General features: G+C 43.1%; 51 protein-coding genes, 1 pseudogene and 1 riboswitch. Of the genes and pseudogenes, 25 read left to right on the forward strand and 27 right to left on the reverse strand.

Going from position 1 to position 54,301, the window contains the following annotated elements; genetic code table 11:
- Window positions 1–36 precede the first annotated feature (36 nt).
- Complete coding sequence (gene rimK / locus BM378_RS13040; protein ID WP_036973079.1) at window positions 37–942, forward strand: 30S ribosomal protein S6--L-glutamate ligase; 906 nt, start codon at window positions 37–39, stop codon at window positions 940–942.
- Between the two features lie 33 nt (window positions 943–975).
- Window positions 976–2,034, forward strand: coding sequence for a succinylglutamate desuccinylase/aspartoacylase family protein (locus tag BM378_RS13045; RefSeq protein ID WP_036973078.1), 1,059 nt, complete (start codon window positions 976–978; stop codon window positions 2,032–2,034).
- 45 nt (window positions 2,035–2,079) lie between these two features.
- On the opposite strand, the gene BM378_RS13050 is transcribed toward BM378_RS13045, so the two are convergent.
- The 4 genes from BM378_RS13050 to recQ form a co-directional block, all read right to left on the reverse strand.
- Entirely contained in the window at window positions 2,080–2,640 is a 561-nt protein-coding gene (locus tag BM378_RS13050; RefSeq protein WP_036973077.1) for a mechanosensitive ion channel domain-containing protein, read from the reverse strand.
- A gap of 64 nt (window positions 2,641–2,704) precedes the next feature.
- Window positions 2,705–4,420: a BamA/TamA family outer membrane protein gene (locus BM378_RS13055; RefSeq protein ID WP_051501926.1), complete on the reverse strand. Its 1,716-nt coding sequence runs from the start codon at window positions 4,418–4,420 to the stop codon at window positions 2,705–2,707.
- 67 nt (window positions 4,421–4,487) lie between these two features.
- Window positions 4,488–4,784, reverse strand: coding sequence for a DUF3630 family protein (locus tag BM378_RS13060; RefSeq protein ID WP_036973075.1), 297 nt, complete (start codon window positions 4,782–4,784; stop codon window positions 4,488–4,490).
- 7 nt (window positions 4,785–4,791) lie between these two features.
- Window positions 4,792–6,615 carry a DNA helicase RecQ gene (gene recQ / locus BM378_RS13065; protein ID WP_036973074.1) on the reverse strand — a complete coding sequence of 608 codons (1,824 nt, stop codon included), beginning with the start codon at window positions 6,613–6,615 and terminating at the stop codon, window positions 4,792–4,794.
- 389 nt (window positions 6,616–7,004) lie between these two features.
- Between recQ and rarD the strand changes: the two genes are divergently transcribed.
- Entirely contained in the window at window positions 7,005–7,928 is a 924-nt protein-coding gene (gene rarD, locus BM378_RS13070) for an EamA family transporter RarD (protein WP_036973073.1), read from the forward strand.
- 2 nt (window positions 7,929–7,930) lie between these two features.
- On the opposite strand, the gene BM378_RS13075 is transcribed toward rarD, so the two are convergent.
- Complete coding sequence (locus BM378_RS13075) at window positions 7,931–9,166, reverse strand: GGDEF domain-containing response regulator (RefSeq protein WP_036973072.1); 1,236 nt, start codon at window positions 9,164–9,166, stop codon at window positions 7,931–7,933.
- Between the two features lie 79 nt (window positions 9,167–9,245).
- Complete coding sequence (locus BM378_RS13080; protein ID WP_036973071.1) at window positions 9,246–9,620, reverse strand: MaoP family protein; 375 nt, start codon at window positions 9,618–9,620, stop codon at window positions 9,246–9,248.
- 90 nt (window positions 9,621–9,710) lie between these two features.
- On the opposite strand from BM378_RS13080, the gene BM378_RS13085 reads away from it, so the two are divergent.
- Together BM378_RS13085 and BM378_RS13090 are read left to right on the forward strand one after the other, a co-directional pair.
- Window positions 9,711–10,565: a LysR family transcriptional regulator gene (locus tag BM378_RS13085; RefSeq protein WP_036973070.1), complete on the forward strand. Its 855-nt coding sequence runs from the start codon at window positions 9,711–9,713 to the stop codon at window positions 10,563–10,565.
- Window positions 10,566–10,761: 196 nt separating this feature from the next.
- Window positions 10,762–11,694 (forward strand): porin, encoded by a 933-nt coding sequence (locus BM378_RS13090; protein ID WP_074989355.1) that lies wholly within the window; start codon window positions 10,762–10,764, stop codon window positions 11,692–11,694.
- Window positions 11,695–11,748: 54 nt separating this feature from the next.
- On the opposite strand, the gene recG is transcribed toward BM378_RS13090, so the two are convergent.
- The 3 genes from recG to asnC are packed head-to-tail and all read right to left on the reverse strand — an operon-like array spanning window position 11,749 to window position 15,098.
- Window positions 11,749–13,830, reverse strand: coding sequence for an ATP-dependent DNA helicase RecG (gene recG, locus BM378_RS13095; RefSeq protein WP_074989356.1), 2,082 nt, complete (start codon window positions 13,828–13,830; stop codon window positions 11,749–11,751).
- A gap of 38 nt (window positions 13,831–13,868) precedes the next feature.
- Window positions 13,869–14,585, reverse strand: coding sequence for a tRNA (guanosine(18)-2'-O)-methyltransferase TrmH (gene trmH, locus BM378_RS13100; protein ID WP_074989357.1), 717 nt, complete (start codon window positions 14,583–14,585; stop codon window positions 13,869–13,871).
- 54 nt (window positions 14,586–14,639) lie between these two features.
- Window positions 14,640–15,098, reverse strand: a complete 459-nt coding sequence (gene asnC / locus BM378_RS13105) for a transcriptional regulator AsnC (RefSeq protein WP_074989358.1) — start codon at window positions 15,096–15,098, stop codon at window positions 14,640–14,642.
- Between the two features lie 187 nt (window positions 15,099–15,285).
- Here asnC and asnA point away from each other — a divergent pair, with 187 nt between their 5' ends.
- Window positions 15,286–16,281 carry an aspartate--ammonia ligase gene (gene asnA / locus BM378_RS13110; RefSeq protein WP_074989359.1) on the forward strand — a complete coding sequence of 332 codons (996 nt, stop codon included), beginning with the start codon at window positions 15,286–15,288 and terminating at the stop codon, window positions 16,279–16,281.
- Between the two features lie 48 nt (window positions 16,282–16,329).
- Here the strand turns inward: asnA and BM378_RS13115 are convergent, their stop codons facing one another.
- The 11 genes from BM378_RS13115 to BM378_RS13160 form a co-directional block, all read right to left on the reverse strand.
- The gene (locus tag BM378_RS13115; RefSeq protein WP_074989360.1) at window positions 16,330–17,934 is read right to left on the reverse strand and encodes a flagellar assembly protein A; all 1,605 of its coding nucleotides are present in this window, start codon (window positions 17,932–17,934) and stop codon (window positions 16,330–16,332) included.
- A 157-nt stretch (window positions 17,935–18,091) separates the two neighbouring features.
- Entirely contained in the window at window positions 18,092–18,484 is a 393-nt protein-coding gene (gene ridA / locus BM378_RS13120; RefSeq protein WP_036973059.1) for a RidA family protein, read from the reverse strand.
- An 11-nt stretch (window positions 18,485–18,495) separates the two neighbouring features.
- Entirely contained in the window at window positions 18,496–20,601 is a 2,106-nt protein-coding gene (gene spoT / locus BM378_RS13125) for a bifunctional GTP diphosphokinase/guanosine-3',5'-bis pyrophosphate 3'-pyrophosphohydrolase (RefSeq protein ID WP_036973057.1), read from the reverse strand.
- 130 nt (window positions 20,602–20,731) lie between these two features.
- On the reverse strand, window positions 20,732–21,007 hold the full coding sequence (rpoZ, locus tag BM378_RS13130) for a DNA-directed RNA polymerase subunit omega (protein WP_036973056.1): 276 nt from the start codon (window positions 21,005–21,007) through the stop codon (window positions 20,732–20,734).
- A gap of 110 nt (window positions 21,008–21,117) precedes the next feature.
- Complete coding sequence (gene gmk, locus BM378_RS13135; RefSeq protein ID WP_036973055.1) at window positions 21,118–21,738, reverse strand: guanylate kinase; 621 nt, start codon at window positions 21,736–21,738, stop codon at window positions 21,118–21,120.
- A 112-nt stretch (window positions 21,739–21,850) separates the two neighbouring features.
- Entirely contained in the window at window positions 21,851–21,991 is a 141-nt protein-coding gene (locus BM378_RS20430; protein ID WP_155950865.1) for a hypothetical protein, read from the reverse strand.
- Window positions 21,992–22,006: 15 nt separating this feature from the next.
- On the reverse strand, window positions 22,007–22,783 hold the full coding sequence (locus tag BM378_RS13140) for a peptidylprolyl isomerase (RefSeq protein WP_036973054.1): 777 nt from the start codon (window positions 22,781–22,783) through the stop codon (window positions 22,007–22,009).
- 45 nt (window positions 22,784–22,828) lie between these two features.
- Entirely contained in the window at window positions 22,829–23,512 is a 684-nt protein-coding gene (gene narI, locus BM378_RS13145; RefSeq protein ID WP_036973053.1) for a respiratory nitrate reductase subunit gamma, read from the reverse strand.
- Window positions 23,513–23,522: 10 nt separating this feature from the next.
- Window positions 23,523–24,236 carry a nitrate reductase molybdenum cofactor assembly chaperone gene (narJ, locus tag BM378_RS13150; RefSeq protein WP_036973052.1) on the reverse strand — a complete coding sequence of 238 codons (714 nt, stop codon included), beginning with the start codon at window positions 24,234–24,236 and terminating at the stop codon, window positions 23,523–23,525.
- Between the two features lie 3 nt (window positions 24,237–24,239).
- The gene (narH, locus tag BM378_RS13155; RefSeq protein WP_036973051.1) at window positions 24,240–25,775 is read right to left on the reverse strand and encodes a nitrate reductase subunit beta; all 1,536 of its coding nucleotides are present in this window, start codon (window positions 25,773–25,775) and stop codon (window positions 24,240–24,242) included.
- Window positions 25,776–25,789: 14 nt separating this feature from the next.
- Window positions 25,790–29,515 carry a nitrate reductase subunit alpha gene (locus BM378_RS13160; RefSeq protein ID WP_074989361.1) on the reverse strand — a complete coding sequence of 1,242 codons (3,726 nt, stop codon included), beginning with the start codon at window positions 29,513–29,515 and terminating at the stop codon, window positions 25,790–25,792.
- A gap of 267 nt (window positions 29,516–29,782) precedes the next feature.
- On the opposite strand from BM378_RS13160, the gene BM378_RS13165 reads away from it, so the two are divergent.
- The 10 genes from BM378_RS13165 (at window position 29,783) to BM378_RS13210 (ending at window position 37,766) form a co-directional block, all read left to right on the forward strand.
- Complete coding sequence (locus BM378_RS13165) at window positions 29,783–31,606, forward strand: histidine kinase (protein ID WP_083422916.1); 1,824 nt, start codon at window positions 29,783–29,785, stop codon at window positions 31,604–31,606.
- 123 nt (window positions 31,607–31,729) lie between these two features.
- Window positions 31,730–31,861, forward strand: a riboswitch (molybdenum cofactor riboswitch).
- Window positions 31,849–32,820 carry a GTP 3',8-cyclase MoaA gene (moaA, locus tag BM378_RS13170; protein WP_036973049.1) on the forward strand — a complete coding sequence of 324 codons (972 nt, stop codon included), beginning with the start codon at window positions 31,849–31,851 and terminating at the stop codon, window positions 32,818–32,820. (Overlaps the previous riboswitch by 13 nt.)
- Window position 32,821: 1 nt before the next feature.
- Window positions 32,822–33,394, forward strand: a complete 573-nt coding sequence (gene mobA / locus BM378_RS13175; protein ID WP_074989362.1) for a molybdenum cofactor guanylyltransferase — start codon at window positions 32,822–32,824, stop codon at window positions 33,392–33,394.
- Window positions 33,382–33,933 carry a molybdenum cofactor biosynthesis protein B gene (moaB, locus tag BM378_RS13180; RefSeq protein WP_036973048.1) on the forward strand — a complete coding sequence of 184 codons (552 nt, stop codon included), beginning with the start codon at window positions 33,382–33,384 and terminating at the stop codon, window positions 33,931–33,933. The genes mobA and moaB overlap by 13 nt, the downstream gene beginning before the upstream one ends.
- Window positions 33,933–34,403, forward strand: a complete 471-nt coding sequence (gene moaC, locus BM378_RS13185; RefSeq protein WP_065978348.1) for a cyclic pyranopterin monophosphate synthase MoaC — start codon at window positions 33,933–33,935, stop codon at window positions 34,401–34,403. The genes moaB and moaC overlap by 1 nt, the downstream gene beginning before the upstream one ends.
- Window positions 34,404–34,418: 15 nt before the next feature.
- Window positions 34,419–34,664, forward strand: coding sequence for a molybdopterin converting factor subunit 1 (gene moaD / locus BM378_RS13190; protein ID WP_065978349.1), 246 nt, complete (start codon window positions 34,419–34,421; stop codon window positions 34,662–34,664).
- A gap of 2 nt (window positions 34,665–34,666) precedes the next feature.
- Complete coding sequence (locus BM378_RS13195; protein ID WP_065978350.1) at window positions 34,667–35,116, forward strand: molybdenum cofactor biosynthesis protein MoaE; 450 nt, start codon at window positions 34,667–34,669, stop codon at window positions 35,114–35,116.
- 10 nt (window positions 35,117–35,126) lie between these two features.
- Window positions 35,127–35,879, forward strand: coding sequence for a molybdate ABC transporter substrate-binding protein (modA, locus tag BM378_RS13200; RefSeq protein WP_074989363.1), 753 nt, complete (start codon window positions 35,127–35,129; stop codon window positions 35,877–35,879).
- A 4-nt stretch (window positions 35,880–35,883) separates the two neighbouring features.
- Entirely contained in the window at window positions 35,884–36,576 is a 693-nt protein-coding gene (gene modB / locus BM378_RS13205; protein WP_036973043.1) for a molybdate ABC transporter permease subunit, read from the forward strand.
- A gap of 14 nt (window positions 36,577–36,590) precedes the next feature.
- On the forward strand, window positions 36,591–37,766 hold the full coding sequence (locus BM378_RS13210) for an ATP-binding cassette domain-containing protein (protein ID WP_051501922.1): 1,176 nt from the start codon (window positions 36,591–36,593) through the stop codon (window positions 37,764–37,766).
- Here the strand turns inward: BM378_RS13210 and BM378_RS13215 are convergent.
- The 3 genes from BM378_RS13215 to narL are packed head-to-tail and all read right to left on the reverse strand — an operon-like array spanning window position 37,763 to window position 39,975.
- Window positions 37,763–38,047, reverse strand: a complete 285-nt coding sequence (locus tag BM378_RS13215; protein WP_036973042.1) for a hypothetical protein — start codon at window positions 38,045–38,047, stop codon at window positions 37,763–37,765. The genes BM378_RS13210 and BM378_RS13215 overlap by 4 nt on opposite strands.
- Window positions 38,048–38,062: 15 nt before the next feature.
- A complete protein-coding gene (moeA, locus tag BM378_RS13220; RefSeq protein ID WP_036973041.1) occupies window positions 38,063–39,319 on the reverse strand; it encodes a molybdopterin molybdotransferase MoeA in 1,257 nt (418 codons plus the stop codon).
- Window positions 39,320–39,321: 2 nt separating this feature from the next.
- Window positions 39,322–39,975: a two-component system response regulator NarL gene (narL, locus tag BM378_RS13225; protein WP_036973040.1), complete on the reverse strand. Its 654-nt coding sequence runs from the start codon at window positions 39,973–39,975 to the stop codon at window positions 39,322–39,324.
- A 278-nt stretch (window positions 39,976–40,253) separates the two neighbouring features.
- Here narL and BM378_RS13230 point away from each other — a divergent pair, with 278 nt between their 5' ends.
- Window positions 40,254–41,867 (forward strand): MFS transporter, encoded by a 1,614-nt coding sequence (locus tag BM378_RS13230; protein ID WP_036973039.1) that lies wholly within the window; start codon window positions 40,254–40,256, stop codon window positions 41,865–41,867.
- Window positions 41,868–41,936: 69 nt separating this feature from the next.
- Window positions 41,937–42,308, forward strand: a complete 372-nt coding sequence (locus BM378_RS13235) for a hypothetical protein (RefSeq protein ID WP_036973038.1) — start codon at window positions 41,937–41,939, stop codon at window positions 42,306–42,308.
- A 134-nt stretch (window positions 42,309–42,442) separates the two neighbouring features.
- On the opposite strand, the gene ubiT is transcribed toward BM378_RS13235, so the two are convergent.
- Window positions 42,443–42,961, reverse strand: coding sequence for a ubiquinone anaerobic biosynthesis accessory factor UbiT (gene ubiT, locus BM378_RS13240; RefSeq protein WP_074989364.1), 519 nt, complete (start codon window positions 42,959–42,961; stop codon window positions 42,443–42,445).
- An 80-nt stretch (window positions 42,962–43,041) separates the two neighbouring features.
- Here ubiT and ubiU point away from each other — a divergent pair, with 80 nt between their 5' ends.
- Together ubiU and BM378_RS13250 are read left to right on the forward strand one after the other, a co-directional pair.
- A complete protein-coding gene (gene ubiU, locus BM378_RS13245; protein ID WP_074989365.1) occupies window positions 43,042–44,034 on the forward strand; it encodes a ubiquinone anaerobic biosynthesis protein UbiU in 993 nt (330 codons plus the stop codon).
- Between the two features lie 8 nt (window positions 44,035–44,042).
- Entirely contained in the window at window positions 44,043–44,912 is an 870-nt protein-coding gene (locus tag BM378_RS13250; RefSeq protein WP_074989366.1) for a U32 family peptidase, read from the forward strand.
- Here BM378_RS13250 and BM378_RS13255 read toward each other — a convergent pair.
- Window positions 44,909–46,627: a bifunctional protein-serine/threonine kinase/phosphatase gene (locus tag BM378_RS13255; RefSeq protein WP_036973029.1), complete on the reverse strand. Its 1,719-nt coding sequence runs from the start codon at window positions 46,625–46,627 to the stop codon at window positions 44,909–44,911. The genes BM378_RS13250 and BM378_RS13255 overlap by 4 nt on opposite strands.
- A 321-nt stretch (window positions 46,628–46,948) precedes the next feature.
- Here BM378_RS13255 and BM378_RS13260 point away from each other — a divergent pair, with 321 nt between their 5' ends.
- From BM378_RS13260 to BM378_RS13270, 3 genes are all read left to right on the forward strand, one after another.
- Window positions 46,949–48,217, forward strand: coding sequence for an MFS transporter (locus BM378_RS13260; protein WP_065978355.1), 1,269 nt, complete (start codon window positions 46,949–46,951; stop codon window positions 48,215–48,217).
- Window positions 48,214–49,416: an NnrS family protein gene (locus tag BM378_RS13265; protein ID WP_196857407.1), complete on the forward strand. Its 1,203-nt coding sequence runs from the start codon at window positions 48,214–48,216 to the stop codon at window positions 49,414–49,416. The genes BM378_RS13260 and BM378_RS13265 overlap by 4 nt, the downstream gene beginning before the upstream one ends.
- A gap of 147 nt (window positions 49,417–49,563) precedes the next feature.
- Window positions 49,564–50,007, forward strand: coding sequence for a putative zinc-binding protein (locus tag BM378_RS13270; RefSeq protein WP_051501921.1), 444 nt, complete (start codon window positions 49,564–49,566; stop codon window positions 50,005–50,007).
- Between the two features lie 16 nt (window positions 50,008–50,023).
- On the opposite strand, the gene BM378_RS13275 is transcribed toward BM378_RS13270, so the two are convergent.
- Window positions 50,024–50,767, reverse strand: a complete 744-nt coding sequence (locus tag BM378_RS13275; protein WP_036973025.1) for a HesA/MoeB/ThiF family protein — start codon at window positions 50,765–50,767, stop codon at window positions 50,024–50,026.
- 183 nt (window positions 50,768–50,950) lie between these two features.
- Between BM378_RS13275 and BM378_RS13280 the strand changes: the two genes are divergently transcribed.
- Both BM378_RS13280 and BM378_RS13285 read left to right on the forward strand, forming a co-directional pair.
- The gene (locus BM378_RS13280) at window positions 50,951–52,141 is read left to right on the forward strand and encodes an alginate export family protein (RefSeq protein WP_074989367.1); all 1,191 of its coding nucleotides are present in this window, start codon (window positions 50,951–50,953) and stop codon (window positions 52,139–52,141) included.
- A 331-nt stretch (window positions 52,142–52,472) separates the two neighbouring features.
- On the forward strand, window positions 52,473–53,945 hold the full coding sequence (locus tag BM378_RS13285) for a NarK family nitrate/nitrite MFS transporter (protein WP_065978357.1): 1,473 nt from the start codon (window positions 52,473–52,475) through the stop codon (window positions 53,943–53,945).
- A gap of 41 nt (window positions 53,946–53,986) precedes the next feature.
- Here BM378_RS13285 and BM378_RS20535 read toward each other — a convergent pair.
- A pseudogene (locus BM378_RS20535) lies at window positions 53,987–54,301 on the reverse strand (IS4 family transposase); the annotation flags it as partial.

Genomic DNA, 54,301 nt, shown 5'->3' on the forward strand with positions numbered 1-54,301 from the left:
GCTCAGTGTGTGAGTTTGTCAGTAAAGGTTTTAACTATGAAACTTGGTATTTTATCTCGCAACCAAAACTTATATTCAACACGTCGCTTAATTGAAGCAGCTGAGCAACGTGGTCATGAAGTAAAAGTGATTGATGCATTGCGTTGTTATATGAACATTAATTCTGATCAACCAGAAATTCATTACCGCGGCGAAAATTTAAAAGATTTTGATGCTATTGTTCCGCGTATTGGCTCGTCAGTGACCTTCTATGGGTGTGCAGTATTACGTCAATTTGAAATGATGGGCGTGTTCCCTGTAAATGAATCAGTGGCTATTTCACGCTCTCGCGATAAATTACGTTCATTACAGCTATTATCGCGTAAAGGTGTAGGTATGCCTGTCACAGGGTTTGCAAGCAAGCCTGATGATGTTAAAGACTTACTAAGCATGGTTGGTGGTACACCGGTGGTTATTAAGTTACTAGAGGGTACACAAGGCATTGGTGTTGTGTTAGCCGAAACGCGCAAAGCGGCAGAAAGTGTAATCGAAGCTTTCATGGGCTTAAAAGCGAACATCATGGTGCAAGAGTACATCAAGGAAGCGGGCGGTGCAGATATTCGCTGTTTCGTTTTGGGCGATAAAGTAATCGCAGCGATGAAGCGCCAAGCACAAGAAGGTGAGTTCCGCTCTAACTTACACCGTGGCGGCAGTGCGACATTGGTTCGCATTACCCCTGAAGAAAGAAAAACAGCCGTTGCTGCAGCAAAAGCAATGGGCTTAAACGTAGCGGGCGTTGATTTACTTCGCTCAGCACGAGGACCATTAGTGATGGAAGTTAACTCATCGCCGGGTCTTGAAGGTATCGAAGTCGCTACGGGTAAAGATATTGCAGGCATGATTGTTGATTTTATTGAAAAAAATGCAGCAACGAAAAGAACTGCAACACGTGGTAAAGGCTAAGATTTACAAGCGCTCTAGTAAAAGGAAAAGTGCGTGGCAAAGGTTAAGAAAAATACTCCGTTTTCAATTTTAGGTGATACGGTTGGTGTGGGTGAACGTAAAACGTTTTCTATTGAAGCAGCAAAGCTTTATACCCACTCACCGCTTAATATTCCAATTGAAGTCGTTAATGGGGTCCAGCAAGGGCCTGTGTTAATGGTATGCGCGGCAATTCATGGTGATGAGCTCAATGGTGTTGAGGTTGTAAGGCAATTGCTCGCAAAAATTGAGCCTGAACAATTACGCGGCACAATTATAGCGGTGCCAATAGTGAATGTATTTGGCTTTATCCATAAGTCGCGTTATTTACCTGACCGTCGTGATATGAATCGCAGTTTTCCGGGTTCAACACGGGGGTCATTAGCTGGGCGAATGGCGAATGCCTTTTTCTCGCAGGTGGCAATGCATTGTACGCACATTATTGATTTGCATACTGGTGCGATTCATCGTACTAACTTACCGCAAATTAGGGCTAACTTAAGTGATCCTGATACCGCGGCTATGGCAAAAGCATTTGGTACACCAGCGGTGATAGACGCCTCATTACGCAATGGCTCTTTACGCAGTGAAGCGGCTAATTTAGGTATCCCAGTGATAACCTACGAAGCGGGTGAAGCGCTGCGATTCGACCCCATTGCGATTGCAGCCGGTGTGCAAGGCGTTGATTATGTTATGCGTCATTTAAAAATGGTGCGCGGTAAGCGGGCGAAAAAACTCCCAGAGCCGGTGATTGCAAGTTCAACAAGTTGGGTGCGTGCAGAGGTTGATGGTATTGTCCGTGCGCAAGTATCCCTTGGTGAGCGCGTCATGAAAGGGCAAGTGCTCGCTTATATCAGCAGTCCACTTGGTGATGCTGAGCTTGAGCTATTAGCGCCACGAAGTGGCATTGTAATTGGCCAGCAAACCATGCCGCTTGTAAATGAGGGCGATGCGGTATTCCATCTTGCTTACTTTGCGCATGCAAATAGCCTGGTAGAGCAACAGCTAGAAACCTTTATTGACGAAATAAGCGATATTGAAGACGAGCTTAAAACGGCTGAACTCAATAATTAGTTGCTGACATCGTCAATACATAAAATAAAAGCCGCATTTGCGGCTTTATTTTTTGGGTCCCAGAATACGCTTTGTTGATTGCGTTTTACTCGGAGTAGGGGCTTTATTTAGCACCATTACTGGGCGAGTAACAAAAATATTATTGGGATAAATAACCTTGTGGCCATCGACATGCTCAAGCACCACGTTCATCAAACCCATTTCAATGATACGTCCCTCTAAAAAGTTTGCGCCATCGATGACACGTATCCAATAGCCCACACGACAGTCGTTTTGAATGAACATTAATAAAAAGGCGGTTAAATTACTCAATAACGACCATGCTGCGAATAGGGCGACACCTAACATAGCAAATAGTGATGAACCTAAAACTAATAAACCGCGCAGCTCAATGCCCCAAAATACTAACACTAGGCACAGCATTACAATGGCGAGAATAATGTTTAGTAGCAGTTCTGCACGATAAACACGATGAGGATCTGCTTTACCTTTGATGGCTTTTAACAGCAGTTTCTTTGTGGTTTTTCTTAGTAATGGGTAAAGTAAAATCGCGATAATCGTCACGATTAAATGGTATTGCTCGTTAAAGAGTGTTTCGAAGTCCAAGGGGGATCCTACATTAATGTTAAGCGTCGAGATTTTAGCTCTTTACTAACCGAATAACACTATCTTAGAAAGTATTTTTAACGGTGACAAGCCATTGCACAGAATCAATGTCGCTGTCCTTTTTGTTGATAGGCGCAGCAATATCAAGGTGAATGACCGTTCCGGCATTTGCTCGACTTGGTGCTAACCGTAAGCCAACACCGATATTTTGCAGTACATTACCATTCGTGCCGTTATCTTTGTCGTTATACCAAGCGCGGCCGATGTCGTAAAAAGCCGCGCCACCGACTTTAAATAGTTGCAGTAAGTCATATTCCCAATAATAGCGTTTTTCGAGACTTACTAAAAAGCTACGATCGCCAATTTGATAATCAAGCGGGTAGCCACGTAAACCATTTTCGCCGCCAAGGGTGAGTTGTTTATCGGCTGTCAGGTTTTTGGCATATTGCAGGCGCACTTTGGCATACCAGCTTTGTTGTAAACTGGTATTCAAATAGTATTGTACTTGGCTACTGGTTATGAGATTTTCGACATCGTCTTGTTCTTCGTTCCAATAACCATCTATATCAGCTTTAAAGCGCCATAGCTGATTATCTCCGCTGTAATGGGCTTTTGACAGAGACAAAGAATAAATAGTCCGGCTGGCGTCATCGCTAAAATCTTTACTTGAATAACCCAGTAATGCTTGAATATTCCAGCCAAGATTTAGGTCTTCAGTACGATAAATACTGTCGAAATTTCTTACTTTTACATAATGGTCTTCGAACCATTGCGCACTGATGAACGGGTAACTTAGGCTGCGATCATCTGCGATAGGTAACTGGGTGGCAGCAATGGCTTTAAAGGTGTCTTCACGGTTTTCTATTCCTAAACTGATTCGTTGTGTCCAGCTTCGGGCAAGTTGACTTGAATGTCCAAAGTAAGCGCGATTGAGGGTGGTTTTTTGCTCGAACTCACTGACAACTTCGCCGCGATAATAGAGTGGCTCACGGCGCTGGTCTGAGTAACTGGTTGCACCGTAACTGTAAGGAGTATCAATTGAGTAGAATGGGTAACTAACATCGATGTAATGGCGTTTACCATCATCGTTATCTGAATATTCGAGTCGACCACGGTAGCGACTCGAAAAGATATTAGGGTCATCGTATACAAATAAATACCCGGTGCGGTCTGCATCGTGCGTACGCGAGAATGACACCCGTTTACCCCAGCCTAAAAAGTTTGATTCACGAAAGCCTATACTTGATTCGTTTTCACCGCCGCTGCGACTAAAGCTAATTTCGGGCAGCAAAGTCCACAAGTCACGCGTAACGACTTTAACATTCACGTTGCCGTCGCAATCAAGTTCAGCATGAATGCGTGCATCGTATAAATAACCTTGTTTACGCAAGAGTCGTTCTGATTCTAGTAACTTACGAGGTTGATAAATATCCCCCTCTGAAAACAGCAGTACACTGTGAATCACTTCGGGTTCGGTTGTCATATGAGCACGATTCGCAAAGCGAAATAACGCGTTGTTTTCTTCTTCAAGTGCGGTATTGAAGACATTGAGCTGTTCAAGCTTAATGGAAGTGATTTTGCGGTTATCGGCGGCTTCGGGGAGGGGATTGTCAGTATCGAGCTGGCGACGTAAGTTGTTGTCTTGCGTTTTAAGAGTGCGTTGGTTGTGACAGTAGTTATTATTGTCAGCGAGTACCTGCTCTGCATAGGCATGCGATGTTACGCTAAGTAACACCATTGGTAAAATCTGAGCAACAAAGTGCGACTGCTTAAATCCCATTTACACCCTTAGTTGTTTATTTGCTATGCAACTACTACATACTAAGCGTGAGAAAAAGTCTAGCTTATTATTGTAACTGCATGACTAAATACTGATGAAGTTTTGGCAAAACACTCGCCGCTTCAACGCCTTCAGCGTTTATCCAAACACTTTCGCTATAATGTTCAAAGTTTAGATTAAAACTATGATCTGTAAAGTGAAACCTTAACTGATGACGATCGGCACCGGCATCAAAGTCTGCAATTTTAATTGCGGGGGCGTGCAAAAAGAGGGTAGCCCACAGTTCAAAATCTTCATCGTTAGGCAGGTCGCGTGAGTTAATGACAATTATTTCATACTCGGCGTCATAAATAAGGTTAGTCATTGTAATCCTAGTGGGCGGCGAGGTAGTCGCGAATGGTGTTTAAAAAAGGAGAACCGTACTTGTTTAGCTTCGTAAACCCCACGCCTGATACTTTTAAAAATTCGCTATCATTGGTCGGCATGAGCTGTGCCATTTCAGCCAACGTTTTATCATTGAAAACGACATACGGAGGAACGTCATCCGCATCAGCCAACTCCTTACGCAGAGCTCGTAATCTAGCAAACAGCTTTTTGTCGTAATTAAATTGCGCGAGTTTATCTTGATAAACGTGTTTGGCTTGTAAGCGTGGCTCGGCTAATTGCAGGGCGTATTCACTTTTAAGTACTGCACGAGCTGCTTCGGTTAAGCGCAGTGAAGAGCCCTGAGTTATATCTTGGCTTAATAAGCCTTGGTGAATAAGCTGCCTTAAAATGCTTAGCCAAAACTCCACACTGTGATCTTTGCCTATACCGTAAGTGCTCAGCTGGTGGTGATTATTATCGCGGATACGGCTGGTATTTGCCCCGCGCAGCAATTCAACAATATAACCAATACCAAAACGCTGCTCTGCACGATATACGCACGAGAGTGCTTGTTGCGCGACCAACGTGCCGTCAAAGCTTGTCGGTGGATTTAAGCAAATATCGCAGTTGCCACAGGTTTCACGTTTGTACTCGCTAAAATAGTTGAGCAGGATTTGTCTGCGACATGTTTGGGCTTCAGCAAAGCTGGCCATCGCATTAAAGCGTTGCTCTTCTACTCGGCGGCGTTGCTCATCTTCGATATCTTCAAAAAAGCGACGAACGCGTCCTATGTCGGCCGGATCAAAATACATTATCGCTTCAGCGGCTAAGCCATCACGACCAGCACGGCCTGTTTCTTGGTAGTAAGCTTCAACACTTTTAGGAATATCGTAATGCACAACAAAGCGTACATTAGGTTTATTAATTCCCATACCAAAGGCAACCGTTGCTACTACAATTTGAATATCGTCACGGGCAAAACCTGACTGCACAAATTGTCGTTGTTCGTTACTCATCCCCGCATGATAAGCCGCGGCATTAAAGCCTGCATCAGCGAGTTTTTCGGCAACATCATCAACACGTTTACGGCTGGTGCAGTAAATTATTCCACTTTGGTTTTGCTGCTCTTTTAAATAACGCAGCAGCTGCACCATGGGTTTGAATTTTTCTTCGATGGTGTAACGAATATTGGGCCTATCAAAGCTGCCTGTGTGTACGTAAGGCTGATTAAGCTGTAGCTGCTCAATAATATCGTAACGTGTCGCTTTATCGGCTGTGGCAGTTAATGCCATCATCGGAACATGCATAAAGCGCTGTTTTAGCTCATTAAGCCGACAATAGTGAGGCCTAAAATCATGGCCCCAATGCGAGACACAGTGCGCTTCATCAATAGCAAACAGAGCGAGTTTTAGGTGACTAAGGCGCTCTAAAAATTCGTGTTGTAAGACTTTTTCAGGTGCAACGTACAACAGTTTTATTTGCCCGTAATGCAGTTGCTGGTACACCGCTTGCTGCTCTTCGAATGGCAGACTGTTGTTAATATAAGCGGCCTGAACGCCCAGTGCTTTGAGTTGTGCAACTTGGTCTTGCATTAATGAAATAAGCGGCGAAATGACGACAGTGACACCATCAAGGATCAAGGCGGGTACTTGATAGCAAAGTGATTTTCCCCCACCTGTTGGTAACAAGACGAGCGAGTCTTGTCCGTCAAGCGCTGCGGCTATAATCGCTTCTTGACCATCACGAAAATCCTTGTAACCAAACACTTGTTTGAGTACGGCTTGTGGTGATCGAACGGGGGTGTTAGTCATTGCGGTATTGGTATTCATCGCCGAGCATTTTAGTGTTTTTTTTGGATGATGTCTGTAGCAATATACCTAAACGACCTCAATATGCAGAATTCAGCGTTTCACAGGTGCTTAATATCAAGGCGTTACTTTGCAACAATGGCAGTCCCTTTTAAGAAGTAACAACGATGAGAGTAAGTGCCTGTAGAGCGCCCAAAGGGTTGGTTTAAAAGCGATTTATACTGCGTTATTGATTTTAACAATAGAACCACTATTACTTGCAATCAATGTCTTGCCTAAATCGCTTTTAATTCCAACTGAAACTCGCATCTTGAGGTGGTTTGGGTATACATGGGTTTATTTGCCGCGTTTTAGTTGCGCCAGTAAATAGGCGGCGTAAAATAGTGTTTTTAATCTATAAAGCCTGACTTATGCCTACCAATCTTGAACAGCGAAAAGGGGTAATTTTCGCATGTTTAGCGTTTTTTATGTGGGGCTTAGCACCCATTTATTTTAAACTTTTACAGAATATATCTGCCTTTGAAATCTTGATGCACCGTGTTATTTGGTCGGTGTTATTTTTGTTGATCATTATTGCTGCACGCCATCAATGGCAGCGCATTCGCGTTGTATTAGGTCAGCCTAAGTTGCTCCTAATGCTGGTGGTAACGGCCAGTTTGCTTGGCTTTAACTGGGGCTTGTTTATTTGGGCGGTAAACAATAACCACATGCTCGATGCGAGTTTGGGTTATTACATAAACCCACTTTTAAATGTGTTGTTAGGTATGCTGTTTTTAGGTGAGCGACTGCGTAAATGGCAAGGCGTAGCCGTTGGCCTTGCATTATGCGGTGTATTATTACAATTGCTCAGCTTTGGCTCTTTTCCAATCGTGGCTTTTTCTTTGGCAGGCTCGTTCGCTATCTATGGCTTACTGCGTAAAAAGCTGCCTATCGAATCGCTGCCAGGGTTATTACTTGAAGCGTTAATTTTACTGCCTGTTGCTCTGGTTTACTGGTGGTTAATGGTGCCCACAGCCAGTTCTGATTTTACTGCCAATGATTGGCATATCAATCTGTTACTTATTAGTGCAGGTGTGGTGACCACGTTGCCTTTGCTGTGTTTTACAGGCGCTGCTAAACGTTTGCAGTACAGTACATTGGGCTTTTTTCAGTATATTGGTCCAAGTTTAATGTTTGTGCTTGCAGTGGCATTTTATGGCGAAGTATTTGATGCTGAAAGGGTGATAACGTTTGCGTGTATATGGAGCGCGCTGGCTTTGTTCAGTTGGGATTCGTACCGTCAAAGCCGTAAGCAGCGTAAAGCATCATTAAAAGCAGTGACTAAACCTATTTAATATCAGCTCACTAACTTGTTACGGCCAGTCTCTTTGGCTTGATAGAGTTTTAAATCGGCCTGTTTTATCAGTTCATCAATGCTGTAAACAGGCCCATTATGAAATCCGATAGATAGCGTAAATGTAATGTTGTCACGACTAAATTCCGCGCTGTGTTTTTCGATGAAATGGCGAAATTTTTCTAATCGTTGCTGTGCTTGTTGCGGATCATTATCAGCAAAAAAGACAGCAAACTCTTCTCCGCCTAAGCGTCCGACTAAATTATCTTTAAAGTACTTAAGTAGGCACCGTGACAGGCATTTGAGTACATCATCACCTGAGTCATGACCGTACTTGTCGTTAATTGATTTAAAGTAATCGATATCAATCATGCCGAGTGAGACCGATTTTTTTGCCGCGTGTGCCGCTTTTAAATGCTGACTCGCCTCGCCAAAGAAATAGCGGCGGTTAGGCAATGATGTTAGGTAGTCGGTATTCGCTTGTAAGCGAATCGTTTTAATATTTTCTAACATGTCGACGTTTTGGCTTAAGCGACAATAAAACTCTTCGTTATTAAAGGGCTTACTTAAATAATCGTCAGCGCCAGACTTTAAAAAACGCGTTGATAAATGCAAGGTATCTTGTGCTGAAATACCAATTATGGCTTTTTCGTCATTGTTATACAGGCGACGAATTTCGACACAGAGCTGATCGCCATTCATATTAGGCATTTCGTTATCAGTAATGATCACAGAGATTGAGGGGTTTTCTGCTAAGACTCGCAGTGCATCTACGCCATCTACCGCTTCAATAACTTGGTACTTATGTCGTGCGAGTAGATTACAAATGTGACGGCGAGTTGCGGGGGAGTCATCAACCACTAAAACCAATATTTGTTCATTACGCGGTAGGCGAGTCAGTTGTTTTTCTAAGTATTGATAGGCTTGTTTATTTTCTTTGGTGATGTAATCAATGATAGGATGCTTTTCGACCGTGTTTCGGGTTTTTTCGTCTAAATTGCCGGTCATAACGATGGTAGGAATGTCGGCATCGACGCTGCAGGGGATGGCTTCACCGTTGGGTGCATCTGGAAGGATAAAATCAACAACGGCGCAAAAATAGTTATTTTCAGCAATAAGTTGTTTAGCTTCAGCTAACGATGTTGCGATGTCTGCTTCAAACCCTACTTTATGCGCGATATGCTTTTGCACTCGCGCAATAGTAGGTGCATCTTCAATGATTAATATTTTTCTGGTCACGTTTTACCTTGTAATAACTTTATCGCGTAGCGTAAGTTATTACATGTTGTAACTCTAAAAAGTTAAAAAAGCAACTTGCTTACAAACTATCCGACTCAGAATAATAATCAACGCTTTGTGGTGTCGGGCTCGCGATACGAGAACGACCGAACAAAGTATGAAACTTAGTTTTGCAGGTAGTTTGTTTTAGGTATTTTATCCAAGCGCGCTCAATTGGGTTGGTTGCTTCTAGGTTACCTGTGACTACTTGCACAAATTGAGTTTGAAATTCATTTTGTGGTTCTAGGGTTTTGTTGTATAAACCCTTTAGTACAACACCATGCTGTTCGAGAATGTCGGCTTCTAGCAAAGTGAAGTGACCACTACGACCAAAACCGCGTGGGAAGTTTTGATCATCATAAAATTGACGTTGGCTTACGAATGCCTGACGAAGTGATGAAATGTCATTGCTCATGGCTGTATCCTCATACCCTATTTTCTTGCAGGAGTATGGATCAAGTTGTCGATTTTATTAAACAAGTTATTTTTATCGTAAGGGTAAAAAATGGATATCGATTTATTAAAGACCTTTGTTGAAGTGGTGCGCACACGTCACTTTGGTAAGGCAGCTGAAAACCTGTACATTACCCAGTCTGCTGTGAGTTTTCGGATCCGTCAATTAGAGCAAGGTTTAGGCGTTAATTTATTTATTCGTCAGCGTAATAATATACAGCTAACAGCGCCGGGTGAACGACTCTTACCTCACGCACAAATGATTATCACCGGCATGCAAAGGGCTAAAGTCGATGTGGCACTTGCTGATAATATGCATAAGCAAATTAGTTTAGCAGGCACTCCGAATATTTGGGATGCTTTTTTACAGTTTGGGATCACGAATATTGTCTCGGCAATGCCGGGAGTTTCATTGGTTGCTGAAGTGAAGGCGCAGCAAGAGAGCACGCGTTTATTACTTGAGCGCACACTCGATTTAGCCGTGCTGTTCGATCCCCCTAAAGTAGATGAGTTAATTGTTGAGCGTATTTGTGAATTGCCGATCATTCCGGTGAGTGCATACGAAACAGCAAACAGTGAGAACTTTTTTGATAACCAGTATGTGTATGTAGACTGGGGCACCTCGTTTTCGTTATGGCATGCTCGTGAGTTTAATGGTCACGCTCCTCCTTATTTTAGAACCAGCACCGGGCGTATTGCCTTAGACTTAATTTTGAAGTGTGGCGGTAGTGCCTTTATTCCTCAGTTATTAGTCGAGGAGCAGCTTAAAGCGGGTGAGCTATATCATGTTGAAGATGTGGCGCATACCTCGCGAGATGTGTTTGTTGCCTACCACAGAGATAATGAACAAACGCCACTATTAGAGAAATTGGTGACTTTATTGACTGAATTAAAAATTAAAGCTTAAAAAATTTTAAACGATGCTTTAAATAAAATTTTATTTTGCAGTAGTAAGTTACGTTTTTATTTCAGAAATAATTACATTTCATGAAGGTAAATTTACGATTTTATTTCAATTGTCATTTTTCTGTCATTTTTCGCTGGCAAACTGCCCGCATTGAAACACGAGCACGTGTTTTTGTTGCGATTATTGAGGAAACGACATGAAATTTGCAAAGTCTAGCTTATTCTTAGCTTTATTTGGTGGTTTATCTTTTTCAGCATTAGCGGATGTTGATGTGTATGGTAAAGCAAACGTGACTGTTCAATCATCTGACGATGGTGAAGGGTCTTTCACTGAAATCAAAAGCAATAACTCACGTTTTGGCCTGAAAGGCTCTGAAAAAATAACTGAAGGCTTAGAAGCTGTTTATAAACTAGAGTTTGGTGTTGACGTATCTGACGCTGATTCAAAAGGCGACAATGATGACAACATCACTGCACGTAACCAATACGTAGGTGTTAAAGGTGGCTTTGGTCAGGTTGTGATTGGTCGTAACGACACAGCAATGAAGCTATCTCAAGGCAAAATTGATTTATTCAATGACCTTGAAGGCGATATTAAAAATGTATTTAAAGGTGAAAACCGTTTAGGTAATACGATTTCTTACGCATCTAACGATTTCAGTGGCTTTAAAGTGCTTGCAACCTATATTGCAGAAGATGATGTTGATGCAGATAACGGTTATTCACTTGCAGTTACTTACGGTGACGCTCAATTAAAAGACAGCAAACTGTATGCCTCTGTTGCAGCAGATAGTGAAGTGAAAGGCTACGATATTGTACGTGCAACCGTACAAGGTAAAGTCGGCAACTTTAAACTAGGTGCTATGTACCAAACACAAGAGAAAGTGGATGGCAGCGCAGAAGCGGATGGTTACTTGGTGAATGCGGCGTATAAAATGAATAGCAACACGTTCAAAGTTCAATACCAAGTGATTGATTTTGATGAAGGCGATAAGAAAACGGCTATCTCTGCTGGTGTTGATCACACGCTTAGCAAAAACACCAAAGTATTTGGTTTCTACTCAACATTTGATATGGACAACCAAGTGGATCAAGATTACCTAGGCGTTGGTATTGAATACAAATTCTAACCGTTCACACGGATAACTCCCTTATTTTAAGCCCTGCATTGATGCGGGGCTTTTTTATGCGAGCGCGTAATCTGATTTGCCTGCTAACCAACGTGTAATTAGCTTGTTTGATTGCTCTGGGTAGTCGGTTAACATTTTAAAGGCAATAGGTCTGACATGGGCCAGCGTCTGTTTGTCGCGATTAAGGTCGGCGATTTTAAATTCGGCTAAACCGGTTTGCTTGGTGCCGAGCACTTCACCTGGACCACGGATTTCAAGGTCTCTTTCGGCAATAACAAAGCCGTCATTACTTTCGCGTAATACACCTAAGCGTTTTTGTGCTGTTGCAGATAAAGGCGCGTGATAAAGAAGAACACAGTGCGATGCTATCGCCCCTCGACCAACACGGCCTCTTAATTGATGTAATTGCGCAAGTCCTAAGCGTTCGGGGTTTTCAATGATAATCAGGCTGGCATTCGGCACATCAACACCCACTTCAATCACCGTTGTCGCGACTAAAACATGAATATTACCCGCTTTAAACTCACTCATAATCGCTTGCTTTTCAGCGGCTTTCATTCGGCCATGTACTAAGCCGACATTTAGCTCGGGCAGGGCTTCTTTTAATTGTGCTGCGCTGTCCTCTGCTGCTTGGCACTGCAATACCTCAGACTCGTCAATAAGCGTACAAACCCAATACACTTGACGGCCTTGTGCTGTGCAGGCTGTTCTGACTCGTTGAATGATTTCCTCACGGCGAGTATCTGGAATGGCAACGGTTGTGATAGGCGTTCGACCTGGCGGTAATTCATCAATTACAGAGGTTTCTAAGTCTGCATACGCGGTCATAGCCAACGTGCGTGGGATAGGTGTGGCTGTCATAACCAGTTGGTGGGGATAACAGTCGCCAAAACGCCCTTTTTCACGCAGTGATAATCGTTGGTGCACACCAAAGCGATGTTGCTCATCAATAATGATTAAGACAAGGTTATTAAATTCGACCTGCTCTTGGAACAGCGCATGAGTGCCAACAATCATTTGCGCCTCACCCGAGGCTATTTTTTCAAGTGTGGCGGTGCGCTCTTTTCCTTTACTTTTGCCTCCAAGCCATGCGACTTCAATGCCCAAGTTGTTAAACCATTGGCTAAAGTTGATACCATGCTGCTCAGAAAGAATTTCGGTCGGAGCCATTAAGGCAACTTGGTAGCCTTCGCTAATTGCTGTTAGCGCACTGAGTGCGGCAACAAGGGTTTTTCCTGAGCCTACATCACCTTGAACAAGGCGCATCATTGGGAAAGGGTGTTGAAGATCGCCCTTGATCTCAGCCACAACTCGGCTTTGTGCCGTGGTAGGACTAAATGCCAGTGTCGACAAAAACTCTGTCTCTAGCGGGTTATGAGGCTTTAATGCAATAGCTTTTACACTTTGGCCTTTTTGGCGTAGCTTCAACAAGCTTAAATTTTGTGCGAGCAGCTCTTCAAATACTAATCGTTGCTGAGCAGGGTGAAAGCCTTGCTCAAGCGCCGTTAAATCGACATCGTTTTGCGGGCGATGCAAGGTCAAAAGTGCTTCACTTAAGCGCATGCCAGTGGGTTGAAATTGTTCTGGCAGTAATTCTTCAACGGGATATTTAGCAAGTAAAGCTAAGGCTTGGTCGCTTAAAGCGCGGATAGATAGCTGCTTAAGGCCTTCAGTAACAGGGTAAACGGGTGTTAGGGTGGTGTTCGTCGGTTGTTCTGATGGCGTGTCTGATAAACTGTATTCAGGGTGGGTCATTTCAAACCCAACCCGACCACGGCGTATTTCACCAAAACAGCGAATAATTTTACCAGCGCTGAGCGCATTTTTTTGTGCCGCACTAAAATTAAAAAAACGCAGCGTTAAACGACCTGTGCCATCGTTAACTTGGCAAACTAGCATGCGTCTTTTGCCAAATGTAATTTGGCTGGTTTCAATTGTGGCCTCGACACTCACATGGCTGTGTGGCTGTAATTCACAAATGGGGTGAATGCGAGTACGGTCTTCATAGCGGTGCGGTAAATGAAACAGCATATCTTGCACTGTATGAATCCCAAGCTTAGCAAGGCGCTCGGCCATTTTGGGGCCAACGCCTTTTAATTCAGTTATCGGGTATAACGCTAAGCTACAATGACTCAATGGAGACTCAAATTATTAATTAGTAAACTTTTTTCAGTTTACTGTGAGTCGTTAGTGGCTTCAAGCGATTGCGTATGTTTTAAAATCTGCCAAAAGTCATCATCAGCGACTATTTCTCCACTTTCATCAAGCGCGGGGTAAGGCAGTTCTTTTTCGCGGCATTGCTTTGCAATAATAGGGTGGCATCCCTCAAATAAAATACGGTGTTTTATGCTGTCATCTAACATATTACGTTCATACAGACCGGCTTCTTCGCGTTGGCGCTGTGCTTCAAACAAAATTAATGCGGCTGCAACGGATACATTGAGCGATTGCACCATCCCTTGCATTGGAATAATGATGTGTTTATCAGCATGCTCAAGTGCGCGAGGCGAAATTCCATCACGCTCTTGGCCTACAATCACAGCCGTTGGTTTGGTGTAATCAATTTCGCGAAAGTCGACCGCATCGTCACTGAGGTTAGTTGCTAAAATTTGCACTTCTGGATTATGGGCTCGCATCATCGCTACGGCGTCGTCTATGGTGCGATGCAAGTGCGTTTCTAACCAATTTTTGCTGCCACCAGAGGTGTTATTGGTTAGCCATTTTTGATTGTCAGGCCACACTGCGTGCACATGATGACAGCCTGTTGCGTCAGCAGTACGGGCAATGGCTGATAAATTATGATGCTTGTGTACTTCTTCTAAACAAACCGTTAGGTCCGTTTGGCGGCGTTCTAACACCTGTTTTACACGCTCAAAGCGAGTTGTATCCATAGTTGTGTGCTCGTTGACGGATTCTAATTGGCGCTGATTATACCCAGTATAAGGCTAGGGCACTACCGCTCTACTTATTGGGTTTTGTAACGAAATAAGCGTTTCAGTTGATTGAATGGCCTCTATGGCTTGAATTTTATTGATCAACACATCCTGTAAGTGGTCAATAGAGCGCGCCATTACTTTGATAAATATACTGTAGTTACCCGTGGTGTAGTAGGCCTCAACCACTTCTTCTAGCTCTTTTAGGTGCAGCAAGGTGTCTGGGTAATCACGGGCATTATTGAGATTAATACCAATAAAACAGCAGACATCGTAACCGAGTTGCTTTGCATTAATTCTCACTTGGGTGCCGGTGATAATACCGGCTTGTTTCATTTTTTCGACGCGAACATGAATAGTGCCGGCACTGACGGCAAAGCGTTTGGCTAATTCTGCGTATGGGGTGCGTGCATTTTCCATTAATGCGTTGAGGATGTTTTTATCGAGATTATCGATTTGATAATTTTCCATGAATTAACCGAGTTGTAATTATTGATTATCTAAAATTTATAGCATTATTTTTACGATAATTGCAATGTTAAGTTCTTTTTGTTGCGGGTTATTGAAAATAATCTTCATTTGGTTGAGGATTGTTTTAACGAAGAGATTTTAGTTCTCTATAAGCAAGTAACAATAACTGGGAATGAGGCCAATTATTATGAGTTCACACTACCTGCAGCAACAGCAGCAAATTAGTAAAGTAAAACAGTTTTTTTCGAGTCAATTAGAGCAACAACTTGGCTTAGTTGAGGTGCAAGCCCCTATCTTGGCAAAAGTAGGTGATGGCATTCAAGATAACTTGAGTGGAACTGAAAATGCTGTATCGGTGGCGGTGAAAACGATTCCTGGTAGCCAGTTTGAAGTGGTGCATTCACTCGCTAAATGGAAGCGTAAAACGCTCGCCGAGTATGATTTCTCTGTCGGTGAAGGGCTTTATACTCACATGAAAGCATTACGCCCAGACGAAGAGTCATTAAGCCCGATTCATTCAGTGTATGTTGACCAATGGGACTGGGAAAAAGTGATTTGCGAAAGCACTGAACGTACCTTAGATAAACTTAAAGAAACAGTGACGTTACTTTATCAAGCGATAAAAGCGACTGAACGTTATGTTGCCAGTGAGTTTGATATCCCCCCATTTTTACCTGAAAAAATTACCTTTGTTCACAGTGAACAATTACGCCAAATGTACCCTGATTTCACTGCGAAACAGCGTGAAAAAGCGATTGCGCAGGAATACGGCGCGGTATTTTTAATTGGTATTGGGGGAGCGCTTGCAGATGGTAAAATTCATGATGTGCGTGCGCCAGATTACGACGATTGGTCGACGCAAACCTGCAGCAAGTTTGCTGGTTTAAATGGCGATATTCTAGTGTGGAACCCAGTACTTGAAGATGCGTTTGAAATTTCGTCGATGGGAATTCGTGTAAGTCCTGATGCATTGGCTACACAACTGGCGATTACGGGCGACCAAGTGCGTCTTGAATTTGATTGGCATAAAGCGTTATTAGCGAAAAAGTTCCCGCAAACGATTGGTGGTGGTATTGGTCAGTCTCGTTTAGCGATGCTGCTATTACAAAAGCACCATATCGGGCAAGTGCAGGTCGGCGTGTGGCCTGAGCAGTTAAAGCAGCAAGTTGAAGGAATTCTTTAGTTTAAAGATTAATGACCCTAGTAAAAAGAGGCTTTAAGCCTCTTTTTTTTAACTTGTTTTAAACTCTACTTCAATTTTGCTTTCTTCGAGTTTGACTTTACAAGGTGGGTATTGGCGGTTAGTGAGTAACACTTTATCGAAAATATGGATCTCAACTCCCGAGTGCAATGTTTTATTAACGACGAGTTGTGCGCCTTCAAGCAGTTCATGTAAATGAAGCTCTAAGTTTGAGAGCTTTTTCTCGAGTTGCTCTGCTTGTTCACAGTAATGCATTTGTGTAGCGCCTATCTTAGCCAATAACAGCTTTTTCTTTTCAGCGTCTTTGACTTGGTCGGCTTTTTCAATGGCTTTTTGCAAGTTATCTAGCTGTGAGTCGGTTTGTGCTAGGTCTTTTAAACACTGATCGGTTTGTGCGGTGACTTGGGCGCCAGAGGCCGCGAGGTTAATAACCATTTTGGCACCTGATTCATTGCCAATTTCACCTGCTATCACCATTTGTGCATCTAAAATAGTGCCCCCAAATAACTTACCTTGAGGGTTGTCTTCTTTGCCTAACTGCAGCAACTTAGCGGCTTTCATCACACAATGGCTTGATTGGCGGTCAATGATAATGTTATTGCCTTCAAGGTAGCTGTATTGACCATGAGATAGATGAATGTCGCCTTGGCAAACAATATGACAAGATAAGCTTTTATCATCGAGCTGGTGGCCTATTACACCTTGTTTTATGGTGATATCGCCTGCCGCAGTTAAGTGACCTGACTCAACGGTTCCCATGACGGTAATGTCGCCTTTCGCATTTATGCGCATGCCGGGTTCAACGTTATGGGTTACGATGACACTGCCTTCAAAATCAACATGGCCACTTTTAACGTTAACATCAGCAATCGTAAAAATGTCATCTACACGCATACCATTGGCAATATCAACAGGCACCCCTGCGATCACTGAAATCAGCTCCAGCGGATTGTTTTTTGAAATCTCTGTGCCTTCACCTGCAACTAAGGCATGGCTCTCACCAGCTTTAGCTGGCAGCACATCACCGGTGACGGTAAACCCTTCTTTACCGGGAGTGGCAGGAACTTGTTTTATAAGCAGTACACCCGGCTCTACGCTGGCTAACTTACCAAAGTCTCGCATGTCGGCGGTGCCATCTTCGCGTAGTTTGGGCTGTTTTAAACGGTCTTTTAACGTTTCTACTTGCGGCACTAGTTTTGAGGGCTGGCCATCAATGGGCAAGCGGCCTTTTGCTAATACGCCTTTGGTTTTAGTGCCTGCGGGTAGCTCAAACTGTTTTTGCAATAACTGTTCTAAAAATGCTTGTTTATAACCCCGTGCTACGCCGGCTTTAATGAGTTCTTTTTTCGCGTTTTCAAGGGTTAGGGCTTTGCCGCCTTCAGCGATAGTCAACTCACCAGTGGCCAGCATTTTGTCATCACTTAACGATACCTCAAGGCTTGCATCATGCTTTGAAGCTACAACGAGCATACGTTCAGTAGATTTATTTTTAAAAAAGTTATTGATCGCATCATGATCTACTCTGCATTCGCAGAAGGATGACTTTTCTAATGCTTCGATAATAAACGCAGCACTGGGTGGTGAGTGTTCGTGAACATCTAATAAGACGTTTCCATTGTGAGCCAGCTTAAACACGTGGGGGATCCTTTTGTACTACAATAGTTAAAGGTTTCTAATTATTATTACTACACAGATTGCTAGAGAATGGTTTGTGAGTCAAGAACTTCGGCTGAGGAAAATAGTAACTTTGTCTAAAAAAGTGCCAGCAAGGGGGTTGCTGGCACTGTGTGTATTAGTTCGTTGAAGGTAATTCCATAATACCGTCAATTTCAACTTGCACGCCTTTAGGTAGTGCACGCACGCCAATTGCAGCGCGAGCTGGATAAGGTTGTTTAAAGTACTGGCTCATCACTTCATTAACAATTGCAAAGTTTGATAGGTCAGTCAGGAAAATATTGACTTTAACCATGTCTTGAATTTGACCACCCGCGGCTTGGCAAACAGCCGTTAGGTTTTTAAATACTTGATGTGTTTGCTCTGTAAAGTCTTCAGAAATAACGTCCATTGTTTCTGGTACAAGAGGAATTTGACCTGATAAGTAAACAGCGGTACCTACTTTAACAGCCTGGCTGTAAGTGCCGATTGCTGCGGGTGCATTGTCAGTAGAAATAAAAGATTTGTTCATGATTATCCTTGTTACTTTTTACGGTAGACTTTTTGTACATCTGGCATCACACGAATGCGACGCATAATATTGGCAACGTGAACACGGTTCTTCACGGTAATGCCTAAGTCTATCATGTATAGATTACTTTCTTTTTCGTCGGTGGCTATCTCGACAATGTTTGCTTGGGTTGAGGCGATGACATTGGTGAGCTTAGCGAGTGCCCCTTGATGATTGATAATTTCAATACGAAGGGCGGCAATGTATTCTTTCTCGGGATTATCGTCCCATTTTACAACCAAGTATTTCGAACGTTCATTCTCCCAGCCGCGAATATTCTTACATTCTTGGCGGTGAACCGTTAAGCCTTTACCTTGGCTGATATGAGCGGTGATGGCATCTCCAGGAACGGGACGGCAGCACTTAGAGTAATTAACGAGCATACCTTCGGTGCCGATAATGGTCGCTTTGGCTTTTCTGGCAAGCGCATTAAGGTCGTCGGCCTCAACTTGCATTAGGCGCTTGGCAATTAAGACGCTCATTAAGTTACCAGAGCCTATTTCGACCAACAGCTCTAATACGGTATTCAGTTCATGTTCTTGAAGCACGCGGCGAATATTTTCATCTGGAATGTCATCCAGTTTTTGCTCACCAAGGGCTGAGTCGAGTAAGCGACGCCCTAGTAACAAGGCTTCTTCGTGCTGTTGGCTTTTAAGGTAGTTACGAATCCCTAAGCGGGCTTTACCTGTTACCACAAAGTTGAGCCACGTGGCGTTAGGGTGTGCGCCAGAACTGGTAATAACTTCGACGGTTTGACCCGTATCAAGCGCTTTACTCAGTGGATGCGGTTTGCGGTTTACACGTGCCCCCACGCAGGTATTACCTACATCGGTATGCACTGCATAGGCAAAGTCAACGGCGGTTGCCCCCATGGGCAGTTCAACAATACGGCCATCTGGCGTGAAAACATAAATCTCTTCAGGGAATAGCTCGGTTTTAACGTTTTCTACGAACTCAAACGATGACCCAGCACTTTGTTGTAGCTCAAGTAAGCTTTGCATCCATTGGCGTGCACGCTGTTGTGCGGTGTGACCTGCGCTATCACCGGCTTTTTTATACATCCAATGAGCGGCAACCCCTTTGTCGGCCATATGATCCATATCGTGGGTACGAATTTGAATTTCGACCGGAATGCCATGTGGGCCCACTAATGATGTATGCAATGATTGATAACCATTGGTTTTTGGCACCGCAATGTAATCTTTAAAGCGCGTTTCAATTGGCTTATACAAGTTGTGCGCAACACCTAAAACGCGATAACAGGTATCCATGTTATCTACATTGATACGAAACGCGTAAATATCCATGACTTCGTTAAAAGAGAGCTCTTTGTTCAGCATTTTTTTATAGATGCTGTAGAGGTGTTTCTCACGCCCAGAAATCGTGGCGTCGATACCAGCCTCTTCAAGGCGTGCTTCGATTTCACTTTTAATGTTACTGATGACTTCTTTTCGATTACCGCGGGCTTTGATCACTTCAGATTTCAAAGCGCGATGACGCATAGGATAGAGTGCCTGAAAGCCTAAATCTTCCAGCTCATTTTTAATGTCGTGAATACCTAAACGATTTGCAATTGGCGCATAAATTTCGAGTGTTTCGCGGGCAATACGACGACGCTTGTCGGGACGAAGTGCGCCGAGTGTGCGCATATTGTGCGTTCTGTCTGCCAGCTTAATTAAGATCACGCGAATGTCTTGTGTCATTGCCATGATCATTTTACGGTAGTTTTCCGCTTGGAATTCTTTTTTGTCTTTAAAGCTCAGCTTATCGAGTTTACTAACGCCTTCAACTAATTCGGCAACCGTATCGCCAAAAATCTCAGCTAAATCTTGTTGGCTAAAGTCGGTGTCTTCAATCACGTCATGCATTAATGCTGCCATTAAAGTTTCGTGATCGAGATGCATGCCAGCAAGAATTTGTGTCACTTCGACAGGGTGAGTAATGTAGGGCTCGCCACTTGAACGTGTTTGACCCTCGTGGGCTTCACGAGCAACCACGTAAGCTTTTTGCACCAGCTCGATATCGGCGGGAGACAAATATTCGGATATTTTCTTTTTTAGACCTTCAAAAAGATACAAAGTCACACTCCAATGCGCAAATGAAGTAAATCGGTAACGGTATGAATAGAATATACGATGAAAAGAAGGGCTTGCCAACGGCTAGTGCTGAAATACTAGCCGTTTAGCGAAATCAAAGCGGGGAGCTTGATTATTGGTTGCCACCTACGATAGCAGCCACTGCAGCCATTTCTGCTGCTTCTTGGTGTTGTTGTTCTTCACGATCAATTAAGTCCATTGATGAGCTATTTACTAACCCTTTCTCAATTTCACGTAAAGCAATGACTGTCGGCTTGTCATTTTCTGCGTCAACAAGTGGATCTTTTCCACCTACCGCGATTTGGCGGGCACGACGAGCCGCAACTAAAATTAAGTCAAAACGATTACCAATTGCATCTACTGCATCTTCAACAGTTACGCGAGCCATCTTAGCACTCCAAATAAATTCTTAAGCAAAGGCGTAGTTTACTGCACCAAGTCAGATTCGCCAATAGCTAGTGGTTAATTTTTATCTCTATTCGTTAATTAACGCGTGTCTTACTTTAATAAATTATCTAAAAGCGTTTGATGGCGCTGTGCTTGGCTCTTGAGTGATAAACGTTTTGCCATAACAATTGTTTCGATTTCAGCAAGGGCTGTGTCGAAGTCGTCATTTACTACAACGTAATCATATTCATTGTAATGAGAGGTTTCAGACTGGGCTTTGGCCATTCTTCCTGCAATAACCTCACTCGAATCTTGGCCGCGGTTCGTTAAGCGTGACTCAAGCTCTTCTTTTGAGGGGGGCAAAATAAAAATGGTTTCAACATCTTCGACTAATTTGCGAATTTGCTGTGCACCTTGCCAGTCAATATCTAAAAATACATCAATGCCTGCTGCAAGCTGAGTCTCAATTGCTTGCTTTGAAGTGCCGTAGTAATTATCGAACACTTGCGCCCATTCAAAGAAATCATTCTTTTCAATCAGTGCTTTAAATTCCTCAACCGACACAAAATGATAATGCACACCGTTTTCTTCGCCTGGGCGAGGTGAACGAGTTGTGTGTGAAACCGATACTTTCATATCGCTGTGTTTGTTTAGTAATGCACTAATTAAGCTTGATTTACCTGCGCCTGAAGGGGCCGATAAGATAAATAAATTTCCGCGAGTTTGCGCCATGATCTGTCTCTATTGAAAATAAATAGGCTTGTAGGAGCGAATACTCCAACAAGCCTTTACTGTATTCTACAGTGTACTTTATTTGACGCGTTGTGCTCAAGTTTCAGTGAGATTACTCGTCTTCATTGTCGGGGACTGCTTGCCCCTCATCTTTGTGCTTTGCGGTATCCGCCAAAGCTTGCTCACTCGGCGTATTGTCTTGATCGGTTGGTTTTGTATTCTCTTGCCCACCACAGGCTCCACAACAACTCATGTGTTTTCCTTTATTTTATTGTACAAGCGGACTGCTGCTGACATTAAAGTCGAAGCCTTCAATATCGGCGTCAGCAATTAATAGTTGGATATATTGCGCGATGGCTTTGCGCTCTACTTTTTTATTCAGGTAGTCCTCAATACGTGACTCCACGGCTTCAAAAGGCAGTTGCAGCCCAGGCTCTTTATGATCAACATAAACAAGGTGATAACCAAAACGGGTTTCAATAGGGTGAGCAATTAAGCCAACATCAGCACTGAATACTTGACGTTCAAACTCGCTGACAGTTTGCCCTTTTGTTATTTGACCAAGTTGGCCTCCTAACTGAGCCGAATCACATTTTGAATATTGCTGTGCAAGCTCACTAAAAGAAGCGCCTTGCGAGAGTGCGTTAAGCAGGTTTTCGGCTTGGTTCAGCGCATGACTACGCGCTTTTTCATCACTACTCGGTGCTGCAAGTAAAATATGTTTTGCTGCAATAAGCGGAGGTGTGGTGAACTTGGGTTTGTTTTGTTGATAATAATGTTCGCACTCAGTCGCGCTGGCACGGGGCAGTTGCACTTCTGCAGCGATAAGTTTTTCGAGCAATTTATTTTGGCGTTGCTCGTCGGTGTCTGAAGCGTGCGTATCTAGATTGATATTTAGCGCTTGTGCGCGTTGTTGTAACAATTCGCCAATGATCAAACTCTGTGCCGCCTCTACCATCGCAGCGCGATGATCGTCGGCTGGGTGATACTGCATTTCATTAAGAATTTGTGTTTCGCTAATAGTGTGTTGATTAACGTTAATCATATCGACCTCGAGGGGGAATGCCCTGTCGAAACAGGGCATGATAGGTTAAGATTTGCTACGAACCACTTGGTAGTTTCGGCCTAAATATTGTACCGGTACGCTGGCAATATGAACTAAGCGACTAAATGGGAATACCACAAATAACGTCATACCTAGTGCAACATGTAGCTTATAAATCCAATGTACTTGTGCAATTGCTGCGGTTGCTTCGGTTAAATCAAAGGTCACAATGTTTTGTGCCCAGCTCATTAGGAGTAGCATTTCTGCACCATCTAAATGACCTGCTGAGACAAAAATTGACAATAAACCTAAAATCAACTGCACGTATAACAGCAGTAAAATTGCAATATCCATATTACTGCTGGTGGCTCTAATGCGCGGTTCATATAAGCGGCGTTTGATTAAAATTGTTAGACCGTAAAAACAAATCAAACCAAATACACCGCCTAACGTCATGGCAATCAGTTGCTTGTGACCCGCTTCAATACCAAACACATGCCATACTTCTGCTGGTGTGAGTAAGCCTACAAAGTGGCCGAGCAATACCATAATGATACCAATATGAAATGCGCGGCTGCCTTGCTTGAGTTTTTTGCTTTCAAGTAGTTGGCTTGAGCCTGTTTTCCATGTGTACTGCTCTCGGTCGTAACGTATTACCGAGCCAATAACAAACACGGCTAAGGCGATATAGGGGTAAATCCCAAAGAAAAAGGTGTTTAAATAACTCATGATGAACTCCTTAACTGGCTTCTTGATTAAAGTCAGTCCAGCTAACTGGAACATATTGATCTTTGCGCTGAGTTTCGTCAGGGCGATTGACTGAACTTGGGCAGTTAGTTGCATCTTGTGCACCAAAAGTAATGGCTTCTTCTTCCCATTCTTTGTCAATTGCTTGTTTCGTATCGTCGCGCTTTTCACCGTTGATTTGCTTGCGTAATACCTCGAGGTCTAGGTCACTCTGTGCAAGCTCTAGCAAGCTTAAAAACAGTAATGAGTAGTTACTCTCTCGTTTTTCGAGTCGGCACAATAGCAGACCAAAAATATGATCAACTTCAACTAACCAAGACTGAGCATTCTCCTCACCTTGGGTTGCTAAGAACTCTAAAAACAGGGGAATGTAGTCAGGTAGTTCATTTTGACTTAACTCTAAACCTGCCTGTTTATATTGCTCTACTAAGTCGACCATAGCTTGACCACGGTCACGGCTTTCGCCGTGAACATGTTCAAAAAGCCACAGACCAAGCGCGCGTCCACGTTCAAACAATCCGTCATACTCGGCTTGCCAGTCGAGTATGTCTTTTTCGCATTGTGTGGTGATAAAATCACAGACAGCACGTTGATTTTGCTCTGTTAGTGAACTTTGCTTAAGTGTGCTAATTAGCTCATCTTTCGCTTCTACAAGCTCAGCAGTCGGGTAATCAAGTAAATGAGAAAATACACTTAAAACTTGCATAACTTACTCCTTGATCTCAACGGGGATAATTTGTTTCACGGTGGCTTTTTTGGCACCAAATAAATTTACGCCGTTGTTACCATCACTACAGCCATTACCAAAGCTGAAACCACAGCCATTTTTCATATCGTAGGCATCTTCAGCATACGATTTATGACTGGTGGGTATCACAAAGCGGTCTTCGTAATTGGCAATCGCCATATAACGATACATTTGCTCAACTTGGTCAGCGCTTAGTCCAACTTGCTGAAGTACTTCGAGATCTTCAACGCCATCGACTTGTTGCGAACGTTTGAAAGCGCGCATAGCAATCATGCGTTCAAGTGCTCGTACAACGGGCTTCTCATCACCTGCGGTAAGTAAGTTAGCAAGGTAGCGCATGGGGATACGTAATGACTTCAAGTCAGGAATAACGCCATTCATGCCAACATGACCAGCCTCTGTCGCTGATTGAATCGGCGACAAGGGTGGAATATACCAAACCATTGGCAAGGTTCTGTATTCAGGGTGCAGAGGCAGTGCTACTTTCCAGTCCATTGCCATTTTATAGACAGGAGATTGGCGTGCTGACTCTAACCAATTTTCAGGGATCCCTTCTTTGCGTGCTGCTTCAATGACCTCAGGATCGTTCGGATCTAAGAACATACTAAGCTGTGCAGGGTATAAGTCTTGCTCATTCGGTACACTTGCAACTTCTTCTATGCGGTCTGCATCATAAAGTAAGACGCCTAAGTAACGAATTCGACCTACACAGGTTTCAGCACACACGGTGGGTTGACCTGCTTCGATTCGAGGGAAACAGAAAATACATTTCTCTGATTTACCCGATTTCCAGTTGTAGTAAATTTTCTTATACGGACAACCTGATACACACATCCGCCAGCCACGGCATTTGTCTTGGTCAATTAAGACAATGCCATCTTCTTCACGTTTATAAATCGCACCAGAAGGGCAGCTAGCAACACAGGCTGGGTTGATGCAGTGCTCACACAGGCGTGGCAAATACATCATGAAGGTTTTTTCAAATTGCCCGTAAATGTCTTTTTGTACTACGTCGTCAAAGTTTTTATCTTTTTTACGCTCTGAGAATTCAGTCCCGAGAATCTCTTCCCAGTTAGGTCCCCAGTTGATTTTCTCCATACGCTGACCCGTAATTAACGAACGAGGGCGAGCAACCGGTTGGTGCTTGCTATCAGGTGCGTTATGCAGATGTTGATAATCAAAATCAAACGGCTCGTAGTAATCATCAATTTCGGGCAAATCTGGATTAGCAAAAATATTAGCTAGTAAACGGCGCTTATTACCTTGTTTGGGCTCTAATACGCCTTTACTGTTGCGTTTCCAGCCACCATTCCATTTGCTCTGGTTTTCCCATTCTTTCGGATAACCAATACCCGGTTTGGTCTCTACGTTGTTAAACCAAGCGTATTCAACACCTTCTCGGCTAGTCCATACATTCTTACAAGTGATTGAACAGGTATGGCAACCGATGCATTTATCTAAATTTAGGACCATGCCAATTTGTGCACGTACTTTCATAATTTTATCCTCGGTTACTCGTTATCTAGCCAATCAACCTTGTCCATCTTACGGACAATTACAAACTCATCACGATTACAGCCCACAGTACCGTAGTAGTTAAAGCCGTATGATTGCTGTGCATAACCCCCAATCATATGGGTTGGTTTCATGATGGCGCGGGTAACTGAGTTATGAATACCGCCTCGAGTTCCTGATATCTCAGAGCCTGGTGTGTTTACAATGCGCTCTTGTGCGTGGTACATCATGCTCATACCTTGTGGTACACGCTGTGATACGACGGCACGTGCTGCAATGGCACCATTAACATTGAAGATTTCGATCCAATCGTTATCTTTAATACCCCCTTCTGTGGCATCCGTTTCACTGATCCAAACAATCGGACCACCACGGCTTAATGTCAGCATAAGTAGGTTGTCTGAGTAGGTTGAGTGAATACCCCATTTTTGGTGTGGCGTAATCCAGTTTAAAACTAACTCTTTATTACCATTAGGTTTTTTATCTAATAATGGTTGAGTTGTTTTTAAGTTTACAGGTGGTTTGTACGACACCATAGTTTCACCGAAATCACGCATCCATTGGTGATCTTGGTAAAATTGTTGACGGCCGGTAACGGTACGCCAAGGGATCAGTTCATGCACATTGGTATAGCCTGCGTTGTAAGACACATGCTCATCTTCAAGCCCTGACCATGTTGGTGAGCTGATGATTTTACGTGGTTGTGCTTGAATATCTCTGAAGCGAATTTTTTCATCTTCTTTAGGGGTTGCTAAGTGTGTATGGTCGCGACCCGTGAACTCACCCAATGCTTGCCACGCTTTAACAGCAACATGACCATTGGTTTCAGGAGCAAGACTTAAAATGACTTCAGCTGCATCAATAGCGGTGTCTATTTTTGGACGACCTTTTTGTGGGCCTTCGCTGGTGTGCGTGTAATTCAACTCACCTAAAAACTTCACTTCTTGGTCTGTATTCCAATTAATACCTTTACCCCCATTACCGAGTTTCTCGAGCAGTGGCCCAAGAGAGGTAAAGCGGTTGTAGGTATTAGGGTAGTCACGCTCAACTTCGATCATATTGGGTGCTGTGACACCAGGGATCAGATCGCATTCGCCTTTCCACCACATACTAATGCCGTCTGGCTGGGCTAACTCGCTTGGCGTGTCGTGCATGAGTGGCGATGTTACTAAGTCTTTCTCAACGCCTAAGTGACCTTCACATAAATCAGAGAATTTTTTCGCAATGCCTTTGAAAATATCCCAATCCGAACGTGATTCCCACACTGGATCAACCGCTTTTGAAAGTGGGTGAATGAATGGGTGCATGTCGGATGTATTCATATCATCTTTTTCGTACCAAGTTGCGGTTGGTAACACGATATCGGAATACAAACAGGTCGTTGACATACGGAAATCAAGTGTGACCCATAAATCAACTTTGCCCTCTGGTGCATCATCATGCCAGACAACGTCTTCAGGTTTTTTATCTCCGCTTTCGCCAAGATCTTTACCTTGCAAGCCATGCTTAGTACCGAGGAAATGACGCAGCATGTATTCGTGACCTTTACCCGATGAACCCAGTAAGTTAGAGCGCCAAATAAACATGTTACGCGGGAAGTTTTTAGGGTTATCAGGGTCTTCACATGCAAAGTCTAAATCACCTGATTTAAGTTGCTGCACTGCATAATCTTTAGCTGATAATCCTGCTTTTTCTGCATCTTTACACAGTTGCAGTGGGTTCATGCCTAGTTGAGGGGCAGAAGGTAACCAGCCCATGCGTTCTGCACGTGTATTGTAGTCAATGATTGAGCCAGTCCAGTTTTCTTTATTTGCTAAAGGAGACAGCACTTCGGTCATTTCAAGTTTTTCATAACGCCATTGATCAGAATGGTTATAGAAGAAAGACGTCCCGTTCATTTGACGCGGCGGACGTTGCCAATCCAAACCAAACGCAAGCGGTAACCAGCCACATTGTGGACGTAACTTTTCTTGGCCTACATAGTGAGCCCAGCCACCACCAGATTGACCCACACAGCCACACATCATCAGCATGTTGATTAAGCCACGGTAGTTCATATCCATGTTGTACCAGTGGTTAAGTCCAGCACCCACGATGACCATGCTGCGGCCACGAGTTTTGTCTGCGTTATCGGCAAACTCACGCGCTACTTGGATTACGTGAGCTGCGTTAACACCGGTGATTTTTTCTTGCCATGCCGGTGTATACGGCACATTGTCTTCATATGATTTTGCAACCGCAGGGTCGCCCAAGCCGTTGTCAACGCCGTAATGCGCAATCATTAAGTCAAATACGGTGGCAACGAGTGCTTCGCTACCATCTTTGAGGGTAATTGTTTTAACAGGGACTTTACGAACTTGAATATCGTCATGTTCAGTATGTTGGAAGTAACCAAGTTCATGTGCTTGGCCACCAAAGTAAGGGAATAATACTGATTCAACTTTATCTGAGTGATCTTTTAAGCTGAGCGCTAACTTGATATCGCTGCCGTTTTTTCCTTCACGTTGCTCAATATTCCACTTGCCTTTTTCACCCCAACGATAGCCAATAGCCCCCGTTGGTGAGACAAGTTCATTGCTTGTTTCATCAAGACCAATGGTTTTCCATTTCGGGTTGTTGTCTTGGCCTAAGTTATCAGCCAAGTCTGCTGCACGTAAGAAGGCACCTTGTGTGTAGCCTTGGTCGGTTTTATCCAACACGACAAGCATAGGCATATCGGTGTAGCGGCGAACGTAGTCGGTAAAATAACTACTTGGTTTTTCAATGTGGAATTCTTTTAGAATTACATGTCCAAAGGCCATTGCCAGAGCGGCATCGGTACCTTGTTTTGGCGACAACCAAATATCTGATAATTTAGAGCACTCAGAGTAGTCAGAAGTAATAACAACCGTTTTGGTGCCTTTGTAGCGTACTTCAGTGAAGAAGTGAGCATCAGGAGTACGTGTTTGTGGAACATTTGAGCCCCAAGCAATGATATAATTTGAGTTATACCAATCAGCTGATTCTGGAACGTCTGTTTGTTCACCCCAAATTTGTGGCGATGCAGGTGGTAAATCACAATACCAGTCATAGAAGCTTAAGCAGTTACCACCAATCAGTGATAAATAACGCGAACCAGCCGCGTAGCTAACCATGCTCATTGCAGGAATAGGTGAGAATCCCATGATACGGTCGGGGCCGTACGTTTTTGCGGTGTAAACATTAGAAGCCGCGATGATCTCGTTCACTTCATCCCATTTAGCACGGATCAAGCCACCTAAACCACGTTTTGATTTGTAGCTTTTCGTTTTAGCAGGGTCAGTAACAATCGATTCCCATGCTTTAACTGGATCACTATGTACTTGCTTAGCTTCGCGCCACAGTTTTAATAATGCTTGACGAACTTTAGGGTATTTTAAGCGGTTGGCACTGTAAATATACCACGAGTAGCTTGCTCCACGAGGACAACCACGAGGTTCATGATTTGGTAAGTCAGGACGTGTACGAGGGTAGTCTGTTTGCTGAGTTTCCCAGGTAACTAGCCCATCTTTTACATAAATTTTCCAACTGCATGAACCTGTACAGTTTACACCATGTGTAGAGCGTACAATTTTGTCATGCTGCCAGCGACGACGATAGCCGTCTTCCCAATCGCGATTTTCATCAGTTGTTACACCGTGACTACCCGCAAAGCTTTGCTTGTTAGTCTTGAAAAAGCGCATTTTATTCAACAAATGGCTCATTTACTTATTCTCCTATCCTGCTCAACTTTAGCGCTCAATCACTAGGCACCTTGAAGCGGCAGAAAGCTACATTGCAAATCAAATATAGTGTTTCACCGCTACAGTAACTTGATGAGGATCAATATCTCAATGGGGGGTAAGGCCATGAATATTATGAGAATACCTACAAAGAGGTAGTGTAAATGTGGGGCTGTTAGGGTGAAAATACTGGTGTTGATAACATACAAGCGTTATGGTTTCGTAACATAGAAAAGGTGGGTAATTATTGTGGGTATTCGGTTAAATGAACTAAAAAATCGATTTAATGGCTCGGTCATGGTGTATATCAAAGGGTCATTGGTCGGGATTATTAGTCTGGCCATTACGACCTTGTTTGCATCGTATTGGATCACAGAATTAGCCGACTTAGATGCTCGCGCAATTAATTTGAGTGGCTCGCTAAGAATGGAGTCGTATCAGCTGGGAATGTACGGCCTTGAAGGAAACAAACAGGAAATAGATAAACGCATTGCAATATTTGAAGAAAAACTAAGAAACCCCATTTTTCAGAAGCTACAAAATGATGAACAGTTAAATGTGTTGTGGCAGCAAACCATTGTTCATTGGCAATCATTCTTAAAGCCCGCACTGCTTAACCTACCGATAGAAGATAAGGCTCAATTTAATCTCTACGTAAAAACACTCGCTCAAAATGCTGATGCATTTGTTTATGCGGTGCAAATAGATGCTGAAAGCAAAATTAGATTACTGCGCACTATTCAAGTTGGCGCGTTGTTTATTACCTTATTGGTGGGCATGTTTACCTTGCATTTAATCAGTTTAAGGGTTGAAAAGCCTTTGGCTGAACTGACTCACGCTGCCTACGCTATCGGGAAAGGAAATTTTACGCATCATGTTGATTTACAGGGCGATGACGAACTGGCGTTAATGGGAGCCACCTTGAACCATACCTGCGAGGCGATAGCATCAATGTATGGCCAACTTGAATTACGCGTAAAGCAGCAAACTGAAAAGCTTGAGTTAAATAATCAGACCCTTGCGTTTTTGTTTAAAACAGCCCGTTTGCTACTGGAAACTAGAGAAAAAAAGCATGACTTACAGCAAACGTTTGATGAGTTGTCGCAACTCATTGGCGTTAATGACATTGAGTTATGCTTAATGACATCGGGTGGCGACCAGCCGTATGTACAAATAAAACCAACACACGATGACAAGGGAGCATGCCGCGCTCAAAGTTGTGATAACTGTATTGGGAGCGCTGCATTTGTATCAATTGATGACAGCACCGTAACACGCTTTCCATTAGTGTATGGGGATAACCATTACGGTGTGATTGTTGTGCGTGGAGGCAAATGCTTTGCCGAAGATTCTTGGCAGTTACAGCTTGTTCAGTCGGTGACCGACCAGGTTGCCTTGTCGCTTAACCTTGACGAGCAGCATAATCAAGACCGTCGTATCGCGTTACTCCATGAGCGTACGGTGATTGCGCGTGAGTTACATGACTCTTTAGCACAAGCATTATCGTATTTGAAGATTCAAGTGACGCGCTTGTCGAAAACGCAGAATAAGCAGCAATATGATATGCAGCAGCCGATTATTGATGAACTTAAAATGGGGTTAGATTCTGCATATCGGCAATTACGTGAACTATTAACCACTTTTCGTTTAAAAATGGTGGAAGAGGGGTTAGAGGCATCGCTGAATAAAACCATTGATCAGTTAGCCTCGCAAAGCAGCATTTCGTTTCATTTAGAGTTTGCCGTTAAGCAAGTGCCTTTATCACCAATGGAAGAAATTCATATCTTACAAATTGCACGAGAGGCAAGCCAAAACACCGTGCACCATTCACAGGCGAACAATGCGTGGATCACCTTAAAGCAACTTGATGATGGTCAATTAGAGCTTGCTATTAGTGATGATGGTGTAGGGATTAGCCACAATGCGGAGAAATTAAACCATTACGGCATGGCTATTATGCAAGAGCGAGCCAAACACCTTAATGGTGAGTTAGTGGTATTACCTCGAGAAGAGCAGGGGACACAAGTAAAACTGACGTTTTTGCCTGTCGGCGGTAAAGATCTGTATCAGTGATTTAAAGATTTTATAATGTATAAGCGCATGATTGATAATGGGCTTGTTGCTGTAAATTACTTATTTGTGGGTAGTTTGTCTGCCCATTCTTTTGTATGGTGATGCAAATGCAAACTCTCTAAGCTGTATCCAAGATGCTGAAGTACATCGACCTAAACTAGTTTTTAGCATGGTTAATGTACCGTGGGTGACCACCGGGTAAATAAAGAAATTTGTTTGCCTCCCGACTTGGAAAGGCTGTGATGTTGCAAGATAATTTTGATAGAAAATATAATTACTTACGCTTGTCAGTAACGGAAGTCTGTAATTTTAAATGTAATTACTGCTTACCGGATGGCTACGTGTGTGATGCTCGTCCGAAAACCCTCAGTGTTGATAAAATTAGCACCTTGGTAAACGCCTTTGCGATGGCGGGTACTAAAAAAATACGCTTAACTGGCGGCGAACCTACTTTGCGCAAAGATCTTGCCGATATCGTCGCAGCATGCAGTGAAACCCAAGGTATTGATACCGTTGCAATGACAACCAATGGCTATCGCTTACTTGAAAAACTCCCTCGTTTAGTGGCCAGTGGTTTAACAAACCTAAACCTGAGCGCCGATAGCTTGAATCCTTATACATTTTCGCAAATCACCGGCAGTGACTCATTACATGAAGTGCTTAGCTGTGTTGATAAAGCCTTAGAGCTGGGTGTTAAAAAAGTTAAATTAAACGCGGTCTTACTCAAGCAATACAATGCCAACCAATTACAGCAATTTCTTGATTATATTAAAGATAAGCCTGTCACATTTCGTTTCATTGAACTGATGCAAACCGGTGATAACCGGGCTTATTTCAATGCCCAACATGTACAAGGTCAGCAACTTAAACAGCAGCTTTTACAGTCGGGTTGGCGAGCAGCCCCCAAAGCGGTGGATGCGGGCCCAGCCGAAGAATTTTTTCACCCTCACTATGCGGGTCAAATTGGCTTGATCATGCCTTACAGTAAGGCATTTTGTGCAAGCTGCAACCGCTTACGCGTCTCTGCTGAAGGCAAATTGCATTTGTGTTTATTTGGTGAAGCAAATGATGACTTAACGCCATGGTTAGATAATCAAGATGTTAGAGGCTTAGCTACTCACCTTTTAAGCAGTGTTCAACATAAATGGCAAGGCCATCAATTACAAATGGGACGAACAGGGCTGACCAAACAACTGGCTATGTTAGGGGGTTAGTATGTTAGTGGGTATTGTTCTGGCTGGAGGGCTTTCTCGCCGCATGGGGCAAGATAAGGCTTTACTTGAAATTAATGGTCAAACGCAATTAACACGCGCGATTGCTTGCCTTAAAGACGCGGGCTGCGATGAGGTCATTGTGAGTCGAAATAGCAGCGGTTTTATCGTTGATAAATTTGTACAGCAAGGACCTGTTGCAGGTATTCATGCCTGTTTGAATCACGCTGAGTATGATGATGCGCTTGTTATTCCTATTGATATGCCGCTGCTATCTAAAACAAGTTTACGCACCCTTATCAACCAAGGGCGCAGACGAGATTGTGCCTGTTACTTTGCACACAGTGTATTGCCTTGTTACCTCAATCGGCTTGAACGCGCGAGTTTAATTGCCCAGCAACGTTTAGAGCATGGGCAGCGCTCTGTCAGTGGTTTACTTGAAGAGCTTGGAGCGGCCGTCATTGAATTGTTTGAGTCAAATGGCGAGGGTCGTGAACTATATAACGTTAATACACCACAACAATGGGCACAGGCTCGTTGTTTGGTTGATCAAAAGGATTACGCATGGCGCGAGTAAAAAGCAACCGCTTTGTACCATTAAACATAGCGATTTTAACAGTGAGTAATAGTCGAGGCCCTGAGCAAGACACTGCGGGTGATTTGTTGCAGCAAAAAGTCATAGACAGTGGGCATCATGTGCTTAATCGACAATTACATAAAGCCAATATTTATAAAGTACGCGCGGAAGTCGCTACATGGATAGCCAGTGACGATATTGACGTGGTACTGATTTCTGGTGGCACTGGACTGACACCAGATGATATTACGCCTTCGGCAATCGATGTGTTATTTGATGTGTCTGTGAGCGGTTTTGGTGAGTTATTCAGGCATTTGTCTTGTTCGCAAATTGGCACCTCATCACTGCAATCCAGAGCTTTAGCAGGGCTTTCGAATAGAACCCTTGTTGTTGCTATGCCGGGTAGCCCAAATGCGTGTGCTACCGCCTGGGATGAGATTTTATGTCAGCAACTCGATTCGCGGTGTGGGCCATGTAATTTTGTAGCAGAGCTTAAATCACATCGTGTTGAACAATGCCACTCTCGGGAGATGAATTAATGCAGTTAACCCACATAGATAAAAGTGGTCAAGCAAGCATGGTTGATGTTGCAGATAAATCAGCAACAGTGCGAGAAGCGCGTGCATGCGCAACGGTCGTGATGCAGCCAGAAACGCTCGCTCTTATTGAGCAAAATCAGTTAGACAAAGGCGATGTATTAGCTGTCGCACGTATTGCAGGAATTCAAGCAGCAAAAAAAACAGCTGATTTGATCCCCCTTTGCCATCCGTTGGCGTTAAGTAAGGTGGCGGTTGAGTTTTCTATTAACAACCAAGGCAGTGCGGTTGATATTCACAGTTATTGCAAGTTAGTTGGGCAAACCGGGGTTGAAATGGAAGCGTTAGCTGCGGTATCGATTGCAGCACTCACTATTATCGATATGTGTAAAGCGGTTGACCAAGGTATGACAGTACAGAACATGCGAGTTACCTATAAAAGTGGTGGCAGACGCGGCACCTATATTGGCTAATTAAGGGGAGTATGAATGAATAAGGTACTTTTTTTTGCACAGTTACGTGAACGTTTAGGCTGTGACTCGGTGCAACTAGATGCACAAGGTATGTCGGTTAGGCAGTTACGCCAAACATTGGCTGAACGAGATGAGCGTTGGCACACCTGGTTACTCGATAAAGATGTGTTAGTGGCCGTAAACCAAATTTTGGTTGATGATAATGCTGCGGTCGGCACTGGCGATGAGGTTGCTATGTTTCCACCTGTCACTGGAGGTTAGTGATGATCCGTGTACAAGAACATGATTTCGATATGAACGAAGAGTATCAATCCATGTTAGCTGACGACTCGGTGTCGGGCGCCGTGGTTATGTTTGTAGGCCGTGTTCGCGACATTAATCAAGGCCATCAAGTCGATAGCTTATATCTAGAGCATTATCCGGCGATGACAGAGAAATACCTTACCCAGTTAGAGCAGCAAGCGTTGTCATTATGGCCTTTGGAAAAGGTAACCTTAATTCACCGCGTTGGTAAATTAAGCTTAACAGATCAAATTGTGCTGGTGGCAGTGTCGAGTGTCCACCGCGAAGCCGCATTTGAAGCAGCACAGTATTTAATTGATTTACTTAAAGCGCGTGCGCCATTTTGGAAAAAAGAGCACGTTGAAGGGGAGCAGACTCGTTGGGTGAGTGCCAATCATAAAGATCAAATAGCGGCTGCCCAGTGGCTGTAGGGTTGAAACAATGCAGTGGCTAACAAATAAACTAACCACATACACGATAGCGACTGTGCTGGTTTTATTTTGCTGTGTATTGCCTGCAAGCGCTAATGATGAAGACACATCTTCTTCGCTAACGATTGCTTGCTCGGCTAACTTTGTCGCTGTAATGGATCAGTTGCTGCCAGTATTCAAAGCACAGATTAAAACCGATATACAGGTTAAAGTGGTGACTGGCTCATCAGGCACACTCGCAACACAGCTTCGTTATGGAGCCCCTTATGACGTATTTTTTTCAGCCGATGCAATATTACCTACACAACTAAAAACCGATGGTTTTGGCATTGAAAGCACAGTGTATGCGCTTGGCGAATTGGTGTTTTATTCGTCTGAGGGCTATGACAGTTTGGAAGGCGTTATGACACGTTTGCCCCACATCACTTTAGCTATTGCGAATCCACGTTATGCACCTTATGGACAGGCTGCGGTTGAGGTATTGGCTCATTTACAAACCAAGCCGAAAAAAACAGTAACGGGGGGATCTATTTTGCATGCTTTTCAATATGTTGAAAGCCAAAATGCAGAGTTAGGCTTAATTGCAAAAAGCCTACTGCAACAACCACATAATGGCACGGCTATCGCCATTCCCAGTGAGTGGTATCAGCCAATTGAGCAGCATGTTTTATTAGTAAAAGACTCAGTGTTTGCGCGTCAGTTTTATCATTTTGTTCAAACTGAACAAGCACAACAGTTAATAAAATCAATGGGCTATAGGTAATACTATGAGCGAGGGAGACTTGCAAGCCATCTTTATTACGTTAAAACTTGCTGCGTTAAGTACGCTGGCGTTGTTAGTAATAACGATTCCCTGCGCATATTGGCTTGCGCGAAGTAAACGGGCCATAAAACCCTTCCTCGAAACCTTAATTACCTTGCCTTTAGTTTTGCCTCCTACGGTATTAGGGTATTACTTTTTAGTGTTATTTTCGCCGCAACAAGGTATCGGTTTATGGCTGCAAAATACCTTGGGTATACAGTTAGTCTTTAGCTTTTCGGGGATTTTAGTGGCGTCGATGATCTACAGCTTACCTTTTACTTTTCGGCCCTTACAAAGTGCATTTGAACAATTGCCAGATAACTTATACAGCAGTGCTGCCTTATTGGGCTTTAAGCCATGGAAGCAGTTTTTATGGTTAGTACTCCCCATGATTAAACCGGCTATTTATACCGCTGCGACTTTAAGCTTTGCCCATACGGTGGGGGAGTTTGGTGTTATTTTAATGATTGGCGGTAATATTCCAGGAGAAACTCAAGTTGTGTCACTGGCGTTATTTGATCATGTTGAGAGTTTTAATCTTCAGGCTGCAAATATGCTTGCAGGGCTGATGCTCGTGTTCTCATTTGCCGTTGTGTTTGCATGTCAATGGTGGCAAAGACAAACGCAGCGTGTAAGTACACCAACCAGCTTGCTTTGAATAGGTTTAAACAGATGATGGCATTAAATAGCGACAGCAGCATGGGTATTTCAGACCCACAGTGTACGTCTAAGCCTGTGGTTGCGCATATTGAACTTAATTGTTCAGAGCCTGTTACTCAGCAACTTGATTGTCAGCTTAAGACCTTGCAAATAACGGTGTTATTAGCCCCAAGTGGTACAGGTAAAAGCAGTTTGTTTAATGCAATTGCGGGTGTTGCTCCTGCTTCTGGCGGGTTAAAAGTAACAGGGCAGCAGCAGTTAGGTATGCCAGCACATAAGCGCCGCATCGCTTACGTAACACAGTCTCCTTTGTTATTTGACCACCTAAGCATTGCCGCTTTATTAAAGTTGGTTGCTAAGCAACAAGCGCAGCCATTTGATATAAGTTGGGCAATAGACCCCTTAGGGCTGACCGACAAACTAGTGTATCGGGCTCACCAATTAAGTGGTGGACAGCGCCAGCGCGTTGCGCTTTTGCTTGCGATGATAAAAGGAGCGCCTTTATTATTATTAGATGAAGTGCTTACCGGTCTCGATCAACTTAATAAGCAAGCCTGTATAGGGGTTATAAAAGACTACCTTTGTAAAGTGCAAGGTGCTGCTTTGTTAGCATGCCACCAACTGGATGATGTATTAGCTTTAGCTGATAGCTGCTTATTGCAGCATACGATAAACAATAGTACACAGTGGCAAATGTTCCCTGTGGATGAAGGTGTTGAGCGTTATCAGCAGCAGTTACTAGAGAGCCAATCGAGTGAGAACATACAGGGAAGTCAATTTACCTCTATGTTTTACGGACAGGTTCATGCTCACTTTCCTGCGCTGGGCTTAACGGAGTATCACGTTGGCGGGCAGCGCTGCTTTGCTGCGTATAATTCAGAGCATCAAATAGGGCGTTTGCAGCCATTAATACTGAAAGCAAATCGTCTGGGTTTATCAAAAATAGCACTACCAGAGAGTAGTTTTGTGAACCAATTAAAAGTGCGGATCACGGCGTTTTACCCCGTTAATATGGGAAAAGAGCAAGGTATGTTGGTGAAAGTAAGGCTCGCTAACAGCGAACAAGACGGTGTGCATAAACCCGCATCATTGCATGTGTGGATCACGCGCTTATCATTTAATCAACTACAGCCTAAACTAGATGAAACGTGGTATTTAATAGGTAAAGCGGACGCATTACACGGTTAACTATCGACTAAGTTATTTCTTACTAAACCGCGTTTTACATTTTTGCAGAGCTTCGCGAATCGAGAAATATCGTCAAAATTAGGGATTGTGCCTATTTGCAGCTGGTGTTCCCAGTAGCATAGTTCGGTATCAACCAACTCCATTAGCTTCTTAGGGCAGCCGATACACGAGTTATCGGTGCCACAAAAAAAGGTATCAGGTTCGTATAAGGGAAGCTCTACTTTTACCTGCTCGATTAATTGCTGCATGGCGGTGACGCGGTCAGGTTTACGTGTTTGCATTTGACTGCTTTGCTTCTAATTTAATGCACAATCAAAAGGAATAAAGGGCACTAAGTCGCCACTTTGCCACTGAGTTTTTTCAGCATCAAGCAATAAATAACCTTGGCTTTTTGCAAAAGTACTGAGCATGCCAGAACCTTGTCCTTTTAAAGGCTCAACATAGGTTCCTGTGTTATCGACAACTAATGATGCACGAATAAATTCAGCGCGACCTTGTTTTTTACTAATATCACACGCTAAAGGTAACTTAAGGGGAGGCTGTGTACGCACTGTTTCACCAGCCATTTTACGAAGCGCAGGTATCGCGAGTTGATGCAATGTCACAACACTTGAAACCGGGTTGCCCGGTAATCCCATAAATCGCTTGTTGTGGCCGTCTTGTGTTAAATGCTGAAAATGACCGTATGCGAATGGTTTACCTGGCTTTATTGCTACTTTCCAAAACTGCATTTGGCCAAGCTCTGTGAGCACTGTTTTTGTGTGATCAGCATCACCAACCGACACACCACCCGAGGTAATAATGACATCGGTATTTGAAAGTGCTTCTTCAAAAGCCAACCTTAGCGCGTCAGGGTCGTCAGCAATGATGCCAAAATCCTGCACCGCAAAGCCTAAATTAGTTAAAATAGCCTGAATCGTGTAACGGTTAGTATCGTAAATTCCACCTTGTGAAAGTGGCGTGCCGGGTTCAAAAAGTTCATCGCCCGTAGAAATAACCCCCACTTTAAGTGGCTTATAAACGCTAACAGAGGCAATACCAAGCGAGGCAAGCATACCGATATCTGTGGCTGTTAAACGTTGCCCTGATGCAAATAATTGGCTGCCAATACTGATATCTTCACCTTGTTTACGTACATTTTGTGCAAAGCAAGGCTTAGTGTTTAAAGTGATTTTTTGTTCAGTGGATACCGTGACATGTTCTTGCATTATCACCGTATCAAAACCAGCCGGAATATGTGCGCCTGTCATGATGCGTATGCAGCAACCTGATTGCCATTCGCCGTTGAATGGATGCCCGGCATAAGCAGTGCCAATAATATTTAAATGTGTGTGTTCATTTAAGTCACTAAAACGAAATGCAAAACCATCCATTCCTGAGTTATCTGCGTTAGGCACATTAATGTCGGCGATAATCGGTGCAGCAAGAATACGACGATGAGCAGCCGATAAAGGCAGTGTCTCTGTTTTAACTAATAACGGCGTGTCTGATAAAAGTGCTTCGCTAGCGTGTTGAAAAGAGAGCAGGGGCTGCTCACTCGAAAATTGATTCATTATTAAGCCCCTTTTTGCTGATTGATTATCCACACGGCAGCTTCAACACGTGAGCGCAGGTTTAGCTTTTTCAGCAGGTGTTTTACGTGCACTTTAACGGTGCCATCAGAAATATCTAATTCTCGTGCGATTAACTTGTTTGATAACCCTTTCGCAATTAACTTGAGGATTTCAAATTCACGGCTAGTGAGTGAATTGAGGATGTTCGCTTTTTGCGATACATCAGGTTTGCGGATAGCTTGGGCGAGTACCCCTGTGAGCTTTTCACTCAGCACCATTTTACCCAGTGCCGCTTGTTTTATTTTTTCGAGAATTTCTTCAGGATCCATGTCTTTTAGTAAGTAACCATCTGCGCCATAGCTGATTGCAGTGAGCACGTCTTCATCGTTATCAGAAACCGTTAGCATAATAATACGCGATGTAACATCACTGGCACGCATGGCTTTAAGGGTTTCTAAGCCATCCATTCCTTGCATATTAAGGTCAAGAATAATGAGATCGGGATCATGCTCTATAGCTAACTGTAGCCCTTCTTTGCCTGTTGCTGCCTCACCGATGACGACGAGTTCGTCTTCTAAATCGATTAACTGTTGTAGGCCTTTGCGTAGCAATGGGTGGTCATCAACTAATAAAATTGAGCTGGTTAGTGCATTCATACTTTAACTCTTTGTTGGCTTTAGCCTGAAAGACTGGCGGTTTAAAAATATCTTAACGTGGATCAATAAAGTATTCACCAAAAAGCCTCCCTATTACTCCTAATAACCTTAAGCTTTCTTATATTACTTAATGATAAACAATTACTTACACTTAAATATACCCACTAAGTGGTAGTTGTTTGCTGTTTATGCTGTGTGTGGCTTACCCATCAATGTGAATTGTTGAGTTGATTTTATGTGCGCATAGTAAGTTCAATTAGAACGAAATGGAGCAGCATATGGCTGAACTAGACAAGTGGGAACCGGAAAATGAAGCTTTCTGGAATTCCCAAGGTAAAAAAATTGCGCAAAGGAATTTATGGATTTCGATCCCAAGTTTACTTTGTGGCTTCGCTGTTTGGCTTTACTGGGGAATCTTGACAGTTCAGATGATGAATGCAGGGTTTAGTTTTAGCGCAGATGAGCTATTTACGCTGACGGCGATAGCTGGACTTTCTGGTGCTACATTACGTATTCCCAGTAGTTTCTTCATTCGCTTTTGTGGTGGCAGAAACACGCTGTTCTTCACTACATCGCTACTCATAATTCCGGCTCTATTTACCGGCTTGGCATTACAAGACCCAACGACACCATTGTGGCAATATCAGTTACTTGCTTTGTTGTCGGGTATTGGTGGGGGTAACTTTGCTTCTTCAATGTCAAATATCAGCTTTTTCTTTCCAAAAAAACAACAAGGTTTAGCGCTGGGTCTCAATGCAGGGTTAGGTAACTTTGGTGTGACAACGATGCAGATTTTGATTCCATTGTTTATGACATATGGGGTGTTTGGTGCATTGGGCGGCGATCCAATTACGTTGGTGAGCACGTCGGGAAGTTTGATTGGTAAAATTCCAGCCGGTTCTGAAACTTGGCTGCAAAACGGTGGTTTTTTATGGCTACTGTTCTTAATACCGCTGTTCTTTGCAACATGGTTTGGTATGAATAACATTCGCACGCCAGAAGTGTCACCAAACTTAGGCAGCCCTCTGAGTGCATTTGCAATGATTTCTGTGATGCTAACGATTGGTCTTGCCACTGCGGCGGCTGGTCTGTGGCTGATGCTTCCTGAATCAGCAAATGGTTCTGGCTTTGGGGTACCGAAAGAGTTGGTACTGGTGCTGGTTGTTGCTATTACCGTATTTTTACTGAAGATGATACCGGGGGCGATTGGTAAAAGCCTCACTAAGCAATATCAAATCTTTAATAATAAACATACCTGGGTAATGAGCACGATTTACACCATGACGTTTGGTTCATTTATTGGTTTTGCGGCAGCATTTCCGTTAGCAATCAAAGTTATTTTTGGTTTTCAACACATTATGGTTGATGGTGTGATGACCCATAGTACCTTAAACCCAAATGGCCCAAGTGCGCTCATGTATGCGTGGATGGCACCATTTATTGGGGCATTAATTCGTCCACTAGGTGGGTGGATTGCTGATAAATGGGGTGGTGCGTTAGTAACACAAGTGTGTTCTGTGGTAATGATTACCTCGTCATTAGGTGCGGCCTATTACATGAAAGAGGCTTATCAGTCGCCTACACCTGAAGAGTTCTTTATGCCATTTTTCATCTTATTCTTAGTGCTATTTGGAGCAACAGGGATTGGTAATGGCTCAACCTTTAGAACGATTGCGATGGTGTTTCCTAAAGAACAAGCAGGCCCTGTATTAGGTTGGACTTCGGCAGTGGCTGCATACGGTGCATTTTATATTCCAATGGTATTTGGTCAGCAAATTAAAGCGACAACACCTGAGGTAGCACTGATTGGTTTCGCGGTATTTTATGCGCTATGTTTGATTATTAATTGGTGGTTCTACTTAAGAAAAGACGGCGAATTTTATAATCCATAACGATCTCCACTTGTCCAGAGCCATCAACTTCGGTTTTTGGCTCTTTTTCTATTGTTGCAGGAAAAGAATATGAGTAAGTTTCAAGAATTATTATCCATGGCTCGCCATCAAGCTGAACCCGTTAAGCTACTGTTGTTATTTACAAAAGCAAATGTTGAAAGTTCAGTTAACGATGTCAATAAAGGGGTGATTGAGCCTGTTATGTGTGTTGATAAACTGCCCAGTGAGTTAACTGACTATACGGCGCTTTGTCACGAAGCAGATAACATAAACCAAGCATGGGATTTATTATTTGTCACCAGTATTGGTGCTAATACAGAGGTCAGCCTGATTGAAAGTAGCATGAAGGCGATGATTAAAGACGTACAAAGTGGTAAAAACACGGCGTTGTATGTTGTCCTCGACAGAGAAGATAACCTTGTAGAAATGGTCGGTAGTTAAGTCAGTATAAAAAATTGCACGGCAATAATGGCACAAAGTAAGTGGTCGATATTAAACTGATTAATGGCCGTTAGTGTGCTCTGTGCACAACTCTCCTAAATGTAAAAAGAAGGCAGCTACTCGCTGCCTTCTTTTTATTGTAATGACTCTACGTACTCTGTTAACTGATTAAATAACCAGTCTGGCAAGCTTACTTGTGGGTCTTGCGTATCGAGCCAGTTTTTAACAGTTAGGCACAGTTCTGTGTCGCCTTGGATTGCTAATTTACGTGAGAAAAAAAGTGTATCAGGGTCGTATTTTCCACTCATCAAACTTAAAAATGTATCACTACTCCCCGTTAACTTTCCGTCGTATTTGAGGTGTTCTTTAGGGAGTAACCACGGTTTTATAGAGAAAATAGTTAACCGTTTAGAGGTCGCATTGAGCGAAATAAGCAAGCTGAGTGGCAGGTTATCGACGTCAATGCATAACTGTTTATCAATTAAAAAGTTGAGCTCACCGTCGTTGATCTGTGTTTTAAAAATGAGGTTTATTCGCTGTTCTATCAGCCAACTTATGCCTGCGGTTGGCGTGAGATGAGTAATAGCAGTTAGCCATTTCGGGGTAAAAAATGGCGGAGTTTTATGCTTCATAATATCAGTGAGACTAATCATATTAGTAGATTACCTTATTAGGTTTGCTGGCTTACCATTATTGATAATTTATTGCTTAGTTTAAATAATCAGGAGTGGGTATGGAGTTACTTTGCCCAGCAGGAAACTTACCCTCGTTAAAAAGGGCAATTGCGCAAGGCGCTGATGCGGTTTACGTTGGCTTAAACAATGATACCAATGCGCGTCACTTTGCGGGCCTTAACTTGAATGAGCGGCAACTCGTTGAAGCGGCAGACTATTGTCAGCAGCATAAAAGAAAATTGCATGTTGCTATTAACACCTTTGCTCACCCCAATCATTTTACAAGATGGAAGCATGCCATTGATGAAGCGATTGCGGTGGGGGTAGATGCCCTGATTGTTGCTGATATTGCTGCGCTTGATTTTATTGCGAATAATTATCCGCACCAAGAAATGCATGTCAGTGTGCAGGCATCGGTGACAAATGCACTCGCAATTGATTTTTATAAGCAGTTTGGTGTGAAGCGAGTGGTATTGCCTAGGGTATTAAGTTTGCAACAGGTCAGGCAATTGGCAACCACCACCGACATCGAACTTGAGCTTTTTGCCTTTGGTAGTTTATGTATTATGGCCGAAGGGCGTTGTTATTTATCTTCATATTTAACAGGCGAATCACCTAATACAACAGGTGCCTGTTCACCGGCCAAGTTTGTTCGTTGGCAACAACAGGGCGCTCGAATGCAATCACGCTTGAATGATGTATTGATTGATCAGTTCACTGACGATGAGCAAGCCGGTTATCCAACGTTATGTAAAGGGCGTTTTGTTGTTAATAACGAAACCTACCATGCCTTAGAAGAGCCAACGAGCTTAAATACGCTTTCTTTGTTACCTGAGTTATTAGCCATGAATATTGCGGCCGTTAAAATTGAAGGCCGACAGCGCAGCCCTGCCTATGTTGAGCAAGTTACACGCGTTTGGCGACAGGCTATTGACCATGCAAAGCAAAATGTGACTGACTTCAGTGTTGAAACGCATTGGCAAACGACGCTGGACAGTTTATCTGAGGGGCAGCAAACCACCTTAGGTGCGTATCATCGCAAGTGGAAATAGGAGTAACAATGACACAGTTAAAAGTTGCGGTAGGGCCCATGTTGTTTTTGTGGCAAAAGGAGTTGCTCGAACAATTTTATGAGCGGGTAGCGCAGTCGACAGCCGATATTGTTTATTTAGGCGAAACCGTCTGTGGAAAGCGACGTTTAAGTCGCCTAAATGATTACCTTGAGTGGGCTAAAATGCTAGAGCAAGCAGGAAAAGAAGTGGTGCTGTCTAGCTTAGCCTTGTTGGAGTCGGGGGCTCAACTTCAAGAGTTAAAACGTGTGTGTCGTCAAAGCGCGTATTTAATAGAGGCGAATGATCTTGCCGCCGTGCAGCAATTACATAGCTTGGGATTACCATTTGTGATTGGCCCCGCAATTAATGTTTATAACGGTTATACGCTAGCAAAGTTTGCTCAAATGGGAGCTGTGCGCTGGGTTATGCCTGTTGAATTGTCGAGAGATTGGCTGGTGGCTTTAAAACACGAATACGCGGGTTTGACAGATTTACCGATGCAATTTGAAGTGTTTAGTTATGGCTTGTTGCCTTTGGCTTACAGTGCGCGATGCTTCACGGCTCGCCATTATGACTTAGCTAAAGATCAATGTGAGCTCATTTGTCAAAAGCACCCTTCGGGATTAATGACCCACAGCCAAGACGGTAAAAAGGTGTTTACCTTAAATGGCATTCAAACAATGTCTGGGCAAGTGTATAACTTGTGTGAAGACCGCCATGCACTTAATAGCAGTGCGGATATCGCGCGGCTAAGTATGCACGATATGGACGACTTACAATGGATTGAGTCGTTTGCTTTGGGCACCGACGCAAAGCGACCGGATGAACATATTAATGGCTTTTGGCATCACATTGCGGGTATGCATTGCCAGTCTTAGTGCTGGCTAAATAAATACAATATGAGAGCCAGTGTGATAAACCAAAAACCACTTACCATTTTCCAAAATAATAAACTGCTGGCTTCCTTCGGTTCAGGATCCGGTTTTAAAAATTCAGGATTAGGGACGGTTAAGTCATGCATGAGTGCATCCACGGTTTGATAGCGCTCTGTTAAATCAAAACTAACCCCTTTTTGCAGTGCTTTATCAAACCAAATTGGAATAACGGGGTTATGTTTAATGGCACTGTGATAACGTAGTTTGTCGTAGTCTGCCATGCTTGTGCATTGCTCAACTTTTTCGCCATAGGGTAAGTGGTGAGTAAATAATTCATAGCAAATAGTCGCGAGGCTATACACATCACCTTGCACGGCAGCATTTTTGCCCAGCAAATAATTAGGGTCTGAATAGCTGGCCGTGCCAAGTGCCCCTTGATGTTCTATTGGCTGATAAAGCTCCGCAACTCCAGCAACAAACACGGAGCCAAAATCAACCAGTTTGATTTCATCATTTTCTAATACCATCACATTGCCGGGTTTGAGATCTTGGTGAATCGCATCATTACTATGAAAAGCATTTAAGGCCGCTGCAATGTGTTTAACGATGGCGATTGCTCGTTTAGGTTTTAGAGGTTGATGCTCTGCTAACCAGTTGTCGAGGCTGGTGCCATCGAGCCATTCCATTAAATAATACAGGGCACTTCTTGGCCGTGAATGTTGATAAATTTTTACCACATAAGGGGAGTCAATTCGGCTGCCAATCCATTGCTCTTTAATAAAGCGGTCGATGTAATGTGTGTCGTCGTCAAAGTTGGCTGAAGGCGTTTTCATTGCGTAACGCTTTTTTGTAAGCTCATCTTCCACTAAATAAAGTTGACTACGTGATGAGGCAAACAGCTCTTCAATGACAAGATAACCATCTAATTTCATACCTGCTTTAAGCGGCGGTGGAAAAGGCAATTTTGTGAGCTCAGCGCTATATTCAGCTTCATTTTGATATGCCAGTTCTTTTATTTTTAAAACGACACAACTGATGTTGTCATCACTGCCATGCTTTTTGGCTTCTATACACAGTTGCTCTGCTATTTTAGAGGCTGGCTGATAACTCAATAAGTTATCTATTAAGATATCGGTCGGGAGAAAATCATGCACCCCGTCAGAGCTTAATAAGTAAATGTCACCTTGTTGTAATTCATTGCTGCTGTAATCAATGTGTAAGTTGTTATCCATGCCAATGGCACGCGATAAAAACGATTTTCCTTGCCCTAAATTGGTGGTGTGATCGGCTGTGAGTTGCTTTAAGTTTCCATTTCTAAAGCGATAAATTCGACTATCACCCACATGAAAAATATGACCATGATTTCCTTTTAAAATCAGGCAGCTTAAGGTTGATAAGTAGCCTTTATTTTCTTGTGAAAATGCATGGCTTTTGCGAAAAAGACGTAAATTGATTGCCGATAATACTTGTTCGCCACTGCGACTAACAGACCATGTATCGGGGGTTTTAAAGTATTCACTAAGAAAGCGTTCAACGGCTGTTTCGCTCGCTTCTTTACCTGCTTCTGCTGAGCTGACACCGTCGGCAACACAAAATGCGGCACCTTTAATATTGCTGAGGTACTCATCTTTTGGAATAAAAAGACCTGCGCAATCTTCGTTGATTTCTTTTATTCCGCGTGAGGTATGAAATCCTGCATCAACCTGAGTGCTTTGCATAATGTGTAGTTAGCTTTGAAATAATATCAAAATAGTGCAAGAAAACGGGGGGAGTATTCAACCTGTACAGATCAATAAACGGTCAGTTTTTCGGGTCTGTTTATTATCAAATAAGCTTAACTACCTCTTTTGGGGTAATTGTTGTTGTTTTTAATGTTTTGATTTTTATGTGCTTTTTATTTTATTCGTCGTTTTTGTCTGTTGATATTTTTAAGTTGTGGCATTGTGGGTAGAGCCTCATAAAAAGCGCGTGCTTTAGGTAGAATGGGTTAATGATTTATAGATGACGTGTTCATCGACCGTTTTTAATTGGAGCATCGCATGTCAGAGTCTCGCGCTAAACGTGCGTTATTATTTGCTACCTTAGCTTTTGCGGCTAACTTTTCCGTATGGACATTGTATGCGGCGATAGTATTGCCTTTATCATCGCAATGGCAATTAACGGTCACTGAGTTAGGTGGCTTACTTGCAGCCCCGATGTTCACAGGTGCATTGTCTCGGATCCCCGCTGGCGAATTGGCTGACCGCTATTCGGCAAAAGTGCTCTTTGTTGTGCAAATGTTAGTGTGTGTGCCCGCCCTTGCATGCTTGTATATAACGACAAGCTATTCTCAACTACTTTTTCTCGGTTTATGGATTGGTCTCAGTGGTAGCTCATTTACCCTCGGTATCCGTTATGTGTGTGATTTTTATCAACGCAGTCAACAAGGAACCGCGATGGGGATTTTTGGCGTGGGTAATGCCGGTGCCGCTATTACACTCGTGTTAGCGCCTTGGTTAATGGAGCGCTATGGTTGGCAGTGGGTTGGGCCTGTGTATGCGTTTGGTTTGTTATTTGTTGCGGTGCTGTATGGTGTGTTTGCCCCCAGCCAGCCAGATAACGCTCATGTTATTAATAGTAAACCGCAAACCTGGACACTGTTACTGAAAAATACGCAAGTTTGGCGATTAGGGCTCTATTATTATTTTGTGTTTGGTTCTTTTTTGGCCTTACTGCTTTGGCTGCCATATTACTATATGCAGGCCTACCAATTATCAATTAAACAAGCGATGGCCTTTACATTGTTTTTTGTTGCAACGTCGTCGGTGATACGGGCTCTTGGTGGGTGGTTTGCCGATAAGTATGGCGGTCGTAGTGTTAACTGGAGCGTATTTTGGGTGTGTTTAGTGTGTTTGTTTTTCTTAAGCTACCCGCCCACAACAATGACCATTCATGGTATTAAGCAAGATGTGAATTTATCTGTGTCGGTGAATGTGTGGGTGTTTACCGGCTTATTATTTGTGATTGGCTTAGCGCAAGGTTTTGGGCGTGCCAGTGTGTTTAAAGTTATCCATGAAAACTACCCGTTAGAAATGGGCAAGGTAGGCGGTTTTATTGCTGCCATTGGGGCCTTGGGAGGATTCACATTGCCGATAATGTTTGGTGCGGTGGTTGATTTATTTGGCTTTTACAGTGCCTCATTTATGTTGCTTTACGCTGTGTTAGCTGTCTGTATGATGCTGATGTATTTCGCGGTGCGTGCTGAGCGCTATCAACGAAGATTGAATGAAGCTGCGAGTTATAATTTTTTAGAAGATGATAGTTTATGATGCAAATATCCGATGAACAACAAACCAAAAGTGACGTTGCCTTATTTCAGCTCGCATTTCGTCCGCTGTTTTTGTGTGGGGGCCTATTTAGCTGTATTGCTTTGGTTGTGTGGGGATTAGTACTCAATGGTCACTGGTCTTTTTCTCCTTATGGAGGGGCTTTGTTTTGGCATAGCCATGAAATGCTGTTTGGTTTTGTGTGCGCTATTGTTATCGGCTTTTTATTAACCGCGGTACAAAACTGGACAGGTTTACGCTCTATTCATGGTCGAAAGCTGCTGCTGTTAACTCTTGCATGGTTAATCGCGCGAGTTGCCATGGTGGTGCCCGCTTTGCCGCACTGGTTAGTATTTGGTATTGATATGGTGTTTTTGCCCTTAGCGGGTTATTGGTTAGCAAAACCAATCATTGTCAAAGGGCAAATGCGAAACCTCTTTTTTGTGCCGATTATTTTATTACTCAGTGCTGCCAATTTATTAATGCACTTAGGCGTGACACTGGGGATGCCTGAGTTGTATCAGCATGGTTATATGTCTGCTATTTGGCTAATTACGTTATTAATGAGTGTATTAGGCGGGCGTGTAATTCCCTTTTTCACTGCAAATGCAACTGCGACAAAGAAGGTCGACGGTAAACCTTGGTTAGAGATTGCAGCGCTTGGCAGTACCTGGTTTATTTTTGTGTTGTTTTTTACTGGTGCAGTTTATTACCTGAGCAATGAGCTCATTGGCGGCATGCTAATTATATGTGCTGTATTTCATTGTCTTCGTGCGGCGCGATGGCCGTTCTTTAAAACCTTAGCGGTTCCACTGCTGTGGAGTTTGCATTTGGCTTATTGGTTTATTCCTGTGGGAATTATATTAATGGGGATGTCTTATTTCACTGATTTATTGTCAATTTCGACCGCTTTCCATGCACTGACTGTGGGGGCTATGGGCAATATGATTTTAAGCATGATGGCGCGTGTTAGCTTAGGCCACACTGGAAGAAAATTAGTGGTTAAGCACGCCATTATTTTTGCATTTGGTGCGGTATTAATAGCGGCCTTATTACGCGTATTTGGTGTGTTGATAAATTCACAATTGAGCCTGTATTTTATTTCTTTATCTGTGATTACATGGTGTATGGCTTATGGTTTATTTTGCTTAGTGTATTTTCCGGTGTTAACACAACCAAGAGCAGATGGCCGCGCAGGCTAACGTTTCTATACGTCAATATGGTTGTTTAGGTAAAGTAGCTACCTCTTTTGAATTAGTGTGGACTTCATTCCTCTTGATGTAGATCAAGCTGAATTTTTGTACGCTTACTAAGCTGATATTTACGTATCAGTAAAAAGAGTGGAAAGCATGAAGGAGCAATCTTTACCAATATTGTTAACGTGCTCTGGCTGTAGTTATGGTGCAGAGCTGGCTGAAGACTTATCACAAAGTTTAATTATGCAGGGGAAAGTTGAAAAAGTCTCCATTGCGGCATTAACAGCAGGTTCTGCTATGCATTGGCAAAAGTTAGCATCTTCTCCTGCGATTATTGTTTTTGATGGCTGTGGGCTTAACTGTGCGAAGTTAAGCCTCGAAAAGTTATCTATTAATACATTTTATCATTTTGATATGACCAAGCAGCTTCAGAAAATAAACAATGGCGTGGGCAAACCTTCGCTAGCGGCCTGTTTGCAAGTGACAAAAACGGTGCAGTATCAACTCGCGTCTGTCCTACCAAAGCAACATAGAGTGAATCAAAAGGAAGCCGCAGGAAGCAAAGTGATCGCGATGTTTCCGTGTGCAGAGCGTTAAGGTTAGCAATGTAACTTTAACGCTCTGCACACACCTCGCAGTGGGGTTGTTTTGGAATAATAAACTCTTTAAATGTCAGGTGCTCTGCATCATATAACAGCATTGACACTGTTTTAGGGGGCATAGATAGCAGGCTTTTAAGCGCCTCTGTGGCTTGCAATGAACCTAAAGTGCCAACTACTGGGGCAAGGACCCCAGCTTCCATACAGCTTAATGAGGGTTCTTTAAATAGCCGAGCAACGCAGGCATAACAGGGATCGCCGTCACGCATTGGAAAGTGAATGAGTTGCCCTTCCATACGAATTGCAGAACCTGAAATTAGGGGCGTTTTATGTGTCCAACACAGGCGATTAAGCAGTAAGCGTGTTGCGAGATTATCACTGCAGTCAACGACAACATCAGCGCTGATTAACTCTGGCTCATGGTGTGTCGTAAACTCAGAAGCATAGGTTGTCATCTCTACTTGGCTATTGAGTGCTGTTAATTGCTGTTTAGCTGATTCAACTTTTAACTGACCCACACTGTTTTCGGTGTGTAATATTTGTCGTTGCAGGTTAGTTATATCCACTGTGTCATGATCAAATAAAGTAATTTTTCCGACACCTGCCGCAACAAGGTAAGGGAGTACTGCACTACCCAGTCCTCCAGCTCCGACAACGAGTACGTGGCTTGCCATAATGGCTTCTTGCCCTTCTTCTTGAACCTGAGGAAGCAGAATATGACGGCAATAACGCAGGGTGTTGGCACTCTCTAATAACATGCAATTTTCCTTCTTTAGAACGCGTCTATAAGCCTACATTAAATAGGGCAGTGTTGTTATACCTCTTTGGAGGTGCAGTGAGTCATATTAGGTAACGCTATGAAAAAATTGATTTAAATCAATTTTCATAGTTATGCATAGCCGTAATCTGTGCATAACTTAAAAACATAGCAAGGTAGTGATATGAAAACACAGCTCTCAGTTCTAACAGCGTTAGTTACATTTGCTTTGAGTACGCAAGTGAGTGCAACTGAAGATAATGGCATTCATAACATGTTGGCGAATGGTGAAGTGCATGGCATGTTGCGTTATCGATATGAAAATGTCGATCAATCGGGGATCGCTGAACAAGCACATGCATCAACATTACTCACGCGTATTAATTATACAACGGCGACACTCAAAGGCGTTTCAGCACTTCTCGAGTTTGATAATGTTACCGAGATTGGTAATGACAATTATAACAGTACGGTTAATGGTCATACGGATCACCCCGTTGTTGCTGACCCTAAAGGTACTGAGGTTAATCAAGCAAGCTTGCAATTCAAAAATAAAGAGTTGCACGTTGTTGCGGGTAGACAACGTATCAACCTTGATGACCAACGATTTGTAGGGGGTGTCGCATGGCGCCAGAATGAACAAACTTTTGATGGTTACAGAGTCGTTTATAAACCAACAGAGTCATTAAAGTTCGACTACAGCTATGTGTTTAATGTGAATCGTATTTTTGGTGAAGACAGCAATAAAAGCGATTTGCACGGTAAATTACACTTTGCCAATGCTGCATACCAAGTTAATAAGCAATTTAATGTCAGTGTGTTTGCCTATCTCTATGACTTTGATGCTGCTTTAGCCAGCTCAACACAAACAATGGGTGTACGCGCAACAGGCCAATTATCCGATTCATTGAGTTATACGCTCAGTTATGCAACTCAACAAGATTATGCCGATAACCCCAATTCGTTTGATGCTGACTATATATTAGCGGAGCTAAAGGGCAAAGTGAGTAAGCTTGGCTGGAAAGTTGGCTATGAGCTGTTAGGCTCAGATAACAACATAGGTTTTAGTACACCACTGGCAACAGGGCACAAGTTCCAAGGTTTTGCAGATAAGTTTTTAGCGACCCCAGGTAATGGGCTTGCTGATTTATACTTTGGCGTTAATGGGCAGTTGGCAGATATAAAGCTGAGCGCGACTTATCACTTTTTTGATAGTGATGCACACAGCATCGATTATGGCCAAGAGCTTGATTTAACGGCTGCATATGCACTTTCAAGTAACTGTAATGTGCTGTTTAAATATGCCATGTACAACGCTGATGATTATGCCACGGATACCGATAAGGTATGGTTGATGCTCACTCATAAGTTTTAACCGCTTAGCATGCTTTTTAGCCGCTAGATTAGTTTCAGTTCCCTGCAATTATGAGCCTCTTCGGAGGCTTTTTTCTGTGTGATATCCCAAAACCTCATTGTTATTCCTCCAATATCTCCTTTTATCTCCCTCATAGAGTGATAGGGAGTGTTAATACACCTTAGTAGGTAGTAAGCGCAGTTAATAAAGGCATTGCTTTACAGTGCGCCTATTCATAGGGGGTAGAGGTGTTTTTGACTGCACGGCGGTTACCTTTATTCCTTGATTTACATCAATTCTTTTTTAGTAAGTCGGCTCAGAATCAAATTAATAAAACCGTTTGGAGACGACAATGGCGAGTGAAAAATTTAACCTTTTTTCCTTTCAAGGAAAAATGAAAATCTTACATCTTAGTTGGCTTGCATTCTTTATCACATTTTTTGTGTGGTTTAATTTTGCACCGTTACTACAGGCTGTAAAAACCACCTTGGGATTAAGTACAGAGCAAGTAAAAACACTACTGATCTTGAACGTGGCTTTGACCATTCCTGCCCGCGTGATTATTGGCATGCTAACCGATAAATACGGGCCAAGGTTAGTCTATTCATGTTTGCTGATTGTCAGCGCAGTACCTTGTTTAATGTTTGCTTTTGCTGATAGCTTTTTGCAAGCTGCCATTGCTCGTTTTTTACTTGGGTTTATCGGCGCAGGCTTTGTTATTGGTATCCGCATGGTGTCTGAATGGTTCCCTCATCACGAGCTAGGCACCGCAGAAGGTGTGTATGGTGGCTGGGGTAACTTTGGTTCCGCTGCTGCGGCTTTTTCACTGCCTACGCTGGCATTAATTTTTGGCGGCGATGATGGTTGGCGTTATGCAATTGGTATTACGGGTGTAATGAGCTTTGTGTATGGTTTTATTTATTATTTTAATGTAACCAATACACCTAAAGGCTCGACGTACTTTCGTCCTAAAAATTTAGGGGCGATGGAAGTCACTTCTAAAGGCGATTTTTTCTTACTCCTAATCATGAAAATCCCTATGTATGCAGCAATGGCATTACTGGCTTGGAAACTCTCACCCAATGGTGTTGGGATGATTGAAGCAAATGTCGTACACCTTATTTATGGTGGGTTAGTGCTGCTGTACTTGTTTGAAGTTAAAAAAGTGTGGAACGTAAATAAAACGGTATTTGAGCAAGAAGTACCTGAGTTACATCGCTATAGTTTTAAGCAAGTAGCTGTGCTGGATATTTTGTATTTTACAAATTTTGGTTCTGAGCTTGCTGTGGTGTCAATGCTGCCGCTATTTTTTGCTGAGACCTTCTCGCTCGACCCTGTTATGGCAGGGATGGTGGCCGGTGCGTATGCATTTATGAACTTAATGTCACGCCCAGCAGGTGGGTTTATTTCAGATAAGTTTGGTCGCCGTACAACGTTACTTATTTTAACCGCCGGTTTAGCCGCAGGTTATCTGTTAATGGGCATGGTTAATTCGCAGTGGCCATTATGGTTAGCAGTTGCAACAGCCATGGCGTGCTCTTTCTTTGTTCAATCAGGAGAAGGTGCTGTGTTTGCGGTCGTGCCATTAATTAAACGTCGCTTAACAGGGCAAATTGCAGGGATGACAGGGGCATATGGTAACGTTGGGGCAGTTACATTTTTAACGGTGTTATCGTTCGTTGATTATGCAACTTTCTTTTATGTTATCGCCGGTACGGCAATGATTGGCTTTGTTACTTTGTTCTTTATGGATGAACCGCGAGGTCAAATTGCTGAAGTACGCGAAGACGGGACTGTTGAACTGATTGATGTATCACACAAATAAATCTTAATACGATAGAAAAGCCAGCTTAAGCTTAATGCCAGTCAGTTAAGAGCTGACTGGCATTTTCTTTTGTAAGGATACTTATTTGGTTTCCTTCTTATCACCCTTGGATAATGCCTGTCTGGTAGCCTATCGGGTAAGATAAACAACCTAAGTGTTGTCAGTAACTCATCATAATGAACAGGTAACTTACTTGCACTATGTATTGGCGTAAACATGAAGAAAGCGATTACCTGCCGCATAGATTGGCTAAAGCTTAATTGAGTAGGCAAGATATCTTCTTCTTTAGTTGCATCAAGCATGATTATGCGTATTAAGTTGTAAGCGAGTAGTAATCCCCATAACTCTTGGCGTAC

This window comes from Pseudoalteromonas lipolytica, assembly GCF_900116435.1.
In the GTDB taxonomy this organism is placed as follows: domain Bacteria; phylum Pseudomonadota; class Gammaproteobacteria; order Enterobacterales; family Alteromonadaceae; genus Pseudoalteromonas; species Pseudoalteromonas lipolytica.

What these genes read in the sequence shown, in the direction of transcription:
- BM378_RS13280 (WP_074989367.1), top strand. Translation starts at nt 50,951, where the DNA reads ATGAAAACACAGCTCTCAGTTCTAACAGCGTTAGTTACATTTGCTTTG.
- BM378_RS13080 (WP_036973071.1), bottom strand. Translation starts at nt 9,620, where the DNA reads ATGAGCAATGACATTTCATCACTTCGTCAGGCATTCGTAAGCCAACGT.
- BM378_RS13235 (WP_036973038.1), top strand. Translation starts at nt 41,937, where the DNA reads ATGAGTAAGTTTCAAGAATTATTATCCATGGCTCGCCATCAAGCTGAA.
- BM378_RS13260 (WP_065978355.1), top strand. Translation starts at nt 46,949, where the DNA reads ATGTCAGAGTCTCGCGCTAAACGTGCGTTATTATTTGCTACCTTAGCT.
- BM378_RS13090 (WP_074989355.1), top strand. Translation starts at nt 10,762, where the DNA reads ATGAAATTTGCAAAGTCTAGCTTATTCTTAGCTTTATTTGGTGGTTTA.
- BM378_RS13085 (WP_036973070.1), top strand. Translation starts at nt 9,711, where the DNA reads ATGGATATCGATTTATTAAAGACCTTTGTTGAAGTGGTGCGCACACGT.
- moaA (WP_036973049.1), top strand. Translation starts at nt 31,849, where the DNA reads ATGTTGCAAGATAATTTTGATAGAAAATATAATTACTTACGCTTGTCA.
- moaC (WP_065978348.1), top strand. Translation starts at nt 33,933, where the DNA reads ATGCAGTTAACCCACATAGATAAAAGTGGTCAAGCAAGCATGGTTGAT.
- BM378_RS20430 (WP_155950865.1), bottom strand. Translation starts at nt 21,991, where the DNA reads ATGAGTTGTTGTGGAGCCTGTGGTGGGCAAGAGAATACAAAACCAACC.
- BM378_RS13060 (WP_036973075.1), bottom strand. Translation starts at nt 4,784, where the DNA reads ATGACTAACCTTATTTATGACGCCGAGTATGAAATAATTGTCATTAAC.
- narJ (WP_036973052.1), bottom strand. Translation starts at nt 24,236, where the DNA reads ATGCAAGTTTTAAGTGTATTTTCTCATTTACTTGATTACCCGACTGCT.
- narI (WP_036973053.1), bottom strand. Translation starts at nt 23,512, where the DNA reads ATGAGTTATTTAAACACCTTTTTCTTTGGGATTTACCCCTATATCGCC.
- BM378_RS13195 (WP_065978350.1), top strand. Translation starts at nt 34,667, where the DNA reads ATGATCCGTGTACAAGAACATGATTTCGATATGAACGAAGAGTATCAA.
- rimK (WP_036973079.1), top strand. Translation starts at nt 37, where the DNA reads ATGAAACTTGGTATTTTATCTCGCAACCAAAACTTATATTCAACACGT.
- BM378_RS13230 (WP_036973039.1), top strand. Translation starts at nt 40,254, where the DNA reads ATGGCTGAACTAGACAAGTGGGAACCGGAAAATGAAGCTTTCTGGAAT.
- gmk (WP_036973055.1), bottom strand. Translation starts at nt 21,738, where the DNA reads ATGGCGCAAACTCGCGGAAATTTATTTATCTTATCGGCCCCTTCAGGC.
- trmH (WP_074989357.1), bottom strand. Translation starts at nt 14,585, where the DNA reads ATGGATACAACTCGCTTTGAGCGTGTAAAACAGGTGTTAGAACGCCGC.
- moaD (WP_065978349.1), top strand. Translation starts at nt 34,419, where the DNA reads ATGAATAAGGTACTTTTTTTTGCACAGTTACGTGAACGTTTAGGCTGT.
- BM378_RS13210 (WP_051501922.1), top strand. Translation starts at nt 36,591, where the DNA reads ATGATGGCATTAAATAGCGACAGCAGCATGGGTATTTCAGACCCACAG.
- asnC (WP_074989358.1), bottom strand. Translation starts at nt 15,098, where the DNA reads ATGGAAAATTATCAAATCGATAATCTCGATAAAAACATCCTCAACGCA.
- narL (WP_036973040.1), bottom strand. Translation starts at nt 39,975, where the DNA reads ATGAATGCACTAACCAGCTCAATTTTATTAGTTGATGACCACCCATTG.
- BM378_RS13160 (WP_074989361.1), bottom strand. Translation starts at nt 29,515, where the DNA reads ATGAGCCATTTGTTGAATAAAATGCGCTTTTTCAAGACTAACAAGCAA.
- mobA (WP_074989362.1), top strand. Translation starts at nt 32,822, where the DNA reads ATGTTAGTGGGTATTGTTCTGGCTGGAGGGCTTTCTCGCCGCATGGGG.
- modB (WP_036973043.1), top strand. Translation starts at nt 35,884, where the DNA reads ATGAGCGAGGGAGACTTGCAAGCCATCTTTATTACGTTAAAACTTGCT.
- BM378_RS13275 (WP_036973025.1), bottom strand. Translation starts at nt 50,767, where the DNA reads ATGTTATTAGAGAGTGCCAACACCCTGCGTTATTGCCGTCATATTCTG.
- moeA (WP_036973041.1), bottom strand. Translation starts at nt 39,319, where the DNA reads ATGAATCAATTTTCGAGTGAGCAGCCCCTGCTCTCTTTTCAACACGCT.
- BM378_RS13270 (WP_051501921.1), top strand. Translation starts at nt 49,564, where the DNA reads ATGAAGGAGCAATCTTTACCAATATTGTTAACGTGCTCTGGCTGTAGT.
- recQ (WP_036973074.1), bottom strand. Translation starts at nt 6,615, where the DNA reads ATGAATACCAATACCGCAATGACTAACACCCCCGTTCGATCACCACAA.
- BM378_RS13215 (WP_036973042.1), bottom strand. Translation starts at nt 38,047, where the DNA reads ATGCAAACACGTAAACCTGACCGCGTCACCGCCATGCAGCAATTAATC.
- ridA (WP_036973059.1), bottom strand. Translation starts at nt 18,484, where the DNA reads ATGAACAAATCTTTTATTTCTACTGACAATGCACCCGCAGCAATCGGC.
- BM378_RS13285 (WP_065978357.1), top strand. Translation starts at nt 52,473, where the DNA reads ATGGCGAGTGAAAAATTTAACCTTTTTTCCTTTCAAGGAAAAATGAAA.
- modA (WP_074989363.1), top strand. Translation starts at nt 35,127, where the DNA reads ATGCAGTGGCTAACAAATAAACTAACCACATACACGATAGCGACTGTG.
- BM378_RS13140 (WP_036973054.1), bottom strand. Translation starts at nt 22,783, where the DNA reads ATGATTAACGTTAATCAACACACTATTAGCGAAACACAAATTCTTAAT.
- rarD (WP_036973073.1), top strand. Translation starts at nt 7,005, where the DNA reads ATGCCTACCAATCTTGAACAGCGAAAAGGGGTAATTTTCGCATGTTTA.
- asnA (WP_074989359.1), top strand. Translation starts at nt 15,286, where the DNA reads ATGAGTTCACACTACCTGCAGCAACAGCAGCAAATTAGTAAAGTAAAA.
- narH (WP_036973051.1), bottom strand. Translation starts at nt 25,775, where the DNA reads ATGAAAGTACGTGCACAAATTGGCATGGTCCTAAATTTAGATAAATGC.
- ubiU (WP_074989365.1), top strand. Translation starts at nt 43,042, where the DNA reads ATGGAGTTACTTTGCCCAGCAGGAAACTTACCCTCGTTAAAAAGGGCA.
- BM378_RS13265 (WP_196857407.1), top strand. Translation starts at nt 48,214, where the DNA reads ATGATGCAAATATCCGATGAACAACAAACCAAAAGTGACGTTGCCTTA.
- BM378_RS13250 (WP_074989366.1), top strand. Translation starts at nt 44,043, where the DNA reads ATGACACAGTTAAAAGTTGCGGTAGGGCCCATGTTGTTTTTGTGGCAA.
- moaB (WP_036973048.1), top strand. Translation starts at nt 33,382, where the DNA reads ATGGCGCGAGTAAAAAGCAACCGCTTTGTACCATTAAACATAGCGATT.
- BM378_RS13255 (WP_036973029.1), bottom strand. Translation starts at nt 46,627, where the DNA reads ATGCAAAGCACTCAGGTTGATGCAGGATTTCATACCTCACGCGGAATA.
- ubiT (WP_074989364.1), bottom strand. Translation starts at nt 42,961, where the DNA reads ATGATTAGTCTCACTGATATTATGAAGCATAAAACTCCGCCATTTTTT.
- rpoZ (WP_036973056.1), bottom strand. Translation starts at nt 21,007, where the DNA reads ATGGCTCGCGTAACTGTTGAAGATGCAGTAGATGCAATTGGTAATCGT.
- BM378_RS13055 (WP_051501926.1), bottom strand. Translation starts at nt 4,420, where the DNA reads ATGGGATTTAAGCAGTCGCACTTTGTTGCTCAGATTTTACCAATGGTG.